Origin of the sequence: Nonomuraea sp. NPDC049480 (assembly GCF_044465905.1) — a bacterium.
Lineage (GTDB): Bacteria > Actinomycetota > Actinomycetes > Streptosporangiales > Streptosporangiaceae > Nonomuraea.
Window position 1 is genome coordinate 184,890 of record NZ_JBITMD010000015.1, and the last position, 55,681, is coordinate 240,570.

The 55,681-nt window shown below is 70.3% G+C and carries 56 protein-coding genes (2 of these 56 only partly in view); 29 read left to right on the forward strand and 27 right to left on the reverse strand.

The window, feature by feature from the left end:
* A protein-coding gene (locus ACIBX3_RS36305; RefSeq protein WP_397125044.1) for a substrate-binding domain-containing protein crosses the window boundary here: on the forward strand, window positions 1-205 show its end. Its footprint begins 950 nt before the window's first position; 205 of the gene's 1,155 nt are visible here — the last part of the coding sequence; its start codon lies beyond the left edge, outside the window; the stop codon is at window positions 203-205.
* Here the strand turns inward: ACIBX3_RS36305 and ACIBX3_RS36310 are convergent, their stop codons facing one another.
* Genes ACIBX3_RS36310 through ACIBX3_RS36325 form a run of 4 tightly spaced genes read right to left on the reverse strand, consistent with a single transcriptional unit; the run spans window position 206 to window position 4,011 of the window.
* The gene (locus ACIBX3_RS36310) at window positions 206-1,381 is read right to left on the reverse strand and encodes a cytochrome P450 (RefSeq protein ID WP_397125045.1); all 1,176 of its coding nucleotides are present in this window, start codon (window positions 1,379-1,381) and stop codon (window positions 206-208) included.
* Window positions 1,378-2,856 (reverse strand): CHAD domain-containing protein, encoded by a 1,479-nt coding sequence (locus tag ACIBX3_RS36315; RefSeq protein ID WP_397125046.1) that lies wholly within the window; start codon window positions 2,854-2,856, stop codon window positions 1,378-1,380. Before ACIBX3_RS36315 ends, ACIBX3_RS36310 begins: the two co-directional genes overlap by 4 nt.
* 52 nt (window positions 2,857-2,908) lie before the next feature.
* Window positions 2,909-3,256: a glyoxalase gene (locus ACIBX3_RS36320; protein ID WP_397125047.1), complete on the reverse strand. Its 348-nt coding sequence runs from the start codon at window positions 3,254-3,256 to the stop codon at window positions 2,909-2,911.
* A complete protein-coding gene (locus ACIBX3_RS36325) occupies window positions 3,253-4,011 on the reverse strand; it encodes a trans-aconitate 2-methyltransferase (RefSeq protein WP_397125048.1) in 759 nt (252 codons plus the stop codon). The genes ACIBX3_RS36320 and ACIBX3_RS36325 overlap by 4 nt, the downstream gene beginning before the upstream one ends.
* A gap of 69 nt (window positions 4,012-4,080) precedes the next feature.
* Here ACIBX3_RS36325 and ACIBX3_RS36330 point away from each other — a divergent pair, with 69 nt between their 5' ends.
* Window positions 4,081-4,587, forward strand: coding sequence for a MarR family winged helix-turn-helix transcriptional regulator (locus ACIBX3_RS36330; RefSeq protein WP_397125049.1), 507 nt, complete (start codon window positions 4,081-4,083; stop codon window positions 4,585-4,587).
* Window positions 4,588-4,692: 105 nt separating this feature from the next.
* On the opposite strand, the gene ACIBX3_RS36335 is transcribed toward ACIBX3_RS36330, so the two are convergent.
* From ACIBX3_RS36335 to rsmA, 4 genes are all read right to left on the reverse strand, one after another.
* Window positions 4,693-6,558: an ABC-F family ATP-binding cassette domain-containing protein gene (locus tag ACIBX3_RS36335; RefSeq protein WP_397125050.1), complete on the reverse strand. Its 1,866-nt coding sequence runs from the start codon at window positions 6,556-6,558 to the stop codon at window positions 4,693-4,695.
* Between the two features lie 185 nt (window positions 6,559-6,743).
* Complete coding sequence (locus tag ACIBX3_RS36340) at window positions 6,744-7,664, reverse strand: 4-(cytidine 5'-diphospho)-2-C-methyl-D-erythritol kinase (RefSeq protein WP_397125051.1); 921 nt, start codon at window positions 7,662-7,664, stop codon at window positions 6,744-6,746.
* 170 nt (window positions 7,665-7,834) lie between these two features.
* Complete coding sequence (locus tag ACIBX3_RS36345; RefSeq protein ID WP_397125052.1) at window positions 7,835-8,356, reverse strand: NlpC/P60 family protein; 522 nt, start codon at window positions 8,354-8,356, stop codon at window positions 7,835-7,837.
* A gap of 192 nt (window positions 8,357-8,548) precedes the next feature.
* A complete protein-coding gene (rsmA, locus tag ACIBX3_RS36350) occupies window positions 8,549-9,388 on the reverse strand; it encodes a 16S rRNA (adenine(1518)-N(6)/adenine(1519)-N(6))-dimethyltransferase RsmA (RefSeq protein ID WP_397125146.1) in 840 nt (279 codons plus the stop codon).
* Window positions 9,389-9,455: 67 nt separating this feature from the next.
* Between rsmA and ACIBX3_RS36355 the strand changes: the two genes are divergently transcribed.
* Window positions 9,456-11,483, forward strand: a complete 2,028-nt coding sequence (locus tag ACIBX3_RS36355; protein WP_397125053.1) for a serine/threonine protein kinase — start codon at window positions 9,456-9,458, stop codon at window positions 11,481-11,483.
* The gene (locus tag ACIBX3_RS36360; RefSeq protein WP_397125054.1) at window positions 11,480-12,679 is read left to right on the forward strand and encodes a hypothetical protein; all 1,200 of its coding nucleotides are present in this window, start codon (window positions 11,480-11,482) and stop codon (window positions 12,677-12,679) included. Before ACIBX3_RS36355 ends, ACIBX3_RS36360 begins: the two co-directional genes overlap by 4 nt.
* Before the next feature lie 14 nt (window positions 12,680-12,693).
* Here the strand turns inward: ACIBX3_RS36360 and ACIBX3_RS36365 are convergent, their stop codons facing one another.
* From ACIBX3_RS36365 to ACIBX3_RS36380, 4 genes are all read right to left on the reverse strand, one after another.
* Window positions 12,694-13,599: a ubiquitin-like domain-containing protein gene (locus ACIBX3_RS36365; RefSeq protein ID WP_397125055.1), complete on the reverse strand. Its 906-nt coding sequence runs from the start codon at window positions 13,597-13,599 to the stop codon at window positions 12,694-12,696.
* 328 nt (window positions 13,600-13,927) lie between these two features.
* Window positions 13,928-14,782: a TatD family hydrolase gene (locus tag ACIBX3_RS36370; RefSeq protein WP_397125056.1), complete on the reverse strand. Its 855-nt coding sequence runs from the start codon at window positions 14,780-14,782 to the stop codon at window positions 13,928-13,930.
* Between the two features lie 84 nt (window positions 14,783-14,866).
* The gene (metG, locus tag ACIBX3_RS36375; RefSeq protein WP_397125057.1) at window positions 14,867-16,648 is read right to left on the reverse strand and encodes a methionine--tRNA ligase; all 1,782 of its coding nucleotides are present in this window, start codon (window positions 16,646-16,648) and stop codon (window positions 14,867-14,869) included.
* 231 nt (window positions 16,649-16,879) lie between these two features.
* Window positions 16,880-18,100, reverse strand: a complete 1,221-nt coding sequence (locus ACIBX3_RS36380) for a glycosyltransferase family 2 protein (RefSeq protein ID WP_397125058.1) — start codon at window positions 18,098-18,100, stop codon at window positions 16,880-16,882.
* A 171-nt stretch (window positions 18,101-18,271) separates the two neighbouring features.
* Here ACIBX3_RS36380 and ACIBX3_RS36385 point away from each other — a divergent pair, with 171 nt between their 5' ends.
* Window positions 18,272-19,747 carry a hypothetical protein gene (locus ACIBX3_RS36385; protein ID WP_397125059.1) on the forward strand — a complete coding sequence of 492 codons (1,476 nt, stop codon included), beginning with the start codon at window positions 18,272-18,274 and terminating at the stop codon, window positions 19,745-19,747.
* Here ACIBX3_RS36385 and ACIBX3_RS36390 read toward each other — a convergent pair.
* Complete coding sequence (locus ACIBX3_RS36390; RefSeq protein ID WP_397125060.1) at window positions 19,683-21,269, reverse strand: dolichyl-phosphate-mannose--protein mannosyltransferase; 1,587 nt, start codon at window positions 21,267-21,269, stop codon at window positions 19,683-19,685. The genes ACIBX3_RS36385 and ACIBX3_RS36390 overlap by 65 nt on opposite strands.
* A gap of 8 nt (window positions 21,270-21,277) precedes the next feature.
* Window positions 21,278-22,138: a 16S rRNA (cytidine(1402)-2'-O)-methyltransferase gene (gene rsmI / locus ACIBX3_RS36395; protein ID WP_397125061.1), complete on the reverse strand. Its 861-nt coding sequence runs from the start codon at window positions 22,136-22,138 to the stop codon at window positions 21,278-21,280.
* A 66-nt stretch (window positions 22,139-22,204) separates the two neighbouring features.
* On the opposite strand from rsmI, the gene ACIBX3_RS36400 reads away from it, so the two are divergent.
* Both ACIBX3_RS36400 and ACIBX3_RS36405 read left to right on the forward strand, forming a co-directional pair.
* The gene (locus ACIBX3_RS36400) at window positions 22,205-23,839 is read left to right on the forward strand and encodes a dolichyl-phosphate-mannose--protein mannosyltransferase (protein ID WP_397125062.1); all 1,635 of its coding nucleotides are present in this window, start codon (window positions 22,205-22,207) and stop codon (window positions 23,837-23,839) included.
* Between the two features lie 113 nt (window positions 23,840-23,952).
* Window positions 23,953-25,155: a hypothetical protein gene (locus ACIBX3_RS36405; RefSeq protein WP_397125063.1), complete on the forward strand. Its 1,203-nt coding sequence runs from the start codon at window positions 23,953-23,955 to the stop codon at window positions 25,153-25,155.
* Window positions 25,156-25,212: 57 nt separating this feature from the next.
* On the opposite strand, the gene ACIBX3_RS36410 is transcribed toward ACIBX3_RS36405, so the two are convergent.
* Complete coding sequence (locus ACIBX3_RS36410) at window positions 25,213-25,611, reverse strand: MerR family transcriptional regulator (RefSeq protein ID WP_397125064.1); 399 nt, start codon at window positions 25,609-25,611, stop codon at window positions 25,213-25,215.
* A gap of 48 nt (window positions 25,612-25,659) precedes the next feature.
* On the opposite strand from ACIBX3_RS36410, the gene ACIBX3_RS36415 reads away from it, so the two are divergent.
* On the forward strand, window positions 25,660-26,451 hold the full coding sequence (locus ACIBX3_RS36415) for an MBL fold metallo-hydrolase (protein ID WP_397125065.1): 792 nt from the start codon (window positions 25,660-25,662) through the stop codon (window positions 26,449-26,451).
* 13 nt (window positions 26,452-26,464) lie between these two features.
* The gene (locus ACIBX3_RS36420) at window positions 26,465-27,397 is read left to right on the forward strand and encodes a DUF5996 family protein (protein ID WP_397125066.1); all 933 of its coding nucleotides are present in this window, start codon (window positions 26,465-26,467) and stop codon (window positions 27,395-27,397) included.
* A 360-nt stretch (window positions 27,398-27,757) separates the two neighbouring features.
* On the opposite strand, the gene ACIBX3_RS36425 is transcribed toward ACIBX3_RS36420, so the two are convergent.
* Entirely contained in the window at window positions 27,758-28,441 is a 684-nt protein-coding gene (locus ACIBX3_RS36425) for a TetR/AcrR family transcriptional regulator (protein WP_397125067.1), read from the reverse strand.
* A 33-nt stretch (window positions 28,442-28,474) separates the two neighbouring features.
* Window positions 28,475-28,906, reverse strand: coding sequence for a MerR family transcriptional regulator (locus ACIBX3_RS36430; RefSeq protein ID WP_397125068.1), 432 nt, complete (start codon window positions 28,904-28,906; stop codon window positions 28,475-28,477).
* A gap of 45 nt (window positions 28,907-28,951) precedes the next feature.
* Here ACIBX3_RS36430 and ACIBX3_RS36435 point away from each other — a divergent pair, with 45 nt between their 5' ends.
* The gene (locus tag ACIBX3_RS36435) at window positions 28,952-29,548 is read left to right on the forward strand and encodes a class I SAM-dependent methyltransferase (protein ID WP_397125069.1); all 597 of its coding nucleotides are present in this window, start codon (window positions 28,952-28,954) and stop codon (window positions 29,546-29,548) included.
* Here the strand turns inward: ACIBX3_RS36435 and ACIBX3_RS36440 are convergent.
* The 3 genes from ACIBX3_RS36440 to ACIBX3_RS36450 form a co-directional block, all read right to left on the reverse strand.
* Window positions 29,543-30,778 (reverse strand): RNA polymerase sigma factor, encoded by a 1,236-nt coding sequence (locus ACIBX3_RS36440; protein WP_397125147.1) that lies wholly within the window; start codon window positions 30,776-30,778, stop codon window positions 29,543-29,545. The two genes, ACIBX3_RS36435 and ACIBX3_RS36440, sit on opposite strands and share 6 nt — an antisense overlap.
* Window positions 30,778-31,194 (reverse strand): YciI family protein, encoded by a 417-nt coding sequence (locus ACIBX3_RS36445; protein WP_397125070.1) that lies wholly within the window; start codon window positions 31,192-31,194, stop codon window positions 30,778-30,780. The genes ACIBX3_RS36440 and ACIBX3_RS36445 overlap by 1 nt, the downstream gene beginning before the upstream one ends.
* A gap of 138 nt (window positions 31,195-31,332) precedes the next feature.
* Window positions 31,333-32,304 (reverse strand): helix-turn-helix transcriptional regulator, encoded by a 972-nt coding sequence (locus ACIBX3_RS36450; protein ID WP_397125071.1) that lies wholly within the window; start codon window positions 32,302-32,304, stop codon window positions 31,333-31,335.
* An 85-nt stretch (window positions 32,305-32,389) separates the two neighbouring features.
* Between ACIBX3_RS36450 and ACIBX3_RS36455 the strand changes: the two genes are divergently transcribed.
* From ACIBX3_RS36455 to ACIBX3_RS36475, 5 genes are all read left to right on the forward strand, one after another.
* The gene (locus ACIBX3_RS36455) at window positions 32,390-32,875 is read left to right on the forward strand and encodes a VOC family protein (protein WP_397125072.1); all 486 of its coding nucleotides are present in this window, start codon (window positions 32,390-32,392) and stop codon (window positions 32,873-32,875) included.
* 264 nt (window positions 32,876-33,139) lie between these two features.
* Complete coding sequence (locus ACIBX3_RS36460) at window positions 33,140-33,544, forward strand: YbaB/EbfC family nucleoid-associated protein (protein WP_397125073.1); 405 nt, start codon at window positions 33,140-33,142, stop codon at window positions 33,542-33,544.
* Window positions 33,537-33,899: a hypothetical protein gene (locus ACIBX3_RS36465; protein WP_397125074.1), complete on the forward strand. Its 363-nt coding sequence runs from the start codon at window positions 33,537-33,539 to the stop codon at window positions 33,897-33,899. The genes ACIBX3_RS36460 and ACIBX3_RS36465 overlap by 8 nt, the downstream gene beginning before the upstream one ends.
* A 6-nt stretch (window positions 33,900-33,905) precedes the next feature.
* The gene (locus ACIBX3_RS36470) at window positions 33,906-36,752 is read left to right on the forward strand and encodes an ADP-ribosyltransferase (RefSeq protein ID WP_397125075.1); all 2,847 of its coding nucleotides are present in this window, start codon (window positions 33,906-33,908) and stop codon (window positions 36,750-36,752) included.
* Window positions 36,753-36,768: 16 nt separating this feature from the next.
* Window positions 36,769-37,137, forward strand: coding sequence for a hypothetical protein (locus ACIBX3_RS36475; protein ID WP_397125076.1), 369 nt, complete (start codon window positions 36,769-36,771; stop codon window positions 37,135-37,137).
* Between the two features lie 112 nt (window positions 37,138-37,249).
* Here the strand turns inward: ACIBX3_RS36475 and ACIBX3_RS36480 are convergent, their stop codons facing one another.
* The 4 genes from ACIBX3_RS36480 to ACIBX3_RS36495 are packed head-to-tail and all read right to left on the reverse strand — an operon-like array spanning window position 37,250 to window position 41,081.
* Window positions 37,250-38,098, reverse strand: a complete 849-nt coding sequence (locus ACIBX3_RS36480; protein ID WP_397125077.1) for an ROK family protein — start codon at window positions 38,096-38,098, stop codon at window positions 37,250-37,252.
* The gene (locus tag ACIBX3_RS36485) at window positions 38,095-39,273 is read right to left on the reverse strand and encodes a sugar ABC transporter permease (protein WP_397125078.1); all 1,179 of its coding nucleotides are present in this window, start codon (window positions 39,271-39,273) and stop codon (window positions 38,095-38,097) included. The genes ACIBX3_RS36480 and ACIBX3_RS36485 overlap by 4 nt, the downstream gene beginning before the upstream one ends.
* Window positions 39,270-39,992: an ATP-binding cassette domain-containing protein gene (locus ACIBX3_RS36490; protein ID WP_397125079.1), complete on the reverse strand. Its 723-nt coding sequence runs from the start codon at window positions 39,990-39,992 to the stop codon at window positions 39,270-39,272. The genes ACIBX3_RS36485 and ACIBX3_RS36490 overlap by 4 nt, the downstream gene beginning before the upstream one ends.
* Window positions 39,993-41,081, reverse strand: coding sequence for a sugar ABC transporter substrate-binding protein (locus ACIBX3_RS36495; RefSeq protein WP_397125080.1), 1,089 nt, complete (start codon window positions 41,079-41,081; stop codon window positions 39,993-39,995).
* A 104-nt stretch (window positions 41,082-41,185) separates the two neighbouring features.
* Between ACIBX3_RS36495 and ACIBX3_RS36500 the strand changes: the two genes are divergently transcribed.
* From ACIBX3_RS36500 to ACIBX3_RS36520, 5 genes are all read left to right on the forward strand, one after another.
* Window positions 41,186-42,346 (forward strand): ROK family protein, encoded by a 1,161-nt coding sequence (locus ACIBX3_RS36500; protein ID WP_397125081.1) that lies wholly within the window; start codon window positions 41,186-41,188, stop codon window positions 42,344-42,346.
* A 266-nt stretch (window positions 42,347-42,612) separates the two neighbouring features.
* Entirely contained in the window at window positions 42,613-43,815 is a 1,203-nt protein-coding gene (locus ACIBX3_RS36505) for a Cmx/CmrA family chloramphenicol efflux MFS transporter (protein WP_397125082.1), read from the forward strand.
* Between the two features lie 4 nt (window positions 43,816-43,819).
* Complete coding sequence (locus tag ACIBX3_RS36510) at window positions 43,820-44,614, forward strand: maleylpyruvate isomerase family mycothiol-dependent enzyme (protein WP_397125083.1); 795 nt, start codon at window positions 43,820-43,822, stop codon at window positions 44,612-44,614.
* Between the two features lie 15 nt (window positions 44,615-44,629).
* Window positions 44,630-45,490 carry a helix-turn-helix domain-containing protein gene (locus ACIBX3_RS36515; RefSeq protein WP_397125084.1) on the forward strand — a complete coding sequence of 287 codons (861 nt, stop codon included), beginning with the start codon at window positions 44,630-44,632 and terminating at the stop codon, window positions 45,488-45,490.
* Window positions 45,491-45,528: 38 nt separating this feature from the next.
* A complete protein-coding gene (locus ACIBX3_RS36520) occupies window positions 45,529-46,152 on the forward strand; it encodes a LysE family transporter (RefSeq protein ID WP_397125085.1) in 624 nt (207 codons plus the stop codon).
* A 22-nt stretch (window positions 46,153-46,174) separates the two neighbouring features.
* Here the strand turns inward: ACIBX3_RS36520 and ACIBX3_RS36525 are convergent, their stop codons facing one another.
* Complete coding sequence (locus ACIBX3_RS36525) at window positions 46,175-46,627, reverse strand: DUF2000 domain-containing protein (protein WP_397125086.1); 453 nt, start codon at window positions 46,625-46,627, stop codon at window positions 46,175-46,177.
* 114 nt (window positions 46,628-46,741) lie between these two features.
* On the opposite strand from ACIBX3_RS36525, the gene ACIBX3_RS36530 reads away from it, so the two are divergent.
* Window positions 46,742-47,239, forward strand: a complete 498-nt coding sequence (locus ACIBX3_RS36530) for an Lrp/AsnC family transcriptional regulator (RefSeq protein ID WP_397125087.1) — start codon at window positions 46,742-46,744, stop codon at window positions 47,237-47,239.
* Between the two features lie 145 nt (window positions 47,240-47,384).
* Here the strand turns inward: ACIBX3_RS36530 and pip are convergent, their stop codons facing one another.
* Complete coding sequence (gene pip / locus ACIBX3_RS36535) at window positions 47,385-48,344, reverse strand: prolyl aminopeptidase (RefSeq protein WP_397125088.1); 960 nt, start codon at window positions 48,342-48,344, stop codon at window positions 47,385-47,387.
* Window positions 48,345-48,414: 70 nt separating this feature from the next.
* Complete coding sequence (locus tag ACIBX3_RS36540; RefSeq protein WP_397125089.1) at window positions 48,415-49,242, reverse strand: neutral zinc metallopeptidase; 828 nt, start codon at window positions 49,240-49,242, stop codon at window positions 48,415-48,417.
* Window positions 49,243-49,428: 186 nt separating this feature from the next.
* On the opposite strand from ACIBX3_RS36540, the gene ACIBX3_RS36545 reads away from it, so the two are divergent.
* The 8 genes from ACIBX3_RS36545 to ACIBX3_RS36580 form a co-directional block, all read left to right on the forward strand.
* Window positions 49,429-50,352: an ATP-binding cassette domain-containing protein gene (locus ACIBX3_RS36545; protein ID WP_397125090.1), complete on the forward strand. Its 924-nt coding sequence runs from the start codon at window positions 49,429-49,431 to the stop codon at window positions 50,350-50,352.
* On the forward strand, window positions 50,349-51,167 hold the full coding sequence (locus ACIBX3_RS36550) for an ABC transporter permease (RefSeq protein WP_397125091.1): 819 nt from the start codon (window positions 50,349-50,351) through the stop codon (window positions 51,165-51,167). Before ACIBX3_RS36545 ends, ACIBX3_RS36550 begins: the two co-directional genes overlap by 4 nt.
* A 17-nt stretch (window positions 51,168-51,184) precedes the next feature.
* Window positions 51,185-52,315: a sensor histidine kinase gene (locus ACIBX3_RS36555; protein WP_397125092.1), complete on the forward strand. Its 1,131-nt coding sequence runs from the start codon at window positions 51,185-51,187 to the stop codon at window positions 52,313-52,315.
* A complete protein-coding gene (locus tag ACIBX3_RS36560) occupies window positions 52,312-52,917 on the forward strand; it encodes a response regulator (RefSeq protein ID WP_397125093.1) in 606 nt (201 codons plus the stop codon). Before ACIBX3_RS36555 ends, ACIBX3_RS36560 begins: the two co-directional genes overlap by 4 nt.
* 293 nt (window positions 52,918-53,210) lie before the next feature.
* Window positions 53,211-53,627, forward strand: a complete 417-nt coding sequence (locus ACIBX3_RS36565) for an MmcQ/YjbR family DNA-binding protein (RefSeq protein ID WP_397125094.1) — start codon at window positions 53,211-53,213, stop codon at window positions 53,625-53,627.
* Between the two features lie 261 nt (window positions 53,628-53,888).
* Window positions 53,889-54,464: a hypothetical protein gene (locus tag ACIBX3_RS36570; RefSeq protein ID WP_397125095.1), complete on the forward strand. Its 576-nt coding sequence runs from the start codon at window positions 53,889-53,891 to the stop codon at window positions 54,462-54,464.
* 76 nt (window positions 54,465-54,540) lie between these two features.
* Window positions 54,541-55,134 carry a DinB family protein gene (locus ACIBX3_RS36575; protein WP_397125096.1) on the forward strand — a complete coding sequence of 198 codons (594 nt, stop codon included), beginning with the start codon at window positions 54,541-54,543 and terminating at the stop codon, window positions 55,132-55,134.
* Between the two features lie 66 nt (window positions 55,135-55,200).
* Window positions 55,201-55,681, forward strand: partial view of a nitroreductase family deazaflavin-dependent oxidoreductase gene (locus ACIBX3_RS36580; RefSeq protein ID WP_397125097.1) — the 5' portion only. The gene runs 35 nt beyond the window's last position; only the first 481 of its 516 coding nucleotides appear in the window; its start codon is at window positions 55,201-55,203; the stop codon falls past the right edge of the window.

The following is a 55,681-nucleotide window of genomic DNA, read 5'->3' on the forward strand; positions in this document are numbered from 1 at the left end:
GGTGTTCCAGGCCGCCACGGTGCCGGAACCGCTGTCCGCTCAGGGCTGGCAGATCATCGACGAGTTCAACCGGGCTTTCGCCGGCGAGCCCGCCAGCGGCATCGTCGCACCTGTCCACATCACCACGGCCGCCAACAGCAGCGGCGGCTCCTCCTGGGATCCGAAGGGCTACCGCGACGCGTACCGGAAGATCTGGGGCAAGTAGTCACCAGGTGACCGGGAGCTCGGCGAACCCGTCGGCGATCCTCCCCTCGCTGCGCCGCAGCTCCGAGGCCGGAACGGCCAGCCGTAGCGTGGGGAAGCGCTGGAACAGCCTGCTGAACACGGCGATCAGCTCGACCCTGGCCAGGCTGGCGCCGATACAGAAGCGCGGCCCGTACCCGAAGGTCAGGTGCGGGTCGGTTTGCGGACGACGGATGTCGAACTCGTCCGGATCCGGATAGATCCGCTCGTCCCGGTTGGCCGCGCCCGTCATGAGCACGACGGCGTCGCCCCTCCGGATCGTCACGCCGCCGATCTCGACGTCCTCGTGGGCGTACCTGGGCAGGCCGTGCAGGCTCGTCACGGCCACCCGCAGGATCTCCTCGACCGCGCCCGGCGCCAGGCCCGGATCGGCCTTGAGCAGGTCGAGCTGGTCCGGGTTGGCCAGCAGGAGCAGCACGCCGAAGTCGATGCGGTTGACCGTGGTCTCGTGGCCGGCGAACAACAGCGTGCCGGCCAGCCGGGCGATCGTCCCGTCGTCGTCCAGCTCGCCCGCCAGGTCCGACAGCACGTCCTCGGCTGGCTCGTGCCGCTTGCGCTCGATCAGGCTCGACATGTACGCGCCGAGCTCCTCTCGGGCGGCCTCGCTCTTGGTCGGGTCGAGCATGTCCCCCATGCGCTCCGACACGCCGCTGAAGTAGTCCCTGTCCTCGTACGGCACGCCGAGCAGCTGGCAGATGACCAGCACCGGCAGCGGGAAGGACAGCTCGGCGTGCAGGTCCACCGGCGGCGTGAGCTTGGCGAGGTGGTCGAGCCGCTCGTCGACCAGGAAACCCACGTGGTCCGTGAGCGCCTTCATGCGGCGAGCCGAGAACGACGGCATGAACAGCTTGCGCATGCGGTCGTGCTCGGCCTTCTCCGTCTCGATGTCGCCCTGAGGGCCGCCGAGTATGGCCGAGGCCGACAGCCGCGCGGCCTTGTCCGGCTCCGGGTGCGAGCGCCCGAGGCGGGCGTCGTTGAACAGCCTGCGGGCGTCTTCGTACCCGCTGACCAGCCAGGCTTCGCCGCCCATCCGGGTGCGTACTCTGGCGATGCCCTCCCTGACCCTGAGCTCCCGGTATTCCGGGGGCATGTCGAGCAGGTCGCTGCGCTGGAAGGGAATGACCGGAAGAGTGCTCATAGAAGCTTCCCCACTGCTTTGACAGTTTCCGCCCATACCCTGGGGAAGTCGGCGTGAGCCCGTTCTGCGGTGTTGCGTTCTATCCCGACGAGCAGCCCGTACGTGAACGTGTCCTCGCCCGCCTGTCGTGCGCTCTCCGCCTCCTTAGCCAGCGTTTCCTGCGCCACCACGCCGTCCTGGTGCGTCCCCAGTACTTCCTGAATGTCCTCCGCCAGCTTAGCCAGCCGGGCCATGTCTTTGCCGAGCGCCGGGGTGAGCGCTTCGGCGGTGTAGCGGGCGCGCTTGGCCGCCTTGCGCACGTCGTGCATGGCGATCTCGCGGCGCTCCAGGTCCTCGATGGCCTGGGCGGTGTCGTACGCCTTGGTCACCCTTCGCCAGTTCGCCGAGGCGATGGTGCTGAGCTGCTCCTGTGCCGGCTTGGCCGCCGCCTTGCCCAGCTTCGGCCCGGCGACGAGCGCGTCGAGGGCGTTGAGGAGGGCGTAGTAGCGGTCGCCGCTCAGCGCCTCCTTGATGCGGACGTACGCCTCCTGCTCACGTTCGAGCAGGTCAGAGCCGAGCCTGGCCTGGATCGGGCCGAGGATCAGTTCGGGCGCGACCCTGGCGAGCAGCTTGCCGAACCTGGCCCTGGTGACCTCGAGGTCACGGGCCTCGCCGAGCACGGTGCCGAGCCACTGCAGCTCCTCCTGGAGCTCCTCGGTGTCCATGACCACGGTCTTGAACGCCTTCATCGCGCTACGCAGCCGCCGGCACGCCACGCGCATCTGGTGGACGGCGTCGTCCTCGGCCCGGCGTACCCGGGGGTCCTGCGAGAGAAGGGCACTCACCTGGCTCGCCAGGTAGCCGACGACGACCTCGCCGGCCGAGCCGGGCACGGTGCGAGCCCTGGCCGGTGGGGTGGGTTCGAGCAGCCTGGCCAGCTTGCTGGCGGCGCCGGAGGGCGTGGCGCCCGCCTTTCTGAGCCGCTTGCCGACCTTGGCCAGCAGCGCCTGCCGGCTGTCGTCGAGCAGCTCGGCCTCGACCTCCCGCCACCGTACGACGTTGCCGCCCTCCCTGCGGTCGGTGCCCTTGACGCGGTCGTCGGCGATCTCGACCAGCATGGTGTCGCCGTCGTGCAGGAGCGTGACGTTCCTGCGGGTGTCCAGCTCGGCGACCACCTCGAGCTCGGCGCCGCGGGCGTAGGCGCGCACGAGTTCGGCCAGCTCCGGAGGCACGATCTTGGTGCTGCGGGTGAGCGGGTGGGTGATCTCCTGCCGCACGCCCTTGGCCTTGGGCAGCTTCAGGTGCCAACCGGCGTCGGCGCCGCCTCGTCGGCGCCTGAGCGTGACGCCTCGGGCGGCCAGCCGCAGGTCGGGCGTGTCATAGTACAGAGCCACGAGCTGGTGGCTCTTCGGGCCCACGACGTCCGCCAGACCGCTCAGATCCGGGATCGTGTACTCGGAGGGAACGTCGAACTTGTCCTCGATCTCTATGCCCACTACGCCTCACAAGTGTCCGATTTCGGACCATGATGCCACCACAAAGTGAACATCACACGACCTGCAGGAGCTCGATTCTGTTGCCGACCACGTCGGAGACGTGGATGCGCCGGTATCCCGGCAGGAGAGCGTCGGGGACGGCGCCGGGTATTCGCGCCGCATACGCGTCGAGGTCGTCCACCAGGAAAGCGGGGTGGGCCTTGCGCGCGGGCCTGAAGTCGTCCTCGATGCCGAGGTGGATCTCTACGCCGTCACCGCGGAACCAGACACCCCCGCGTGCGGCGAGCTCCGGCGGCTTGGGCAACTCCCGCAGGCCCAGGACACCCACGTAGAACTCCCGCAGGAGCGGCTCGCTGCCCCTGGGCGCGGCCAGCTGGACGTGATGCAGCCCTCTGATCATCTCTGCGCCACGACGAAGATCCGCCGGAATGGGAAGGGCGTGCCGTAGCTCCTCGCCGGGTACGCCTCCGCGAGCAGTCCGGCGAGGCCGGATGTGAACCGCCGCTGCTCGCCCGCGTCGAGCCGGTCGAAGATCGGGCGCAGGGCGGTGCCCGAGACCCAGTCCAGCACCGGGGTCTCGCCCTGGAGCACGTGCACGTACGTCGTCTCCCAGGCGTCCACCCGCATGCCGCCATGGTTGAGCAGATCGAGGTACTCGACGGGGTTGTCGACCGGGTTGCCCCTGGTGAAGTCGCCGAGCTTGTCGGCCCAGGCCTGCGAGGCGCACAGCTCGCGGATCGCGACGTGGCTCGGCGCGTCGAAGTTGCCCGGCACCTGGAAGGCCAGCCAGCCACCGGGGGCCAGCTCCTCCATCCAGTGCTCGAGCACGTCGCGATGCGAGGGCACCCACTGGAGGACGGCATTGGAGACGATCACGTCCATCGGCCGGTCCGGGCGCCAGGTGGCCACGTCGGCGACCGCGAACCTCACCGGCGTCTCCAGCTGGCGGGCCTTGGTGATCATCGCGGGCGAGGAGTCGAAGCCCTCGATCGTCGCGTCGGGCCAGCGGTTACCCAGCTCAACGGTGAGTTCACCGCTTCCGCAACCGGCGTCCACGACATAATCGGGGTTGACCGCGCCAACCCTGGAGATCAGCTCCAGGAACGGCCGCGACCGCTCGTCCGCGTAAACCGCGTAGGTGACTGGGTCCCACATATCTCTTGACATAAAGATAATTGATATCGAGAGAGATATCTCGATGTCAAGACAGTACACTTCTATGTCATGACGGAGGATGCTAGGGACGAGGTCGATCGCCTCGTCGCGGCTTGGCGAGCCGAACGCCCCGACCTCGACGTCGAGCCGCTCCAGGTGCTCTCTAGAGTGTCACGACTCGCCAAGCATCTCGACCGGGCCCGGCGGGCCGCGTTCGCCGAGCACGATCTGGAGCCTTGGGAGTTCGACGTGCTGACCGCGCTGCGACGGGCCGGGAAGCCGTACGAGCTCAGTCCCGGAACGCTGCTCCGCGCGACGCTGGTCACCTCGGGGACCATGACGAACCGCATCGACCGCCTCGCCGCCGCCGGGCTCGTGCGCCGGCGGCCGGATCCGGAGGATCGGCGTGGCGTACTGGTGTCCCTGACGGACACGGGGCTGGCCAGGGTGGACGCGGCCTTCGCCGACCTGCTGCGGCGCGAGCACGACCTGCTGTCCGGGCTTGGTCTCGACGATCAGCGTGCCCTGGCCTCCCTCCTCCGCACCCTCCTCGCCCCGTTCGACTCTCCCCGCTAGGGTGGTCTCCATTTGCGGTGGTGCCACATTGCCGCGAGCTGCAATCGGTCTTCCGCCGATGCCCGTGCGGGCAACGGCGGACGCCGCGGACTCGGGAAGGGCTGGTCAGTCGCCGAGGCGGTCGGCGACTTCCAGCCACTCCGCTTCGATCGTGTCCTTCTGGGCCGTGATCTCCCGCAGTTCGGAGTCCAGCGTGCCGAGCTTGGCGTAGTCGCTGGCCGCGTCCGCCATGGCCGCGTGGAGGCGGGCCTCCTGGTCGGTCAGCTTGTCGAGCTGGCGTTCCAGGCGGTTGAGCTCCTTGCGAAGCTCGCGTTCCTCCTTGGCCGACAACTCCGTCTTCGCCTGGCCGGGCGCTCCCGCGGCCGAGCCCTCGGCGACCGATCCCGCCGTCGTCGCCCGGGAGTCGCCCGCAACGCCTGCGGGACCGGCGGGAGCCGACAACGCCGCGGTCGCCAGGCGGGCGGTCAACGCCGTGCCGGCCGCACGCCGTTCGAGGTATTCGTCCACCCCGCCGGGCAGCAATGACAGCTTGCCGTCGCCCAGCAGCGCCACGCACCGATCGGTCACCCGCTCCAGGAAGTAGCGGTCGTGGCTCACCAGGATCAGCGTGCCGGGCCAGGCGTCCAGCAGGTCTTCCAGCTCGTTGAGCGTCTCGATGTCGAGGTCGTTGGTGGGCTCGTCGAGCAGCAGGACGTTCGGATCATCCATGAGGAGCCTGAGCAGCTGCAGCCGCCGGCGCTCACCGCCGGACAGGTCGCCGATGACCTTCCACTGCTCGTCGCCCCGGAAGCCCAGGCGTTCGAGCAGCTGGGAGGCGGACCACTCCTTCTTGCCGACCTGGAGGTACTTGCGTACTTCCTCGACCGACTCCAGCACCCGCCGCGTCGGGTCCAGCTCGGCGAGTTCCTGGGACAGGTGCGCGAGGCGTACCGTCCTGCCCCTGGTCACCCGGCCGGAGTCGGGCTCGATCGTGTCGGCGAGCAAGCGGAGCACGGACGACTTGCCGGACCCGTTGACGCCGATCAGCCCGACGCGGTCGCCCGGCCCGAACTGCCACGTGCAGCGGTCGAGCACCAGCGGCCCCGTGTCCGGTCCGCCGGCGTGCAGGGTGACGTTCTCCAGGTCGTAGACGGTCTTGCCGAGCCGGGCCGCGGCGAACCGCATCAGCTCGACGGTCTCGCGCGCCGGCGGCTCATTCGCGATCAGCGCCTGGGCGGCGTCGATGCGGAACTTCGGCTTGGACGTACGGGCGGGCGGGCCGCGTCGCAGCCAGGCGATCTCCTTGCGCATGAGGTTCTGGCGACGGTCCTCGGCGGCCTGGGCGATCCGCGCCCGCTCCGCCTTGGCCAGCACGTAGGCGGCGTAGCCCCCTTCGTATCGCTCGACGCGACCGTCCACGACCTCCCACGTACGGGTGGACACGGCGTCGAGGAACCACCGGTCGTGCGTCACGACCACCAGCGCGCTCTTCATGGTGACCAGGTGTGCGGCGAGCCAGGCGATGGCCTCGATGTCGAGGTGGTTCGTGGGCTCGTCCAGCATGATCAGGTCATGGTCGTCGATGAGCAGCTTCGCCAGCGCCGTACGCCTGCGCTCGCCTCCCGAGAGGTCGGCGGTCTTCGCGCCGAGGTCGAGGTCGCCGATCAGGTTGGACAGGATCTCGCGCACCCGCTGCTCGCCGGCCCACTCGTGCTCGGCCATCCCGCCCAGGACGAACTCTCGTACGGTGACGGCCGGGTCCAGGGCGTCCTGCTGGGAGAGGAAGCCGACCCGCAGCCCGCGAGTGTGGGTGACGCGCCCGCTGTCGGGGCGTACGGCTCCCGCGATGACGGACATCAGGGTCGTCTTGCCGCCCCCGTTGCGGCCGACCACGCCGATGCGCTCTCCTGCCTCGACGCCTAGGGATATGTCGTGGAGGAGCGGCTTGGGACCGTAGGCATGGGAAACCGACTCAAGATTAACCAGATTCATGACGTTCCAAGGGTAGCCGGGGGTTACGACCACTCCCTCCCTGGCCGGGAGGCGAAGAGCTACAGATCGGGACTGGGGAAGCCCGCCCCGTGTCGTCCTCCGGCCGTGGATGGCATGCGCGCCGCCCGGCTCGAACAGCAGGTCCTGAACAACGGGGACCCGCTGCCGCTCAGTGCTTGGGGCGCTCAGTGCTTGGGGACGACGGTGCCGTGGACCGGGCCGTGCACGGGACCGTGCGCGGCCACCGCTGTGTGGGCGGCGCCCGTGGTGGTCAGGCTGAGGGCGAGGTCGCGGGCATGCAGGGCGTCGATGGCGAGGAAAGCGCAGGTGGGGCCCGAGCCGGAGACGATCGCGCCCAGCGCTCCATGCTGGCGGCCGGCGTCCAGGGTGGTGGCGAGTTCGCGGCGGAGGTTGAGGGCGGCGGGCTGGAGGTCGTTGCTCAGGTGAGCGCCCAGGGCGTAGGCGTCGCCGGTGCCGAGGGCCTCTACCAGGGAGTCGTTCAGCTGGGGCCAGGGCACCTCGGCCGCCGAGGCCTCGCGGAGCCGGTCGCACTCGGCGTACACGCTGGCCGTGGAGAGGCCGCCGTTCGCCGGTGCGAACACCCAGTGGAAGATGCCGCCGGTCGGGAGCTCGGTCAGTTGCTCACCGCGGCCGGTGCCGACCGCGGTGCCGCCGAGCAGCGAGAACGGCACGTCGCTGCCGAGGTCTCCGGCGATCTCCATGAGGTCGTCGAACGGCAGCCCGAGCCCCCAGAGCTCATTGCAGGCCACGAGAGCGCCGGCGGCGTCCGCGCTGCCGCCCGCCATCCCGCCCGCCACGGGGATGTCCTTGTGGATGACCAGGTCGGCGCCGTAGGTGCGTCCGGCGTGCTTGGCGAGTGCCCGCGCGGCCCGGATCGCGAGGTTGTTGTCGTCGACCGGCACCTGGTCGGCCCACTTCCCGGTCACCGTCACAGTGATCGACTCGGACTCCTTGGCCACCACCTCATCGAAGATCGACACGGCGTGGAAGACGTTGACCAAGTCGTGGTAACCATCTTCCCTGAGCGGGCCGACAGAAAGCTGCACGTTGACCTTCGCTGGCACACGCACGGTCACCGAACTCATCGATCTACTGCCACTCTCATCGCTTGCCGGGGTCAACGGACACTCGATGTTATCGGCGTACGCAGCCCTGACATGCGGTTCTCGAAATATGACCGAAGGAACGGCCTCTTCCCCGCCACGCAGAGTCAAGTTGGTGGATATTTGTCTTCCTCATGGCCGACAACGAGGAGTCACCCCGGGCGTACGGTGCCCCGGAAGGCGGTGCGGTAGTAGGGCGACCTGAGGAAGGCGGTCTTCTTCACCACGTCGCCGGTCTTGGGTGCGTGGATCATCAGGCCTCCGCCCAGGTAGAGGGCCACGTGGGTGGGGTCGCCCGTGCCGCCGCCGAAGAAGAGCAGGTCCCCCGTGCGGCGGGCGGCGAGGGTGATCCTGCGACCCTGGCGGAACTGGGCGCCTGTGTAGTGGCTGAGGGTCACGCCGGCTCTGGACCAGGCATAGAGGGTCAGGCCGCTGCAGTCGAAGCCTCTCGTGGCCGCTCCTCTGCCGATCCCGAACGTCGGGCCCTTCGCGGAGCCCCCGCCCCAGGAGAAGGAGACGCCCAACTGGCCGATTGCGGCGGAGGCTGCGATCTCGCCCCGGGTCAGTATCTCCTTCGCCTTCTTGACGGACACGGCGGCCTGAGCCGTGCCGGGGAGTGCGGCGAGGGTCATGAACAGACCGCCGGTGACGGCGAGAAGAAAGCGGCGGATCATCGTTGGCCTCCTGGTCCGATCATGCGGATGGATGATGCGTGATCAGGATGGCCAGGCCAGGCGGGGCGACGTGGGGCCGAACGTGGTTCTGTGGAAAGAGGGAGTGAGCAGGGAAGGTTGTGGATGCCGGTGCGCGTCGAGGACGGGCGGCAGCTCACCGAAGCGCGGTCAGAGCAGGCCGATGGGCTCTGGTCAGGGTTTGAGCTCGGCTATGCGGGCGAAGGCCGTGACATCGAGTTGCTCTCCTCTGGCCGACGGGTCCACGCCGGCCGCGCGCAGGATGCTCTCCGCCTCGGGCGCGCTGCCCGCCCACGACGCCAGGGCCGCGCGCAGAGTCTTGCGGCGCTGGGCGAAGGCGGCGTCCACCACCGCGAAGACCGCCTCGCGGGAGGCCGACGTGGCAGGCGGTTCGCGGCGGGTGAGGGAGACCAGGCCCGAGTCGACGTTGGGGACGGGCCAGAAGACGGTACGGCTGACCGGGCCCGCCCGGCGGACGTCCGCGTACCAGGCGGCCTTGACCGACGGCACTCCGTACACCTTCGAGCCGGGACCCGCCGCGAGGCGGTCGGCCACCTCGGACTGCACCATGACCAGCCCCTTGCGCAGGGACGGGAGGACTTCCAGGAGGTGGAGCACCACGGGGACGGCCACGTTGTACGGGAGGTTGGCGACCAGGGCGGTAGGGGTGAAACCCAGCAGATCGTCCAGGGTCACCTTCATGGCGTCGCCGTTGACGACCGTCAGCTTGTCGGACAGACCGCGATCGGCGACGGTGATGGGGAGCTGGGCGGCGAGCACCGGATCGATCTCGACGGCCACCACATGCGCGGCCGGCGGCAGGAGCGCTAGGGTGAGCGAACCCAGCCCCGGTCCCACCTCGATGACCACGTCATTCTCCGACAGATCGGCCACGCGGACGATGCGCCGGACCGTCCCCGCGTCGATCACGAAGTTCTGGCCAAGCTTTTTTGTCGGACGAAGATTCAGCTTATCCGCCAAAATACGTATTTCTACAGGGCCCAACAGCCTCATCATCCAACCAGTCTCCCGCATCGAAGAACCTGCGATGGCGGATGGGGAGACCAAAGGAGAGGATGGCGTGGAACAGGAAGGGACGTCCCTCATGGAGCCAACGGGCGCCGCGCCGCTCCGCCCGACGGACTTGCGGGAGATCGGGCCGTACCGCCTGCTGGGGCGACTCGGCGAGGGCGGTATGGGGACCGTCTTCCTCGCACGTGCGCCGACGGGACGTTTCGTCGCGCTCAAGGTCGTGAAGGCGGAGTTCGCCAACCAGGAGGGGTTCGCGGCCCGGTTCCATGCCGAGGTCGAGAACGCTCGCCGGGTGGCGTCCTTCTGCACGGCGCAGGTGCTGGACAACGGCAACACCGGCGACGGCCGGCCGTACATGGTGACCGAGTACATCGCGGGCACCCCGCTGTCCGATCAGATCACGACATATGGGTCTCTGGATCCGGGGCCGTTACACGGCGTCGGGCTGGGAGTGGCGGCGGCGCTGGCCGCCATCCACGTGGCCGGGCTGGTGCACAGGGATCTGAAGCCCGCCAACGTGATCCTTTCGCTGTCCGGGCCACGGGTGATCGACTTCGGGATCGCCAGGGCGCTCGACAGGGAGACGGGGTTCACGCTTTCCGGCGAGTTGCTCGGCAGTCCGGGGTGGTGGGCGCCCGAGCAGGTGCGCGGCGAGGCGCTCAGCCCGGCGGTCGACATCTTCGCCTGGGGCTGCCTGGTGGCGTACGCGGGCAACGGGCGGCACCCGTTCGGGCGCGGCGACCCCATCACGATGGCCCACCGCGTGCTGAACACCCCGCCGGACCTGGGTGCGCTGCCCGCGCCTCTGAACGAGCTGGTACGACTGGCCACCTCGATGGATCCCGCGCAGCGTCCGACGGCGCAGGATCTCCTGATCGCGCTGGTGGGCGGCAACACGCCGGCGCCGTCGATCAATCCGCCCACCCTGGTCGCGACCGAGATGCTCAGCGACTGGCAGCCGCCCCAGAACGTCGTGGACGAGCCGGACATCACGGCGACGTTCACGACGCCGCCGCCCAGCGACGCCACGGGCAGAGGGCCGGGCGGGCCCGAGGTCACTTCCGCGGCGCCCTCCGGTCCCTCGGGGCCCGCGTCGGTCGAGGAGCTGGCGCGCAGGGAGGAGGCGGCGGCCAAGGAGGAGCTGGCCCGCTGGCCCGCCGAGTCCGACACATCGGCGAAGGGCGATGCGCGGGCGCGCGGGTTCTTCCGGAGAGGTGATCGGAAGAAGTCCCAGGCCGAGGCGGCGCAATCGGCTCCGGGAACGCCGGAGCCGCAGGCACAACCCCAGCAGGGCGCCGTCCCCAGGCAGGAGCAGGCGCGTCAACCCGCCGGCCCGCCGGGACAAGGCGCGGGCATCCCGCCGCAGCAGCAGCTGCGGCAGGCTGCGGGCATTCCCGCGCAGGAGCTCCCCCGGCAGGCCGCCGGCATCCCGGGCCAGGAGCAGTTGCGCCAGATGGAGGCCTCGGAGCAGCGGCGCGCCGACACCCAGCCGGGCGATCGGACGGTCCGCGGCACCCCGGAGCTCCTCCCGAGCGAGCCCGACACCCTCGACGGCACGAGAGCCACGGGCACCCGGTGGCTCATCGCCGCCGCCGCGGCCGTGCTGGCCATCGTCGTCACGGTGGCCGTACTGATCGTCACCTCGGGCCGCAACACGGTCACCTCCAACCCCGGCGACCCCTCCCTGGCGGCCACCACCATCCGCCCCAACGACGTGGGCCGCAGGTTCCCGCTGGGCAACAACTTCGACGACCCGATCGCGATCGTCGCGGGCGCCCCCGAGTGCGGCCTCAAGGAGTACGAGGGCAAGACCGCGACCCAGGGCCAGCTCTGCGTGATCCGCTGGACGATGCTCAACCCGGGCGGCGAGCGGCGCACGCTGGTCCAGCCGGTGGTCAGCATGGTCGACGACCGGGGCGGCGAGCACGACCCGGCCGCCGTCACGCTGCCCCCCGCCATCCTGCCCGGCGGCCGCGTGGACAGCGCCTTCGTGTTCGACCTGGCCACATACCGCAAGCCCGTGAAGCTGACGGCGACCATGCTCGAGAACGGCAAGCAGATCGAGGTGGCGCTGTGAGGATCAGGGAGATGCTCGTCGCGCTGCTGCTCGCGGGCGGGATGACGATGGTCCCGGCCGCCGCCGCCGGCGCGGCGGCCTGCGCGGGGGCCGCCGACTTCGACGGTGACGGCGCGGACGACGTGGTGGTGGGCGACCCGTTCGCCGACGACCAGAAGGGCGCCGTGCACGTGCTGTCCGGCGGCAAGGTCGTCCCCGTCTCCGTGCCCGGCCTGGTCAGGGGCGACGCCTTCGGCTGGTCGGCGCGGCTGGCGAACGTGGACGGCGACGCCTGCGCCGACCTGGTCGTCGGCGCCCCGTACGCGGACGTGGACGGCGCGGAGGACGCCGGCGCCGCGTACGTCGTCTACGGCGGCGGGACCAAGCCCCCGCAGCGCCTGATCGCCACGCAGCCGCAGCGGTTCGCGCATTTCGGCTGGTCGCTGGCGGCGCAAGGAGACGTGGTGGCGATCGGGGCGCCGTACGAGGACGAGAAGCAACTCCTCGACGTGGGCGCGATCTACGTGCGCAAGGGCACGGGCCAGCTGCGCAGGATCAGCCAGGAGAGCGTCGACGTGCGCGGCAACAGCGAGGTCGGCGACCAGTTCGGCTGGTCGATGGCGTTCGGGTTCGAGAAGACGCTCGTCGTGGGCGTCCCGTACGAGAACGACGACGGTGCGGGCCGCCAGGTCGAGGCAGGCAAGATCGATTCGGGGTCGGTCGTGTTCATCGACGACCCCCTCGCGCCGCAGATCACGAGCCTGAAGCTGGATTCGCCGACCAACGCCTCCGGCGACCGGTACGGCTACGCGGTGGCGTACTCCGCGGGCTCCGGCTACGCGGTCAGCTCCCCCGGCCCCGGATACGTTCAGCTGCTCAACCCCGCCAAGAAGCCCATCAGGACGGTGACGCAGGGCGGCAAGCAGGCGTTCGGGTTCTCGCTGGCCGCCTCGGCGGACGGCAGACTGGCCATCGGGGCTCCCTATGGCGGCGGCGTCCGGATCGTCTCCTGGAAGAGCGACGCCGAGGACCGGAAGCTGCCGGACGGCGAAGGTTTGTTCGGCTGGTCGGTCGCCTTCAGCGGCAACAAGCTGTTCGTGGGGCAGCCGGACGCGCAGCCGTACGGGAAGGTCACGGTGGCCGGGCGGAACGCCGAGAGCCTGGAGCCGTTCCAGCCGCCGCAGGGCGCCGACTTCGGGGTGGCGGTGTCCGGTTAGAAGGCGGTGTCCGGTTAGAACAGGTGGGCGCCGCAGTGCGGCCACTGGCCCTGCCAGCGGCCGCCCACGTGCTGGTAGAGGAGCTGCGCACGGTACGTCTGCTCCTCCGCCGGCCAGGCCGTCGGCAGGTCCATGCCGCCGACGGCCTTCCACATGGGCAGACTGAACTGGTACATCCCGTAGTACGGCCCGTCCGGGTTGTACGCCTGCGGATTCCCGTCCGACTCGCACTCGGCCAGCGCCTGCCAGTTCAGGACGGCGACGTCCGGCTGGACCTGGACGGTGCGGGGCGCGGTGACCATGATGACCGTGCCGTCCTTCGGGAAGCTGCCGAGCGGCGGAGTGACCTGATAGCCGCGGTGCAGGTCGATGCGCTTCTGGCGGAGCACCTCGCGGACGGTGCGGGCGGTGGTGCGGGAGGTGAGCCGCGTGGCGCCGGTGACCACGTACACCTTGCGCTTGGTGTAGACGGTGAGCGCCATCCCCGACAGCGGCACCGTCCCGTCGCGGGGTGCGGAGACCCTGCCGGCCGCCGGCGAGATCTCCAGCTCGGCCAGGGCGTCACCGACCCTCGTGCTGGTGACCAGGTGTTTGCTGGTGCGGCCGTCCAGGGTGAGCGTGATGGGGCGGGCGCGGCGCACCTCGATCGTGGTGCCGTCCGAAACGTCCTCCTGCGCGGGCGGGTGCACGACGTCGCCGAAGCTCAGCGAGACCCCGGCGTCGCCGAGCACGTCGCGTACGGAGCCGGCGAAGCTGCGTATCGCCATCGCCCTGCCGTCCACGATCACGGTCACGTCCTTGGCCATGGACGACACGGCCACGAGCACGCCTGCAGCCACGGCCGCCGCCAGGCACACCACCGGCGTCCATGGGGAGCGCCACGGGATCGGGGGACGCGGCGCACGTCTCCTGCCTCGCAAGAACCACCTCCGGTGAGGAGCGGCGAACGCTCAGGCCCGAGAGCGGTAGCTCGCGTGACCAGCGAGGGCCCAAGTGAGCGCGACCATTAACACAGGGCGGCGAACGCTCAGGCCCGAGAGCGGTAACTTGCGTAACCAGCGAGGGCCCAAGTGAGCGCGACCATTAACACAGGGCGGCGAACGCTCAGGCCCGAGAGCGGTAGCTTGCGTAACCAGCGAGGGCCCGAGTGAGCGCCATTCACTACGCGCCACTTCCGATAACGGAAAGTGACCGCCCGAACGCTAGCCGCACGGGCGGGCCCGCATCCACCGGTTCACCAAAAGATGGTCACCACTCGCCGAAGACCGTGACTCCGTTGGTACTGATCGCCTCGCACAACCGGTCCGAATGGATCCCCTTGACCTCGGCCAGGCAGCGCAAGGTGAGGGGGATGAGGTAAGGGGCGTTGGGCTTGCCGCGGTGCGGGACCGGCGGGAGGTAGGGGGCGTCGGTCTCGACCAGCATGAGCTCCAGGGGGGCGACGTCGGCGGCCTCGCGGAGGTAGGCGGCGTTCTTGTAGGTGACGGGGCCGGAGAACGACATGAAATATCCGGCTTCGGCGCACTTTTTCGCCATTTCGGCGTCACCGGAGAAGCTGTGGAACACCACCGTGTCCGGCGCGCCCTCCGCGGCCAGCACCTTCAGCACGTCGTCGTGCGCGTCGCGGTCGTGGATGACCAGCGCCTTCCCCGTACGCTTGGCGATCTCGATGTGGGCGCGGAAACTGGCGTGCTGGTCGTCCTTGCTCGCCCAGTCGCGGAAGTAGTCGAGCCCGGTCTCCCCCACCGCCCGCACCTCTGGACGCCCGGCCAGCGCCTCGATCTCGGCCAGCACCTCGGGGGTCGCCTCGTGGGCCTCGTTCGGGTGGATCGCCACCCCGGCGTACACGCCTTCCTGCCGCTCCGCCGTCTCCGCGTTCCACCGGGACGACTTCAGGTCATAGCCGATCGTGACGAGCCTGACCACGCCGACGGCGCGGGCGTCCTCCAGGATGCTCCGTACGGTGGTCTCCGCGGCCTGCGCGGCCTGCGCCACTGGATCCCCGGACGACGCCTGCCGGTTGCCGACCATGATGTCGAGGTGGCAGTGGCTGTCGAACACGGGCGCGGAAAGCGGCTCGGGAGGGGCGGGAATCTTGCTCACTCCCCCAACCGTAGCGGCACAGAGCACCTGCTGCGGATGGCGGCTGAACGCCGCCATCCGTAGCCGCTCCCCCGCGGCGCCGGGTCACTCGGCCAGGCGGGCCAGCTCCTCGTCCACGACCTTCGGGTCGAGCTTCTTGAACAGCGGCACCGGCGGCGCGAGCTGCGTGCCCGGCTTGATCGGCCGGTGCTCCCAGCGGGCCTCGCCGTCGTACTCGCCGGTGATGATCGGGTACGGCTCGCCGCCGTCCTCGTCCACCTCGTGGATCTCCGGCATGCCCGACCACACGCCCTCGCCGCCGAGCATGGCGTGGACCTTGTTGGAGGAGTTGGGCAGGAACGGCGTGAGCAGCGTCTTGGCGTCGTCGACCACCTGGAGCGCGACGTGCAGGATCGACTTCTGCCGCGCCGTGTCGTCCTTGAGCTTCCACGGCTCCTGCTCGGCGAGGTATCTGTTCGCCTCGCGGACCACGTCGAGCGCCTCGGTGATGGCGTTCTTGAACCTGGACCTGCCCAGCTCCGCGCCCACCGGCCCGAACGCCTTGCGCGAGCGCTCCAGCAGGGCCCGGTCGGCGTCGGTCAGGTCGCCGGCCTCGGGCACGGCGCCGAAGTTCTTCGCCGCCATCGAGATCGACCGGTTGACCAGGTTGCCCCAGGCGGCGACCAGCTCGCCGTTGTTGCGGTTGACGAACTCCTGCCAGGTGAAGTCGGTGTCCTGGCTCTCCGGGCCGGCCACCGAGATGTAGTAGCGCAGCGCGTCGGCGTCGTAGCGCGCGAGGAAGTCGCGCACGTAGATGACGATCTGGCGGGAGGAGGAGAACTTCTTGCCCTCCATGGTCAGGAACTCGCTGGAGACCACTTCGGACGGCACGTCGAGCGCGCCGAGCGAGCCCGGCGTGCCGCCGCGGTCGCCCCGGCCGCTGTAGCCGAGCAGCATCGCCGGCCAGATCTCGGCGTGGAAGACGATGTTGTCCTTGCCCATGAAGTAGTAGCCGCGGGCGTCGGGATTCTGCCACCACTGGCGCCAGGCGTCGGGGTCGCCGGTGCGCCTGGCCCACTCGATGGAGGCCGACAGGTAGCCGATGACGGCGTCGAACCACACGTAGAGCCGCTTGTTGGGCTGGTCGCGCCAGCCGTCGAGCGGGATCGGCACACCCCAGTCGAGGTCGCGGCTGATCGCCCGCGGCTGCAGGTCGCCGAGCAGATTGAGCGCGAACTTCAGCACGTTGGGCCGCCACTCGCCCTGCTTGGACTGCAGGTAGGAGCCGAGCACCTCGGTGAAGGCGGGCAGGTCGAGCATGAAGTGCTCGGTCTCGACGAACGTCGGCGTCTCGCCGTTGATGCGGCTCTTGGGGTTGATCAGCTGGATCGGGTCGAGCTGGTTGCCGCAGTTGTCGCACTGGTCGCCGCGCGCGCCGTCGTAACCGCAGATGGGGCAGGTGCCCTCGATGTAGCGGTCGGGCAGCGTGCGGCCGGTCGAGGGCGAGATCGCGCCCATCGTGGTCTTGGGGAAGATGTAGCCGTTGGCGTGGAGGCCCTTGAAGATCTCCTGCGTGACGGCGTAGTGGTTCTTCGTGGTCGTCCTGGTGAACAGGTCGTACGACAGGCCCAGGCCGGTCAGGTCCTCGGCGATGACCCGGTTGTAGCGGTCGGCCAGCTCCTTGGCGCTGACGCCTTCCTTGTCGGCCTGGACCTGGATGGGCGTGCCGTGCTCGTCGGTGCCGGACACCATCAGCACCTTGTTACCCGCCATCCGCTGGTAGCGGCTGAAGACGTCGGACGGCACGCCGAACCCTGAGACGTGCCCGATGTGACGGGGGCCGTTAGCGTACGGCCACGCGACGGCGGTCAAGATGTGCTGGGACATGTTCCTAAGCCTACGGGGATCCCTGTCCGCCTCGGACCGATTCCCGACTTACGACACGCCCGCGCATCCCGCGCGAGACGGCCGTTGGGAATGCAGCACCATCCGGCGATTGCGGGGCTGCCGACGGCGACATCTTCCGGACCGAAGCCGCGATGGAAGCATCGTGGATGTCGGCGGTGCCGGGAGTGTCGCGGCGGCGCCGTGACGACCACGGCACCGCGTAAAAGATCGTTATGCCTTTGACTTTTCGCGGGAGATCGCCTCCGCCGCCTCCTCGGCCACTGCGGCCGCGCGGTCGACGGGCGTCTCGCGGCTGCGGCGGATGCCGAGGATGCTGACGAACAGCGACGCGAAGATCGTCTGGAAGCTCACGATCAACGCCGTGGCCGACGGCACCACGATACGCAGGGACTCGCGCGGGTCCAGCTCACCGAAGCTCCGCACCTGCCAGTGCACCAGCGACATCACCAGGCCGACCAGACCCGCCAGCGCCAGCAGCCCGCCGAGGACGAGCCCCTTCTCCAGGGTCACGATGTCGATGATCTTACGGATCCGCGGCGACTCCGGCAGGAACCCCTCCTCGGCCGCATAGACCTTCGTGAACAGCGCGAACAACGCGGCCTGGAAGCCGATCACCACCAGCGCCGACGACCCGACCAGGGTGTCGACGTCGAAGGCGAGCTCGCCGATCTCCACCGGCCCGAAGGTCAGCGCGGTCCCCGCCACCAGGCCGATGATCATCATCAGCACGCCGGGATAGAAGAACAGCCACTTCGGGCTGTAGAGGAGCAGGAAGCGCAGGTGACGCCAGCCGTCGCGCCACGAGCGCAGGTGCGGCGGGCGGGAGCGGCCGTCGGGCGAGAGAGTCGTGGGCACCTCGCGCACGTCGAGCCCGGACAGGGTGGAGCGGACCACCATCTCGGAGGCGAACTCCATGCCGCCGGTCTGCAGCTGCAGCTTCAGTATCGAGTCCCGCCGGAAGCCGCGCAGGCCGCAGTGGAAGTCGCCGATCGCCGACGGGAAGAACAGCCGGCCGATGAACGACAGCACCGGGTTGCCGAGGTAGCGGTGAAGCGGGGGCATGGCGCCGGCGGCGATGCCGCCCTTGAACCGGTTGCCCATGACCAGGTCGGCGCCGTCACGCAACTGCTCGACGAACGGCAGCAGCGAGGTGAAATCGTAGGAGTCGTCGGCATCGCCCATGATGACGAATTTGCCGCGCGCCGCCCGGATGCCGCCCAAGAGGGCGTTGCCGTAGCCCTTCTCCTCGACGTGGACCACGCGGGCGCCGGCGTCGCGGGCAAGCTGTTGAGAGCCGTCCGTGCTGCCGTTGTCGGCGATCAGGACCTCGCCCTCGATGCCGTGCTCCTCCATGCACGCCAAGGCCTTGCGTACACAGACTTCCACGGTCTCCGCCTCGTTGAGGCAGGGCATGACCACCGTCAGTTCCACGTGTCTACCCTTCAGTTAAGGCTGTTCCAGTGAACCATCATGCCCTGTGCCCGAGCGTGTTCGGGTCAAGACCCAAAAACGACTGGCATTCTTTACAGCATGGTGAGCGTCGCGGAGATTACGCCTGTGGACCACTCCGCTCCTGGCCGGGTAGCACGTTGGCTGTCCTTCTTGCGCCGGCATCGGGTGTTCGCCGCGGCCTTCGGCGTCGGCGCCGTGCTGCGGCTCATCACCATGCTCGGCTACGGCCCAGCCATGTGGTTCAACGACTCCTACGAGTACGTCTCGGTGGCACTGCACCCGAGGCCCCACCCGATCAGGCCGGATGGTTACAGCTTCTGGCTGATGTTGTTGCAGCCGTTTCACAGCTTCTCGCTGGTGATCTTCACCCAGCACCTGATGGGCCTGGCCACGGCGTGCCTGATCTACGCGCTGCTGCGGATCAAGTTCAGGCTGCCGAAGTGGGGCGCGACGCTGGCGGCGGCGCCGGTGCTGTTCGACGCCTACCAGATCCAGCTGGAGCAGCTGGTGATGTCGGACACCATGTTCACGCTGCTCGTGGTGGGCGTGATCACGCTGGTGCTGTGGAAGCGGCGGCTGTCGTGGAAGGCGGGCGCGGTCGTCGGCTTCCTGCTGGCGCTGACCTGGCTGACGCGCTCGATCGGCCTGCCGATCCTGGCGTTGGTCGTGCTCTACCTGCTGGTCAAGCGGACGGGCTGGCGGCCGATCACGGCGCTGATCACGGCGTGCGCCATCCCGGTGATGGCGTACATGGGCTGGTTCGCCTCGGCGAACGGCAAGTTCGCGATGACCAGCAGCGACGGCCTCATCCTGTACATGCGCACGGCGATCTTCGCCGACTGCGGCAAGATGAAGATCGACAAGTACAAAGAGGTCCAGCTGCTGCTGCTGTGCATCAACGACCCGGTCAGCCAGCGCAAGGAATACGCGCAGTGGTACCTGTGGGGCCAGGGCAGCCACAACGGCGAGGCCACCGGCGAGGTGCTGCACCGGTGGGGCATCAACAAGAAGTGGAGCGAGATCACCAACGACGCGGCCAGCGCGTTCGCCACGCGGGCGATCCTGGCGCAGCCGGGCGACTATCTGAAGGTCGTCGCGCGTGACTTCTTCCGCTCGTTCCACTGGTCGCGCCCGCGCTTCCCCGACGAGAACACCTACAACATGTACCAGTTCAAGCCGTACGTCGAACTCGACGACAACGGCCAGCCCAAGCGGCTGCCGAAGTGGTCGTCGTACGCGGGCGGCAGGACCGACACCGACGCGTTCAGCTACGAGCAGGGCCCGCCGGAGACCCGCATCGTGCACCCGTGGGCCGACATCATGAGCGGCTACCAGAAGGTGTTCTACCTGCGTGGCATCATGCTCGGCGGGATCCTGCTGATCGGCCTGTACGGCGTCGTGGTGCGCTGGCGGAAATTCGGCGGCCCGGTGGTGCTGCCGTGGCTGGGCGCGGTCGGGCTGCTGCTGGCCCCGGCGGCGACGGCGGAGTTCGACTACCGGTACGTCCTTCCGGCCGTCCCCCTGGCCTGCGTGGCGGCGGCGATCACGCTGCGCAGGGGCGTCACTTGGGCGCGGCGGTCACCCAAGAGCGCATCAGCATCCGAGCCCACCAGTCTGCGTGTGTGATCGTCTCGGCGGTCAGCACCGGATAGAGCCACCAGAAATTGATCAGCACGATGAGCGCGAACGCCCCCACCGCCGCGGCTCCGACCGCCCGGCGGGTCGGGGCGGCGCTCTCCTTGCCCAGGACCAACCCCGCCGCCAGCACGATCGCCAGCACCATGAACGGCACGACGGGGATCATGTAGAACAGGTACATCGTGCGGTTGTCGGCGATCGCGTAGTAGAACCACGGCAGCCAGCCGGCCGCGAACGCCAGCAGCACGGCGCCGGCCCGCCAGTCGCGCGAGGACACGTACCACGCGATGAGGACGATCAGGGCGAGCACGGCGCCGTACCAGAGGGCCGGGGTGCCGACGCCGAGCACGGCCTCGGCGCACTTGCCGGCCCCGCACGCCGACGGCGGCAGGTTCGTCGGGTAGTGGAACGAGACGGGCCGCAGCAGCAGCGGCCACGACCAGGGCTCCGACATGTACGGGTGGTAGTCGTCCAGGCCGCTGTGGTAGCCGAGCACCTGCTTCTGGTACTCGAACCACGACCGCATCGAGTCGAAGAGGAAGTAGAACGGCCCGGAGGTGGTGGCCTGCTCCCACTTGCGCCCCCATCCTGCGGCGGTGGCGAACCAGCCGGTCCAGCTCGCCATGAACACCGCGGCGGGCGCGAGCGCCATCGCGGCCAGCCCGCCCGGCACGTCGTACGACAGCGCCCCCCGGTACGGCTCCCGCAGCCCCAGCGCTCGCCTGGCCCCCATGTCCCACATCAGGGTCAGCACCGCGAACGCCAGGAGGAAGAAGATCCCTGACCACTTGACCGCGCAGGCGGCCCCCAGGCAGGCCCCGGCGGCCAGCCGCCACGGCCGGAGCCCGAGCCGCGGGCCGAGCTCGGTGATGGGCGCGCTCTCGTACCAGGCGACCAGCCGGCTCCGCGCCCAGTCCCGGTCGGCCACCAGGCACGCGAACCCTGCCAGCACCCAGAACATCAGGAAGATGTCCAGCAGCGCCGTCCGCGACAACACCAGGTGCAGCCCGTCGAGCGCGAGCAGCAGCCCGCCCAGGCAGCCGAGCAGCGTCGAGCGGGTCATCCGGCGCGCCACCCTGGCCATGATCAGGATGGACAGCGTGCCCACCAGGGCGGCGGCGAAGCGCCAGCCGAACGGGTTCATGCCGAACAGCCACTCGCCGGCGCCGATCATCCACTTGCCCAGCGGCGGGTGCGCGACGAACGAGGCGCAGTCGGAGGACTCGGGACACTGTTTGAAGATGTCCAGGTTGCCGGTGATCAGGCGGTTGTCGGCGACGGGGTTCTTGGCGTCGCCCAGCATGGTCCGCTCGACGCCGTACCTGAGCAGCGAGTACGCGTCCTTGATGTAGTAGGTCTCGTCGAAGACAACGGCCTTGGGCTGGTCGAGCCGGACGAAGCGCAGGATGCCGCCGAAGGTCGCGACCAGGAGCGGACCGAGCCAGCCCAGCAGGGCGGATCCCTGGATCGGCGGGACCAACCGTCGCGGCGAAACCCCCCTGTTCCTCACGATGCGCACTATAGGCGTTTGTGAACTAGCTCATACAGCTCTCGTTTGGGGACGCCCGCCTCCTTGGCGACGTCGGCGATGGCCAGCTTGCGCTGCGCGCCCTCGGCGACCCTGCGGTCCACTTCGGCGACCAGCCCGTCCAGGTCCGGCTCCCCCGCGCCGGGCGCGTGGCCGGCGACCACGACGGTGATCTCGCCCTTGACCCCTGGGGCCGCCCATGCGGCCAGCTCGCCGAGCCCGCCGCGGCGCACCTCCTCGTACGTCTTGGTCAGCTCCCGGCACACGGCGGCCGGCCGGTCGGCGCCGAACGCCGCCGCCATGGCCTCCAGGGAGCTCGCCAGCCGGTGCGGGGACTCGAAGAAGACCATCGTGCGCTCCTCCCGCGCCAGCGCGGTCAGCCGGCGGGCCCGCTCACCGGGCTTGCGCGGCGGGAACCCCTCGAAGCAGAACCGGTCGCTGGCCAGCCCCGACACGGCCAGCGCGGTGGTCACGGCGCTCGGCCCGGGCAGCGCGGTCACCGTGATGCCCGCGTCGACCGCGAGCCGCGTCAGGCGGTAGCCGGGGTCGGAGACGCCCGGCATGCCCGCGTCCGTGATGACCACGACCGTGCGGCCCTCCTTGAGGGTCTCCAGGAGTTCCTGGGCTCGCGCGGCCTCGTTCTGGTCGTAGTAGGACACCACCCGGCCCGCGATCTCCACGCCCAGGTCGGACGCGAGTCTGCGCAGCCGCCTGGTGTCCTCGGCGGCCACGACGTCGGCGCTCCCGAGCACCTCGCGCAGCCGGGGCGAGACGTCACCCGCCTGGCCGATAGGGGCCCCTGCCAGCACCAACCTGCCGTCTTCAGTCACCTGACCATTGTGGCAGGGCATCCCAATTGCACCGTGTTTCTCCGCTCCCTACGTACCTATTCGGTGCGAGCCCCGTACGATGTCCGAATGGCGGTGACCGATTCCCCGTACCAGGCCTATGACACGTCGGAGGCCGGCGAGAGCCTGCCTCCGGCTCGGTCCGTGCGCGATCGGATGATCCCTCCCATGCGCGGAAGCGTGCTGTGGGGGTGGCTCGGCCCGCTGCTGGTCACCGTGTTCGGCGGGGTCCTGCGCTTCCTGAACCTCGGCCATCCGAAGGCCGTGGTGTTCGACGAGACGTACTACATGAAGGACGCGTTCTCGCTGATCACCTGGGGTGTCGAGCGGGTCACGATCAAGAACGCGGACAAGGCGATCCTGGCCAACAACACCGACATCTGGGAGAAGTGCACGCAGGAGACGCTCGACAAGTGCGCCTCCTACGTGGTGCACCCGCCGCTGGGCAAGTGGATGATCGGCGCCGGCGAGTGGATGTTCGGGCTCAACCCGTTCGGCTGGCGCTTCGCGGCGGCCGTGATCGGCACGCTGTCCATCTTCGTCCTCGCCAGGGTGGCGCGCCGGATGACCCGCTCGACGCTGCTCGGCTGCTTCGCCGGGCTGCTGCTGGCGCTGGACGGCCTGCACTACGTGTTGTCGCGGGCGGCGCTGCTGGACATCTTCCTGATGTTCTGGGTGCTGGCCGCGTTCGCGTGCCTGGTGACCGACCGGGATCAGGCCCGGGAGCGGCTGGTCGCCTGGTACGAGAGCTCGCCCCTGTCGCCGCACGGGCCGTCGCTGGGGATCAGGTGGTGGCGGATCGGCGCCGGGGTCTGCCTGGCGCTCGCGATGTCGGTCAAATGGTCGGGGCTGTTCTTCGCGGTCGCGTTCGCCGTCATGTCGCTGCTGTGGGACTTCGGGGCACGGCGGGCCCTGGGGCTGCGGCATCCGTACACGGGGGCGTTCAACAGGGACGTGCCGCAGGCGTTCGGGGCGCTCGCGATCGTGCCGTTCGTCACATACATGCTGACCTGGGTCGGCTGGTTCTCGACGAACACCGGCTACGGGCGCAACTGGGAGCAGGCCACGTCGACGGGCAATCCGTTCTTCTTCCTCGTCGACTCGATGCGGTCGTGGATCCAGTACCAGTGGCAGGTCTTCACCTTCCACAGCGGGCTGGAGAGCTCCCATCCGTACATGTCCGAACCGTGGCAGTGGCCGCTGCTGCTGCGCCCGGTCGCCTTCTACTACGAGGGCAAGCAGGACGCGTGCGGCGTCAAGGACTGCTCGGAGGCGGTGCTCGGCGTGGGCACGCCGGTCATCTGGTTCGGCGCGGTGGCGGCGCTGGTGGCGCTGATCGCCTACTACGTCTCCTCGCGCGACTGGCGGGCCGGGGCCGTGCTTCTGGCGTACGCCGTGGGCTGGCTGCCGTGGTTCTACTTCGCCATCTCCGACAACCGCACGATGTTCCTGTTCTACGCCATCCCGATGGTGCCGTTCATGGTCCTGGCCATCACCTTGTGCGCCGGGCTGCTGATCGGGCCGTCCGCGCCGACGGTCACGGGCGCCGTGCCGGTGCGACGGACCGTCGGGGCCGCCGTCGTCGGTGCTTTCGCTCTGCTAACGTTGATCAACTTCTGGTGGCTGCATCCGATCCTGTCCGCCGAGCTGATCCCCTACACGGAGTGGAAGGCCCGCATGTTGTTTGAAAAACGATGGATCTGACCCGGTAACAGCCTGCTCATTAGTGCATTCGTAGGGTAGTCACTGTGCAAGACCCAACACGCGCCGGATTCGGCCATCGTCAGGCCAGGGGTCGATACGGCAAACTTCGAGGCATGAGTGCACCGGATGTCACCGCCCTCCTCGCCGAGTTGGAGCGCTCTCACCCGGACCTGGCCGAAGACGCCAGAACGGCCGTCGAATGGCTGACGGGTGGGGAAGCCCTGGAGACGGTGACCCAGCTCGACGTCTGCGAGTTCCTCTGGTACACGTTGCCGCTCAAGGTGGGCGGCGACCACGAGCGACTGGCACGCTCGCTCGGGCGGCTGCTCCAGCTTGGTGGCATGGAGCGATATGCCGCGTTGTGCGTGTCCCCTACGACCCTGCAGATCCTGCGTACCTACGCCATGGAGGGCGAGGACGCGGGCACCAGCGCCTATCAGCAGGCGCTCGAGGCCACGGGCGTGCTCCCGCCCGACGTGCCCGAACTCCAGTGGAGCATGATCATGGGGCCCGAGGAGCTGGGCGCGCACCTCGCCTGCTCCGCCGCGCTGGAGCTGGCCATCGTCGCCGGCGAGAAGGTGGACCGGGCCGCGCTGACCCGCCGCTGGCTCACCGAGCCGCGTGCCGAGCTGGGCGGCGACAGCTGGCTCAACCGGGTGCACGGCGAGCGCCTCAACCGCTGGGTGCTGGGGCGCGGCCCGGCGCGGCGGGAGCTGGCGCAGCCGTTCGAGGTACGCCTGCACGCGCCCGTCACCCCGCAGCCGCTGCCCGCCCTGCACGGACTGCTCTCCCTGGCCGAGCGGGAGGGCACGCTGCCGCTGCGGCTGGCGCCCTCGCCCGAGGCGCTCAGGCTGCGCGAGCTGGCCGAGCGGGAGCTGGGCGCGATCAGCCGCGAGGGCACGCGGCTGGCCATCACCGACTACGGCAGGCGGCTGCTGAAGTCCCCCGATGCCATGTGGTCGGCGGTCACCAAGCTGCTGCTGGCCAGGGGCGGCCACGAGTTCGAGTTGTCGGCCAGGGAGGCCGCGCTCATGCTGCTCGCCGACGGCACGCTGATGTCGCCCGCGCAGCTGCGCGAGCGGGTCGCCGAGGTGGTCGGGGGCGAGGGCTGGCATCCGGCCACGAGCTTGGAGGACGTCGCCCGGCCGGTGGCGGAGCTGGTCGCCCAGCTGACGGCGCTGGGGCTGGCGTTCAGTGACGAGCTGGCGGTGCGGATGGACCGGCCGGGGCAGCTCGCGGCCCTGGCGGCGCTGCGGGCCCACGCGTTGCGCCCCAGGAAGTACGTCAGCTCAGGCCGGCCCACCGGCCCCCGCTGACTCGACTCATCCTCGGGGCTGCCAACGGGCTCACCCTCGGGGATTCTGCCAACAAACTCATCCTCGGGGCACCCGGCCGAGGGCGAGCCTGAATTCGGGGCATTCCACCAGCGGGTCGTGCTCGCAGACGGCCGCGTGGCGCAGACTGTCGCGCAGCCGGGTCAGCTGTGCGACCCGCGCGTCCACCTCGCGCTCCTTGGCCGCCATGCGCTCACGCAGCCGCGTGTCCGACGGCCTGGCACGCAGGAACTCGGCGATCTCACCGAGCGTGAACCCGGCGTCCCGGGCACAGGTGATCAGCGCCAGCCGCTCCAGCGTCTCCGGCCGGTACGCGCGCCGCAGGCCGTTGCGCCCCTCCGCCTGGATGAGGCCCTTGCGCTCGTAGAACCGCAGCGCGGACGGCGCCAGCCCGCTCCGCCTGGCCACCTCGCCGATGTCGAGCAACGTGTCCGTCATGAACCGGCTCCTTGACTTGAACCGCGCTTCAAGTCGCAGTCTAGCCGCATGCGAATTCACCACCTGAACCTCGGCTCCATGCGCGAGATCGACTCGCTCGACGGCCGCCCGGCCGCGCGGGCGGTATGCCACGCCCTGCTCATCGAGACCCCGGCGTCCGGGCTCGTGCTGGTGGAGGCCGGGCTCGGCACGGACGACGTAACCCGCCCCGGCGAACTGCTCGAACGCGAGTGGACCGAGCTCGTCGAGCCGGTGCTGGTGCCCGCCGAGACCGCCGTGCGGCAGGTCGCCGCGCTCGGCCACGATCCGGCCGACGTACGCCACATCGTGCTCACCCACCTGGATGTGGACCACAGCGGCGGCCTGCCGGACTTCCCCGGTGCCCAGGTGCACGTCATGGAGGCGGAGCTGGCGGCCGCCATGGCCGAGGCGCCGAGCCGCCGCTACCGCCCCGGTCACTGGGCACACGGGCCGCGCTGGGTCACGTACCCCGGCACGGGCACGACCTGGCTGGGCGTGGAGGGAGTGCGCCCGCTCGCGGGCCTGCCCGAGGAGATCCTGTACGTGCCGCTCGACGGGCACACCCGGGGGCACGCCGGGGTGGCGGTCAACGACGGAGACCGGTGGTTGCTGCACGCCGGGGACGCGTACTTCTACCACGGTGAGCTGCTCCGGGAGCCTGCCTCGCACCCGCTGATGGACATCGTGCAGCTCGACTCGCAGGTCGACGCCGAGCGCCGGGTGTCGAGCCAGGAACACCTGCGCTCGCTCGCCCACGACCACGGGGTCGCGGTCTTCTCCGCGCACGACCCTTGGGAGCTGTCCGATTACCTCAGGTAGTTACCCTGCTGTCATGGAACTGTTCCCGGCCATGCCGCTCGGCGAGTGGGCGGAGGCCAAGGAGACCTTTCACCGGTTCGCGCAGATCGTCGGCAAGATCCGGCTGTCGTCGAGCAACCGGCGCAACCACTGGTGGCAGGTGCCCTTCCATCCGACCGGGCGCGGGCTGACCACCAGGCCGATGGGCGGGCTGGGCGAGCAGCCGCTGTTCAGCATCGACTTCGACCTCGTGCGGCATCGCCTGGTAGTGGACGTGATCGACGGGAGGAGCGCTGAGTTCAGCCTGCTGGGGCGGTCGGTGGCGTCGTTCTACGAGCGGTTGTTCGAGACACTGGCGGGGCTCGGGATCCGGCCGGACATCCGGGCGGTGCCGTTCGACCTGGGGGACGACACGCCGTTCGCCGAGGACACGTGGCACGCGCGGTACGACCCGGTGCTGATCAACCGGTATTGGCGGATCCTGTCGCAGGTGGCGCAGCTCCTCGACCGGTTCGCCGCCGGCTTCGCCGGCAAGACGAGTCCCGTGCATCACTTCTGGCACACGTTCGACATCGCTGTGACGCGTTTCACCGGGCGGGTCGTGCAGGTCTCGCCGGACGCCGATCCCGTGACGCGCGAGTCCTACAGCTGGGAGGTCATCAGCTCGGGGTTCTGGTTCGGGGACAAGGAGCGGCCGTGGCCGGCCTTCTACTCCTACACCGCGCCGGAGCCCGCGGGGCTGGAACGGGAGCCGCTCCGTCCCGCTCAGGCCGAGTGGATCACGTCCCGCGGCAGCCATCTGGCGGTACTGCGCTATGACGACGTACGGGCCGTGGGGGATCCGGTGGCGGCCGTGCTGGAGTTCCTGGACAGCGCCTATCAGGCGGGGGCCCGGCTGACCGGGCTCGACGCGGAGGCGCTGGCCAGCCCGGGGGGCGTCACGGATCCGTACTACGCGAAGTCGTGAATACACGAGAGCGCCCGCCCTCCGGAGAGGGCGGGCGCTCAACGAGTGCGTACCGGTGTGCAGGTCGCCTCTCGGCGAAAGGCACAACGCGGCTCCAGCCGAACGGTAATCCGCGAAGGCAATAGGTGAGGCCCGGGGACACTGGACACACCGGCCACGATCTATGTAACCACACCTGCCGGCGGAACATTCCCCGCCCCGCCCGGCAATTTTCCGGTTCCAGGAGACGCTCACGCCCGCGGCGATGATCCGGGGCCGTCGATCATGGTCCTTGCGCGGGCCGGCCCGAAGGGGCCGCCGAGTTGCCCGGCGAGCATGGAACCCGCCGTGGCGGCGGCAATGTCGGCGTGGGGACGCTGTTCAGGGTGACGATGCGCGCGAGTGCGGTGCCGATGACGGTGACGGCTCGCCGTCCTTCAGAGCGCCGTGCAGGAACAGATCCACCAGCTCTGCGGAGGTGAGCGGGGTCCCGCCCCGGCCGGCCGCCATGGTCAGGAACTGGAAGGCATCGGCGAGCCGCTCCGGCGGGAGCCGCAGATCGTCGCGCTCGGGCTCGAACAGGCCGGCCAGTGCCTCGCGGGTGGCCGCCACCCGCGCCTCCCGCCCCGAAGCGGGCCGCCCTCCGGCCTCGTCGCGCCCTTCGGCGGCCGCGGGCCGGGGTGCGGTGGGATCGCCGCGACGGGCCCCGCCCGAGGCGGCCAGCGCGCCGACGACCGCGCCCATCCTTGACAGGTAGCCGCGCATCGCCTCCGCCGCCTCGACCAGTCGCTCGGTCAGCGGCAGGTCCAGGGAGATGGCCGACACGTGCGCGAGCGTGTCGTCGGGCCGCAGGGCCTCGGCCATGCAGGCGTCCAGCAGTGCGTCCTTGTCGCCGAAGGCCCGGAAGACGGTGCCTTCGCCGATGCCCGCCGCGCGGGCGATCTGGGCGGTGGTCACGGAGGTGCCGTACTCCACCACGAGGGGAAGGGCCGCACGGACGATCATCTCGCGGCGCTGTTCTGGAGTCATCGCCGGCGCACGTCGCCGGCTTGTCGTGTTCGTCATGACCACGACCGTACGGAGTGAGTACTCACTCCGTCAATTCACTTTTCCGTGCTCCGCGGCGAACTGGGCGAACGTGTAGCCCTCGAGGAGCTGGTCCACCATGCCGATCCAGTGCGGACACTCCCGGGCCGGGTGTTCGGCCGGGCATTCGATGGCCTGCCGTAACACCCACTGCGCCGCCTCGGCCCGGTGGATCAACTCCTCCAGCACGTCGATCTGCTCGGCCGCCGCCGTCCGCCACTCCTCTCCCGGCGCGTCCAGCACGGCTCCCGCGGTGTCCAGGGAGACGCCGAGTTGCTGCATCGTCCGCAGGAAGACCAGGCGCCGCAACTCCTGTCTGCCGTACATGCGGCGGCCACGGTGACGCGTCACGGGGACGACCAGCCCGCGTTCCTCGTAGTAACGCAGCGCGGAGGCATTCATGCCGAGGAGGCGGGCAGCCTCCCCGATGGGAACAAGGTCCATGCTCCCATTTGACTTCAAGTCGGCTTGAACCGCTTTGGTGGAGGTATGGCTACCAAGTCGTGGGTCACGGGCGGCCCGATCAACTCGCCCTTCGCCTCGCCCTCCGGGCTGATCGGCCGGCTGGCGGGGCGGTTCATGTACTACACCAACCGGCAGGACGAGGTCCTGCGCGTTCTCGGCGTACGACCGGGAGAGCACGTCCTGGAGGTCGGGTACGGCCCCGGCGCGCTCATCCGGCTGCTCGGCCGTACGGGCGCCGGCCGGGTCTGCGGCGTGGACCCGTCGCCCGACATGCTCACCATGGCGTCCCGCCGGGCGGGCGGGGCCGAGCTGCGGGTGGGCACCGCGTCCGACACAGGTTTCCCCGACGCGAGCTTCGACTGCGTGGTCACGGTGAACACGGTGGCCCTGTGGCCGGATCTGATGGACGGCCTGCGGGAGCTGCGCCGCGTCACCCGCCCGGGCGGCCGGGTGATGATCGCCTGGCACGGCGGCAGCGCCCCGTCCAGGATCGCGAGAAGCCTGCGGCTGCCCGAGGACAAGCTGGCGCGGATCGAGGAAGGGCTCTCGGAGCTGTTCGATGAGGTGAAACGGCATGAGCTGAAGAGCCTGACCGTCTTCGCCGCCCGAGACGGATCATGACCCCTTCAGCCGGGCGGCTCTGGCGTGCAGGTAGCGCTGCTGCGGGAAGCTCATGGCGCGCCTGGCGGCCTCCTCGTACGCCTCCCGTGCCCCCGCCTCGTCCCCGGCCATCTCCAGCAGGTGCGCCCTGACCGCGTACATCCGGTGGTCCCCGGCGACGCGCTCGTCGGAGCGGAGGCGTTCGAGCAGCTCCAAGCCGGCGTCCGGGCCGCGGGACATGGCCACGGCGACCGCGTGGTTGAGCGCCACCATCGGATTGTCCGACATCCGCATCAGCAGCTCGTACAGCGCCGTGATCTGCGGCCAGTCGGTCTCCTCCGCGCTCGGCGCCTCGTCGTGCAGCGCCGCGATGGCCGCCTGTACCTGGTACGGCCCGGGCGTCCCGCGGGAGAGCGCCCCCGTGACGAGCGCGACGCCCTCGTCGATCTGGGAGGCGTTCCACAGGCCGCGGTCCTGCTCGGTCATCGGGATCAGCGCCCCGTCGGGACCGGTACGCGCCGGCCGCCGCGCGTCGGTGAGCAGCATGAGCGCGAGCAGCCCGGCCGCCTCGGCGTCCTCCGGCATCAGCCGGTGAACCATGCGAGCCAGCCTGATCGCCTCGGCCGCCAGGTCCGCGCGCTGCAGGTCGGGCCCGGACGTGCTGGAGTACCCTTCGTTGAAGATCAGGTAGAGCACGTGCAGCACCGCGCCGACGCGTTCGGCGTGTTCGCGCGGCAGCCGGAACGGCACGCCGCTGTCCCTGACGCGCTGCTTGGCCCGGGTGATGCGGCGGGTCATGGTCCCCTCGGGGACCAGGAACGCGCGGGCGATCTCCGCGGTGGTCAGGCCGCCGACCGCGCGCAGCGTGAGCGCGATCTGGGAGGCCGGCGACAGCGACGGATGGCAGCACATGAACAGCAGGATGTGCGTGTCGTCCGAGACGGCGACCGGCTGGTCGGCGGCCGGCGTCAGCCAGTCGTCCGGCAGCGCCCTGGCGGCCACGGCGTCCTCCCGCCGCCGGCGTGCCTGCTCGCTGCGCAGCAGGTCGGTCAGCCGCCGTGAGGCCACCGTGATCAGCCAGGCGCGCGGGTCGTCAGGTACGCCCTCCTCCGGCCACTGGACGGCGGCGGCGAGCAGCGCCTCCTGCACGGCGTCCTCGGCGGTGGCGAAATGCCCGTAACGCCGTACGAGCGCGCCGAGGACCTGCGGCGCCAGCTCGCGCAGCAGGGCCTCGGCACCGACGCTTCTGATCAGAACCCCAGGTCGGCGCTGGAGTCGACGAGGGGCCGGACGTCGGCGTAGGTGTCGGCGTACGCGTCCCCCGGGTACGGGCACTGGCCCAGGCGGACGGCGATCTCGGTGGCCCGGTCGAAGCTCTCGCACTCGACGATCCAGTAGCTGGCCAGCACCTCCTGGGTCTCCGCGTAGGGCCCGTCGGTGACGAACGGGACGCCGGCGCGCGACCCGAGCCTGCGCGTGTGGACGGGCGCGGCCAGCGCACGGGTCTCGACCAGTTCGCCGGACTCCTCCAGCTCCTTGTTGACGGTCGTCATGAATTCGACCATGGCCACCAGATCTTCCTGGGACGAGGCGGGCACGCCGTTGTCCTTGCCCGACATCGCGTCGTAGTCCTGCTGGGAAGCGTAGGAAAGAATCATGTACTTCATGGCTGGTGTCCTCTCTTCTGTGCCTTTCACGAGGGACGTCGGAGCCGGGACGGCGAACCGGACCTCATGCCGGGACTTTTTCTGGCTGGCAGGATCGTAGGCGTGTCATACGCAACCACCGCGGACGGCGTCAAGCTGTCACGGCACCGGTGGCAGCGACGGACCCGGGCGCCGGCCGGCCGCCCGGGTGAGGCGGGCGGCCAGCGTACGCAGGTGCGCGACCAGCTCGGGCGGCTCGTGCACCTCGAACTCGCAGCCCAGCCCCAGCAGCCGGAACGCGAGCCAGTCCAGGGTGTCGCCGTGCGCGCGCAGCCGGCAGGTCCGCTCGTCGACCTCGGTGACCTCGCCCAGGCTCCTGATGTGCTCCGTGACGGGCGCGTGCAGCGTGACGTCGGCCTCATACGTGGGCGCCGACGAATAGAGCTTGTCCCGCACGTACGCGGCGGCGTCCTCGGCGGGCGGCTCGCGCGGCGTGATCCTGGCGCCCGTCGCCCGCAGGTCCGCGATGCGGTCGATGCGGAAGATCCGCCAGTCGTCGCGGTCGCGGTCGTGCCCGAGCAGGTACCACTGCCGCCCGGCCGCGACGACGCGATGCGGATCGACCAGCCTGGCGCTGGTGGCGCCGTCGCCGGCCCGGTACGCGAACCGCACCCGCTCCCGGTTGGCCACGGCCGCCGCCAGCATGGTGAGCTGCGCGGGGTCGACCTCGGGCGCCGGGACCGCCGGCATCGGCACGGTGGCGCCGCCCAGGGATCGCACCTGATACCGCAGCCGGGACGGCAGCACCTGCTCCAGCTTGGCCAGCGCCCGTACCGACGCCTCCTCGATGCCCTGCACCGGGTGCCGGGCGGCGGTGGACAGGCCGACCGCGATGGCCACCGCCTCCTCGTCGTCCAGCAGCAGCGGCGGCATGGCCGCGCCCGCCACCAGCCGGTAGCCGCCGTCGGCGCCCATGGTGGCCTCGACCGGGTAGCCGAGGTCGCGCAGGCGCTCGATGTCGCGCCGGATCGTGCGGCGGCTGACGCCGAGCCGCTCGGCCAGCTCGCCGCCAGGCCACTCGCGCGGGGTCTGGAGCAGCGACAACAGGCTGAGGAGACGGGCTTCGCTCATGTAATCCAGAATGCCCGTCCATGTAGGACAGGATCTGACCTACTCCCGGAATAGCGTGCTCTTATCCGCTTCTTCAGGAGGAATCATGACCGTCAAGCCGATCCCCGAGGGCTACACCACCATCACGCCATGGCTGATCGGCCCCGACACGGCGGGGCTCATCGAGTGGATCAAGAACGCCTTCGACGCCGTGGAGCTGGGCCGCTTCACCGACGAAAAGGGTCGTATCGGGCACGCCGAGGTGCGGATCGGGGACGCGATCGTGATGCTGTTCGACGCGGCGCCCGGCTGGCCCTCGACGCCGGGCTTCCTGCGCCTGTACGTGCCCGACGCCGAGGCCACCCACCGCCGGGCCGTCGAGGCGGGCGGGACGTCGGTCACCGAGGTCACGCACCTGTACTTCGGCGACCGGGTGGGACGGGTCCGGGATCCGTTCGGGAACCTGTGGTGGATCCAGACCCACATCGAGGACGTCGCGCCGGAGGAGCTGGAGCGCCGCATGAGCGACCCGGGGTTCACGAAGGCGATGGAGTACGTCCAGAGCGCCGACTTCTTCCCGGGCAGGTCGTGAGCCTGCAGCGCCTCGCTCCGCCGCGAGCAGCCGGGCGACCGCCTCGAGGGTGAGCGACTCGGCTCCTTTTCAGCTCCAGAGGCTCGCCGCGCTGCCGGAACAGGCGCTCCAGCGAGGCGGGAACTGCGACGTGAACCTGTGCCGCGTGTTCGGTTAACCGCAGATGACAAGATCCCCAACTGGGGGAGCTAACGCCAAAGAACTACTGAGATGCCGGATATCGTCCTCTGGCGTGGGTGCTCCAAGAACGAAAGGGCACGCTTGTTGAACGACGAGTTCCGGCTGGCCGTGGAAGGGCTGGCCGCGGAGTACAACCGGCAGGCCGTCCAGTTGCGAGAGGCGTACGGCAAGCTGTCCGAGATGACGGCGACCGCCGAGTCTCATGACCGCATGGTCGCCGTGACCGTGGGCCCTCGTGGACAGGTGCAGAACATCAAGCTGGACCCACGGGTGTACCGCAAGCTCTCTCCGTCGGAGCTCTCGCGGGCGATCATGGAGCAGATCGGCGCCGCCACGAGTGAGGTGGCCGATCGGACGAAAGAGCTCATGGAGCCGTTCATGCCGAAGGGCCTGCCCTTCGGCGATGTCTATGGCGAGAGCGCGAGCTTCGAGTCGTTCCTGCCTCAGCCGGTGAAGCTGCCCCCGCCCGATCATGACGAGCATGGGTAGCGGTGGGTCCGGCGGCTACCAGGTCGCCTGGCAAGGCCTGCGGAAGCGGTCGGCTCGCGCCGGCGACGACGTCGACTTCCTGGTCGAGCAGCGCGACATCCTGATGCGGACGTTCGAGGCCGAGGGGAACCCGCTGGGGAAGGACCAGTACGGAGTGGAGCTCGAGCGGAACCTTCCCAAGGTCAAGCAGCAGGTTTTCGATGCCTTCGACGTCTACATCGATGAGATGGAGTACCTGCGCGACGGGTTGTCGGGCAACGCCCGATACTACGAGGAGGCCGAGGATCCTTGGAGTTCGCCGGGCGGCGAAGCGCCGCCCGCGTACGAGACCCCGCGATTGTCCGAGGACTGGTGAGTTCTCGTGGGGTTCGACGGCTTCCTGGTGCCTGACTGGGCCAAACCGTACGTGGGCTACGCCGTAGGCATGGACTGGCCCGAGGGTGACGAAGACGGCTGTTTCCGGCTGGCCGACGCCTGCGCGGCCGGCGCGCGGGCCGTGGGCGCCCAGGCTGGGCTGGCGGGAATCGTGAAGCTGGAGAGCGGGAGCGAGGACTGGGACGGCGACGCGCTGAAGGCGTTCGTCGAGTACGCCCGCAGCGTGGCCGACCCGGCCCTGGCAAAACTCGTCGAGGAGCTCGTCTCGGCCGCGATCAACTTCAACGAGCTCGGTGTCCAGGTCGAATACACCAAACGGATGATTGAGGTCTCCGTCTGGTTCCTGATCTTCCAGGTCGGCTGGCTGCTGGCCATGGCGTTCGGGCCGTGGGGTGCGCTCTCCTTCGCCCTGATCGGCAGCCGGGTGCAGCTGACCCGGCTGGTCATCGCCCAGCTCGGCAAGCGGCTGCTCATCAACGTCGGCCTGTTCGGCACCCTGCTGGCCGGCATGGACCTGGCCGTGCAGGCCTCGCAGGCGCGACGCGACCATCTCGACTGGGAGCAGATCATGACGTCCGCCGGGACGGGCGCCCTGCTGGGCGGCTTCCTGACGGTCTTCACCGGACTCTGGCCCGCCAGATCGATGTGGGGGCTGATGGCCAGGTCAGGACTGGCCAGCGGGGCGACCGACCTGTCCCTCCAGCTCGCCAGTGGGCAGCCTCTGGACGGGGAAAGGCTGCTGAAGAACGTCACCTCAGGCATACTGGGCGGCGCCGACGCGCACTGGGCGAGCTGGGCGCCCGGCGTTCACCACATCGATGGCCCCACCACCCTGAACGGCGCCTCCGACAGGGGTCACGGCTCTTCCGGCCACGGTTACAGCTCTTCCGGCAACGGTCACGGCTCCTCCTACGGGGACGCGAGCCACTCGTCCGTCACGCCGGAGTTCACGTCCCTGTCGTCCGCGGCGCCCACGCACACCACCCAACATGCCGGCCCGTCAGGGGCCATGGCGGAGCCGACGTTCAAGGTTGGGCCGGGGACGGACGGCACGTCCGGGCAGCACGTGACCAATCGCCTGCCGCCGGACACCCTTGCGCAGGCGAACGGCGGTGGGACCGCGTTCGCGGGCGTGGGAAGCAAGCAGGATGTCATTCCCGCCAAGCTCGACCGCAGCGTCGACTCCCTGATCAACAGAACTGCGACCGCCGACGCGCCCAGCGCTTCGAGGCCCGGCGAGAGCGGGCTCTCCGCGAGTGCGAAACCGGAGGGCCTGGGCCCGTCTACCCTTGCGGCCCAGGCGACGCCGTTCGCCACCCCGCAGCACGCGACGGGGCCGGGCGCAGCGCCACCGGGCCCGTTCCAGATCCTCGCCGACCCCGGCAAGTCGGGCGATGGGTACGTGGCGTCCGGGCACTGGGGCAAGTACGGCGCCGCAGGCGTTCTGATCCAGGCCATCGACACCAGCGGACAGCCGCGCTACCTCCTGATGCAACAGAGCCAGTACGTCTCCAACGCCGGCAAGTGGCAGTTGCCCGGTGGAGCACTCGACAGCCTGGAAACCCCCGTCCAGGGTGCCGCCCGCGAGCTCAGCGAAGAGCTCGGCGTCGATCAGGCCTATCTGAACACGCTCGAGCTCAGCGGCGCACTCCCGGTGGAGGCCGCGAAGGGCTGGACGTACACCAACCTGGCCGCCAAGGGGGAAATGTTCACCCCGAAACTCGACACGTTCGAGACGAGTGGGGCCAAGTGGTTCAAGCTTGACGAACTCGCCGCCATGGCGAACAACAAACAGTTGCATCCCGCCCTGGCAAAGGCCCTTCCCGATCTGCTGGGGCTGTTCCATCAGGACACCCGCGCCGACGCCGCCGCTCCCGCGAAGACCGCCCGAGCCCTGCCGGACCACGGGACGACGAGCAACGCTGCGCCGATCCACCACTACCCCAGTACGGGGATGGCGTCCCGGATCGCGCCGCCGGTGGATTTCAGCTCCTCGAAGCTCCCTCCGGCCGGCCATCTGATCGTCCCCGGAAACCCGGATCCGGTCCCGGTGCCACCGAAACCGGATCACGCACCGGCGTTCCCGAAGACGCCGGACCTACTGACGCCGCCGCCGAAACCGGCGAATCCGCCGCTGCCCTTCTCCGGCCTCACGGCCAACGTGGCGAAGTCGCTCGCCGCGGACACCATCCACCGAACCGACTCCAACCTGTTCTACACCGCGCCGGCTCCGCACGTCCCCATGGACGCGCCCTTCGGCGCCCGGCTGGTCGGCACCTCGTTCGGGGACGCGATCTGGGGTCCCGTCATCAAGACGCTGCCCGACAACGAGGTTCGGGCGGTCAGGCATTACTCCGACCATGGTTTCCGAGACATCAACGACTTCCTCCGGGCACGCGGCGACGCGCTTCCCAGCGGGTGGTCGACGGTGAAGAACTACTACATGAACCCCGGCCTCTTGGCGAACATCGAGCGCCTGAACCACGCCCTGAGCCGGCAGCCGGTACCGGAGACGATCGACGTGTTCCGGGCCGTGGACCTGACTGACGACCTCTTCACCGTACCCATGGAAGAGCTGCCGGGTACCGTGCAGAGAGACCCCGCCTTCATGTCGACCAACATCGGCAGGAGTGCGATTTGGAGCAGGGAGGTCATCCTGCATCTGCGGGTGCCCGAGGGCACACCTGCCCTTTACGTGGACCCGATCAGCGAGCATGGGGGCGAACGGGAGTTGTTGCTGGGCACCGGCCGTTCATGGTTCGCCGAGGACGTACGGCTGAAGAACGGCCGGTGGCACGTCTTCGGCTGGATCCTCCCCGAGGGCTCCGAGTGACGAAGGAGAAGCAGCGGTGTCTCTGAAGGACGAACCCCGGTTCCAGACCGTGTGGAGCCCGGAGAGCTATCCGCGGACGACCTCCGCCGCCGTCCGCTACGTCCCGGTCGTCATGCGCGAGACCGTCATCGGCTACCTGTGGGCCGCGGTCACGGACGACGCGGCCCGGTACGTCCGGCGGGAGAACGGCGGGGAGGCGGCCGTCAACGCCGCCATCGTGTGGACCCAGCGCCTGCGCTGGGCGAAGGCCAACGGCCTCACCCCCTTGCAGGCGCTGCGGCACTGGGCTGGACAGCAGGAGGACGACCGGGCGGGCATGGTGCCCGCGGGCGTGGAGTTCGAGCTGCCTACGCTGCGGGAGCTCGAGGAACTGGCCGCCGAGTGAGGTAGTACGTCCAGAGCGCTGAGGGCGCTGCATGGCCTCGTCCGCCGGCCAACGCATGGAAGATCCGGCATCGGCGTCTCTCTGTCTTGGAACGACCGGTCCGAGACAGCACTCAGGTCAGGGCATGAGCCAGTGCCAAGGCGCCGAGCAGCGGGGCGTCGTCGGTGAAGCGGGCGGCGCGCAGCTCCGGCGGGAAGGGCACGACGCGCCGCATCTCCCGCGCCAGGTGCGGCAGGATGCTCGCCTGTTCGGCCATCATGCCGCCGCCCACCACGACGCGTTCCGGGTCCAGGACCACGCACAGGTTCGCGACGGCCATGGCCAGCGGGGTCAGCGCCGCGTCCACGAGCCCGGCCGCCTCGGGCAGCGCGAACAGGGCGCCTGCCGGGACGGTACGGCCCAGGAGGGCGGAGCCGCGCGCCACCAGCGCCCCACCCGAGAAGCGTTCCTCGAGCGGGGCGTGCCCGTCGGCGAAGGCGGGCTCGCCTGGGTCGGCGAGCAGGTAGCCGATCTCCCCCGCCGCACCGTGCGCACCGGTGACGACCTGCCCGCCGACGACCAGGGCAGCGGCCAGGCCGGTGCCCAGGTTGAGGTAGACGCCGGTGGAGACGCCGCGGAGCGCCCCCCAGCGCAGCTCCGCCGCGGCCGCCGCCTTGACGTCGTTGCCGATCGCGACGGGGATCGTGCCGTACTCCTCGCGCAGCAGCCGGGGCAGCTCCAGGCCGTTCCAACCGGGGACGTTCGGCGCCAGCGCGACCCGGCCGTCGCTGATCACCCCGCAGGTGGAGAAGCCCACGGCGGCCGGGGCGCGGTCGAGACCCCGGGCCGCGCGGAGCGCCGTGGCCAGGGGGTTCTCGCCGGTCTCCAGGCGTACCCTGGCGGCGATCTCCGGCCCGTCCGTGCCGGACACGCCGATGGCGATCTTCGTGCCGCCCACGTCGATGCCGAGGACCCGCCTCACCTGGCGCTGCCCCTGCGGGCGACCGAGTCGATCGCCACGGCCAGGGCCAGCACCGCCGCGGTCACCATGAACCTGACGGAGGAGTCCACGTTGAGCAGCAACATCCCGTTGGTGATCGACTGGATCACCAGGATGCCCAGCAGCGCCGCGTACGGCCGGCCGCGGCCTCCGAACAGCGACGTCCCGCCGATCACCGCGGCGGCGATGGCCATGAGCAGGATGTCGCTGCCGCCGGACGCCTGGTTCACCGCGGACAGGCGGCTGGCCGCCAGGATGCCGCCGAACCCGGCCAGCACGGAGGCGAGCACGAACGCCAGCACCCGGATCCTGGCCACGTTGATCCCGGCGCGGCGGGCGGCCTCGGCGTTGCCGCCCACCGCGTAGATCCACCGGCCGAACACGGTGTGCCTGAGCACCAGGTCGAGGACGATCACCAACGCGCCGAAGATGACCAGCAACAGCGGCACGCCACGGTCGGCGGACAGCACCACGACGGCTCCCGCGAGCACCACTGCCGGCCCGCCGATCCGGAGGGCGGTCAGGTACGCCGCAGGCACCGGCAGGTCCGCCGCCAGCCGCGCCCGTCTGCCGATCATCGCCGCCGCCGCCCAGCCGCCGGTCAGCGCCGCCACCACGACCCATGCCAGCCACGCCGGCAGCCACGTGTCGCTCAGCTTCGAGACGAACCCGTCGAACGGCAGGTTGATCGTGCCGCCCTGGCCGAGGAGGTAGAGGAGCAGCCCCTGCCAGCCGATCAGCCCGGCCAGCGTCACGACGAACGACGGCATGTGCAGCCGGGTGTGCATCAGCCCATGCAGCAGGCCGATGGCGCCGGCCGCCGCGAGGGCGGCCGCGATGGCGACCACGGGATTCCACTGCTGCTTGACGTACAGGATGGTCATGACGACCGCGCACAGGCCGCTGACGGAGCCCGCCGAGAGGTCGATCTCGCCGAGGAGCAGCACCATGATGATGCCGAGCGAGATCGTGCCGGTGGCCGCCAGCTGCAGGGCGAGGTTGGTGAGGTTCTCGGGGGACAGGAAGTGCTCGTTCAGCGTGCCGAAGACGGCCGCGATGACGACGAGCCCGGCGGCGACCGGCCAGGCTCCGAGGTCTCCGCGCCGCAGCCGCCCCACCGCCGTGTACGGCAAGCGTGCCAGCGTGTCAGCGTTCATTCTGCGCTCGCTCCAGTGATCGCGGCGACGATGGCCTCCTGCGAGGTGTCGGCCGTGCGGAACTCGCCGGCGTTGCGCCCGAGCCTGAGCACGACCACCCGGTCGCTCATCGCCCGCACGTCGGCGAGGTTGTGGGAGATGACCAGCACGGCCAGGCCCCGGTCGCGCAGGCGGGCGATCAGGTCGAGGACCTGGGCCGTCTGCTCCACGCCGAGCGCGGCGGTGGGCTCGTCGAGGATGACCAGGCGGGGCTCGCCGATCAGGGCCCGGGCGATGGCCACGGACTGGCGCTGGCCGCCGGAGAGCATCGCGACGGGCACCCTGATGTCGCGGATCCGTACGTCGAGCGAGGTCAGCAGGTCGCGGGCGGCGCGTTCCATGGCGAGATGGCCGAGCACCGACCAGCGGCGGCGTTCGGCGCCGAGATACAGGTTGGCGACGACGTCGAGGTTCTCGCAGAGGGCGAGATCCTGGTAGACGGTGGAGACGCCGAGGGACTGGGCGTCGCGGGGAGCGGCGATCCTGACGGGCCGGCCGTCCACGGTGATCGTCCCGGCGTCGGGGGTGATGACGCCGGCCAGGGCCTTGACGAGTGTGGACTTGCCGGCGCCGTTGTCGCCGACGAGGGCGACGACCTCGCCCCCGCGCAGGTCCAGGCTCACGCCGTCGAGGGCCTGGACCGCGCCGTACGTCTTGGAGATGCCGGTGACCGAGAACATCTACTGGATGCCCGCCTTCGCGCACGCGTCCTTGACCTCGGGGGTGCAGATGTCGGCGACCTTGTAGAACCCGTCCTTGACGATCGTGTCCTTGACCTGGTCCTTGGTGACGGGGATGGGGTCGAGGAGGAAGGCGGGGATGTCGGCGGTGCCGTTGTTCACCTTGGTGGGGGCGGCGGGTCCCTGGCCCTTGGTGAGCGCGACGGCGAGCTCGGCGGACTTCTCGGCCTCGGCCCTGATGTCGAGGTAGATGGTCATGTACTGCTCGCCGGTGAGGATGCGCTGGACCGCGGCGAGCTCGGCGTCCTGGCCGGTGATCGGCGGGATCTCCGAGTAACCGGCGCGCTTCATCGCCGCGATCGCACCGCCGGCCATGCCGTCGTTGGCCGACAGCACGCCGACGATCTTGTCGCGGCCGAGCGCGGTGATCGCCTGCTCCATCTGCTGCTGGGCCTTGTCGGGGCTCCAGTCGGGGGTGTCGAACTCCTTGCCGATCTGGACCTTGCCGTCGAGGATGTTGTGCGCGCCCTTCTTGTAGTCGGCCGAGCTGGGGTCCGTCGGGGCGCCGTTGATCATCACGATCTGGCCCTTGCCCGCGGCGCCCTTGGCGGTGAGGGCGTCGAGCAGCGCCTGACCCTGCATCTCGCCGACCCGTACGTTGTTGAACGAGACGTAGTAGTCGTAGCCGATGCCGGAGATCAGCCGGTCGTACGCGATGACCGGGATCTTCTTCTGCTTGGCCTGGTTGACCAGCGGCGCCACCGCGGCGGCGTCGACCGCGTCGAGCACCAGCACGTCGGCACCCTGGGTGAGGGCGGCCTCGACCTGCTGCTGCTGCTTGGCGGCGTCCTGGTCGGCATTGCCGTAGAGCACCTTGCAGTCGGGGCAGAGTGCCTTGACCTTCGCCTCGAAGAGCGGCCGGTCGAAGGCTTCGTAGCGCGTGGTCTTGGATTCCGGCAGAAAGAGGGCGATCGTCGCCCCCTCCTCAGGGACGGCGGACGCGGTGCCGCTCGCGCCGCCGGACCCGGTGCCGCAGGCGGCGGCCAGTAGGACCGCCATGGCAGGGAGCGCCTTCCATCCTCGGTGCATCGCAATGTTCCTTTCCCGCGTCCACCTGAATGGTAAGAAAGGTAATTTACTATCAACTGTGTTGGCTACCCTTTCGGGTGGTTCACTTGGAGAAGGAGGCCGGAGTGCGCAGTGAGCTGGGCAACCCGCGGTTGTTGCGGGTGATGAACGAGCGGCACCTGCTCGACCGGCTGCGCGACCACGGCCCGGCCTCCCGTGCCGACCTGGCCAAGGTCACGGGGCTGTCGAAGCCCACGGTCTCGGCGGCGCTGGCCGGGCTGGAGGAGGACGGGCTGGTCCACCTGGTGGGCGAGGTCTCGGGCCGGCCGGGCCCGGTGACCTCTCTGTACGACATGAACGCCGGCTCCGCGTACGTGGCGGGCATCGACATCGGGCGCGACTGGAACCGCGTCGCCGTGGCCGACCTGCGGGGCACGTTCGCAGGCCGCAAGGACGGCCGCAACGACGCCCGCAACACGGCCGACCTGGCCCGCCACGTACGCGAGCTCGCCCACGCGGCCGCCGCGGAGGCCGGCCTGGAGTGGTCCGCCATCACGTGCACCGTCGCCGGCACCCCGGGCGTCTACGACCCGGCGGCGGGACGGCTGGACTTCGCCTACAACCTGCCGGGCTCCGACCTGGTCGAACGGCTCCGCTCCGCGCTCGACTCCGACCTCGTCATCGAGAACGACATCAACCTCGCGGCCGTCGGCGAGCACGCGTACGGCGAGGGCCGCGGCAAGGCGCACTTCGCCCTCGTCTCCATCGGCACCGGCGTGGGCATGGGCATCGTCATCAACGGCGAGCTGTACGTCGGCGCCCGGGGCGCCGCGGGCGAGGTGTCGTACCTGCCCGCCGCCGAGGACCCCGCGGACCCCGCGGCCCTGGAGCACGGGTCCACCGAGTCGGTGGCGTCGGCGCCCGGCGTGGTGCGCGCGGCCCGCGCCGCCGGGCTCGACCTGGGGACCGCGAAAGAGGTCTTCGAGGCGGCCGGACGCGGCGACCCCACCGCCCTCGCCGTGGTGGCGGCCGAAGGGCAGCGCATCGGCGGGCTGGTCGTCGCGGTCGCGGCGGTGCTCGACCCGGAGGTGATCGTGCTGAGTGGCGGCGTCGGGCGCAACCTCGACCTGCTCGGCCGCGCGATCGAGCGCCGCGTGGCCGGGCTGGGACCGCTGCGGCCGCAGGTGGTGGCGAGCACGCTCGGCGACAGCGGGGTGCTGCTCGGCGCCGTCACCCGCGCCAGGCAACGGGCTTGGGAGCTGATCTTCGAGGCCCGCCGCGCTTGATCCCGTTCGCGGTTCTCGCTACGTTGGTGACCATGTCCAGCCCCGAGGCGTCAAGACGCTAGCCACCGGTCGTCCGGTGGCCGTTCTCGCGTCGTCGCCCCGCAGGCTCCCCCGCCCCTGAGGCTGGGATCTTCTCGCTGCCCGCGACCCCGCTCGCCACTCGGATCACCGTTCCCGGGTCTTCTCAGCGCGGCAGGGCGACGTCCATCCCGGCCTGCCCGCTTCCCTGTCGTCGTCGAGCCACGATGTGGTCGCGGAGCTTTCTCATGCCATTCGCTGTTTACCTGCTCGGACTGGCGGTCTTCGCCCAAGGGACGTCCGAGTTCATGCTGTCCGGACTCGTCCCCGGCATCGCCCGGGACCTGCACGTTTCCATCCCCGCTGCGGGGCTGCTGACCTCGGCGTTCGCCGCCGGGATGGTGGCGGGGGCACCGCTGATGGCGGTGCTCACCCTGCGCTGGCCGCGGCGGAACACGCTGCTGGCGTTCCTGCTCACCTTCCTGCTCGTCCATGTCATCGGGGCGGTCACCACCAGCTACGACGTGCTGCTCGCCACGCGGGTCGTCGCGGCGCTGGCCAACGCCGGCTTCCTGGCCGTGGCCATGGCGACCGCGATGGGCATGGTCCCCGCGAACGCCAAGGGACGCGCCACCTCGGTCCTGCTCGGGGGCGTCACGATGGCGTGCGTCGCGGGCGTGCCCGGGGGCGCGCTGCTCGGGGAGGTGTGGGGCTGGCGCTCGGCGTTCTGGGCGGTGGCCGTCGCACTGGTCCCGGCCGTCGTCGCCGTGCTCAAGTCCGTCCCTTCCACGGGCGGGGAGAAGCCGGTCCGGGCGAGCGCGCGTGCCGAGCTGCGGGCGCTGCGCCGGCCGCGCCTGCTGGTGATCCTGGGACTGGGCGCGCTGGTCAACGGGGCGACGTTCTGCACGTTCACGTACCTCGCGCCGCTGCTCACCGGCGTCACCGGCCTCGGCTCCGGCTGGACGCCGGCCATGCTGGCGCTGTTCGGGCTGGGGTCCTTCGCGGGGGTCACCGTCAGCGGCCGGATCGCCGACGTGCGGCCCGTACGGCTTCTGGTGATCGGCGGAGCGGCCCTGCCGCTCGGCTGGGTCGCTCTCGCGCTGGCCGCCGGGAGCCCGGTGGCCGCGTTCGTGCTGGTCTTCGTGCAGGGCACGGTGTCCTTCGCGGTCGGCTCCACGCTGATCTCGCAGGCGCTGTACGCGGCCACCGGCGCCCCGACGCTGGGCGGGGCGTCGGCCACGGCGGCACTGAACGTGGGCGCGACCGCCGGTCCCTGGCTCGGCGGGATCGCCATCGGGGCCGGGTTCGGCTACCGGGCGCCGCTGTGGGTGAGCGCGGCGCTGGCGCTCCTGGCCCTGGTGCTGGGCGGCGTGGCCGCGATCGCCGGACGGCGTTCGGCGCGGCGCCACGATAATTCCGTAGAGACCGATCAAGCGCTTGGGGCACAGTGAGGCCATGGATCGTGTCTCCCTGTTCGCGCGGGAAGCCAGTGCGTTCCAGGCTGCCGCCCGGGAGGCGGCCAAGAGCGGCAGCGCGCCGCCGGTGCCGTCCTGCCCGGGCTGGTCCATGTCCGACCTGGTGCTTCACCTGGGCGCCGTGCAACGCGGCGTGGACGTCATCATCAGGGACCGGCTCGTCGGGTTCCCGGACCGCTCCGCCCTGGCCGCCGCCGAGCTGCCGCCGGACACCGCCGGCTGGCCGTTGTCGTCCGGCCAGGGGCCCAGCCTCGGACCCATCCCGGAAAGTCTGCTGGACTGGTTCGCGGAGGGGGCCGCCCGGCTCGAGACGCGGTTCAGGGACCACGCTCCCGACGCGCCCGTGTGGACCTGGTCCGAGGAGCAGACGGTCGGGTTCTGGGTGCGGATGCAGACCATCGAGGCCGCCGTGCACCGCTGGGACGCCGAGAACGCGCTCGGCGCCGCCTCGCCGATCCCCGGCGAGCTCGCGGTGGACGCGGTGGCGCAGACGTTCCAGGTCATGGCACCCGTGCGGCGGGCCTGGCAGCAGGCTCCCGCCGGGGCGGGCGAACGGTACCTGTTCCGGCGGACGGACGGGCCCGAGCTGTGGACGGTCCGCTTCGACGGCGAGCACGTACGGCTGTCCGGCGGCGATGACTTCGACGTCGAGCTGGCCGGTACGGCGTCGGACCTGATGTTGTTCCTCTGGCAGCGGATCCCGGCCGACGCTCTCGACGTGCAGGGCGACAAAAGCCTGCTCGACCGCTACTTCGTCCTGGTTCCTCCCATATGACCTAATCTTTCCGGTATGCAGCAGGTCAGGGACTTGAACGGCACGCAACTGGCCGTGCTCAGACCGGCGTCCGGCGGATTCCCGCGACATAGCCACGACGAGTACGTGATCAGCACCAACCTGTGCGGCCGCGAGGCGGTGCGGCTGGATCGCGCCTCGTTCGACGTGGATCTGGACGAGGTGACCGTCTACAACCCCGGCCAGGTCCAGTCCTGCACGACCCGGACGCCCGCGGAGTCTTCGTTCGCGTGCGTGAGCTGGTACGTGCCGCCTGCCGCGCTGACCACGCTGACCGGTGACACCCCGGTGGACTTCGAGCGTCCGGTCCTGCGGGACGCCCGGCTGCGTGCGGAGCTGCTGAGGGCGGCCAGGAACCTGCCAGGCGGCGATGCGGCGCTGATCGAGGAACGCCTGACCCTGCTGCTGCTGCGCCTGCTCGACCTGGCCGCCGACCCGCACCGCGACACGGCGGCCCACCACCGGACCGGCACGAACCCGGTGACCGCGAAAGGCCGCGGCGTCCGGGCCCGCCACGGGACCGGAACCGGCCGCGTGCCCGCGGATGCCAGGATCGCCGCCGTGCTCGACCGGCTCCGCGGCGACCTGTCCACGCCGCCGTCCCTGGCTGATCTCGCCGAGGACGCCGGGATGTCCCGCGAGCACCTCATCCGGTCGTTCACCAGGGCCACCGGCTGCCCGCCTTACGCCTGGCACCTGCAGGCCAGGCTGGCCGAGGCGCGCCGCCGGTTGCGTCACGGCGAGCCGGTCGCCGACGTGGCCCACGGCCTGGGGTTCGCCGACCAGGCGCACTTCCACCGCCACTTCACGGCCGCGTATGCCATCACCCCCGGCCGTTACCGCCGCGTCAACATCTGACAAGACCGCAGGAAGGCGCGACCGGCAGATTGACTGTCATGTCCGAGATCTTCGTCCTGGCCCTCTGGGTCGGGTTGCTGTTCAACGCGGCGCCGGGTGCGGTTTTCAGCGAGTCGCTGCGGCGGGGCGTACGAGGTGGCTTCGGTCCGGCGTTCGCGGTGCAGGTGGGGTCGCTGGCAGGCGACGCCGTGTGGGCGCTGCTCGGGCTGGCCGGCGTGGGGGCGTTGTTCGCGGTGCCCGCGATGCGTGTGCCGTTGACGGTCGCCGGATGTCTGCTGCTGGGCTGGCTGGGGGTGACGGCGCTGCGTGACGCCGCGTTCCCGCGTGCCGAGCCGGTCACCGGCGACCGTTCACGACAGGGCGCGCTCGCGGTCGGGGCCGCCATGTCGCTGGGCAATCCCTGGAACGTCGTCTACTGGTCGGGAGCCGCCGGGGCCGTCAGCGCCGTCCTGGGGCGGGACGCGGGCCTGGGGAGTCTCGCCGTCTTCTTCACGGGTTTCATGACCTCCTCCTTGGCCTGGTGTTTCATCTGCGCCGGCTTCATCGCCCTGCTGCGCAGGGCGCTGCCGCCGCCGGCCGTGCGTCTCCTGGAGGCGGCGTGCGGCGTGTCACTGATCGTCTTCGCCGCGCTCCTCGCCGCCCGCCTGGCCTCCACGGGCTGACGACCGTTCCCGCAGGCCCTGATCAGCGCAGCAGAGGAAGCCGCCCGGTGAGCCGCTCCACGGCCGCGCGGGGCCCGAACAGGCTGACCGCGAGGTAGGAGGGCTCCTCGGTGTGGGCCAGCGCGGCCAGGTAGTCGTCGTAGACGTTCGTGCGCTGGGCGATGTCGGCCATGTCCGAGAGGACCAGGTCCGGCTCACCGGCCGCGTCGTTCCTGATCCGGCGTACAATCGCGGCCGGTGCGGCCAGCACAGCGCAGCCCGTCCACGGCAACCCGGCGTGCGCCAGTCCCGAGGCGTCCACGCCGCCCGAGCCGACGATCGCCGGCACCGCGACCCCCACGGACGCGGCCAGACAGGCGGCGGCGTTCGCCTGCAGCCCGCGCGGCAGGTCACGGTCCAGGACGATCACCCACTTGACCGGGAGCTCCTTGGTGGGCAGGTCGCTACGGCGGCCGAGCTCGGCGAGCACGCTCATCTGTGATCCCTTCTTCCGAATTTCCCACAGAAGACTCACATCGAGCCCGTCACTCCATCAACATCATCGTCCGGATTCCGAAGGAAATTCGGAATCTCGTGAAAGGATGGGCCGGTGGACGAACTTGATACGGCGATCCTCGTCGAGTTGCAGCGCGACGGCCGCCAGACCAACCGCGAACTGGCCGAGCGCATCGGCATCGCGCCGTCGACCTGCCTGGAGCGGGTGCGCTCGCTGCGCGCGAACGGCGTCATCGAGGGCTTCCACGCCGAGGTCAACCTGGACGCCGTCGGCCGTCCGGTCCAGGCGCTGATCCACGTGCGGCTGCACCCCAAGATCCGCGAGGCCGTCGAGGGCTTCCGCGACCACGTCGCCACCCTGCCCGAGACGCTGGCCGTGTTCGTCGTGTCGGGCGGCGACGACTTCATCATCCAGGTGGGCGTGCGGGACGCGGGCCACCTGCGCGACTTCGTGCTCGACCACATCGCGCGGCACCGCAACATCGCCGACGTCCGCACCTCGCTGGTCTACGACCACCTTCGCAAGACGTCGGTCGAGGTCCTCCCGCCGCAGGCGCCCACGCGCCGCCGTACCGCCGGAAAAGTTAAATAGGTGGTGGCCGAATGGGCGGCCCCATTACCGTCGTGATCGTGCGAACCCGCGGCTCACCGTACGGAATCGACCGACGGCGAGGCGATGGTCACCGGGCACCGTCCTCATGCCCCGAGATGATCGCGAGCCGCGGAGTTCCACACCTTCACCGTTCCGCGAAAGCGTCCTGGGCGGCGAAGATCTCTTTCCTCATCGTCTCGCTGCCGGTGTGCCCGGAGTCCTCCACCACGACCAGCCGGGCGTCGGGCCACGCCTGAGCCAGCTCCCACGGTGTGATCAGCGGACCGCTCAGGTCCATGCGGCCGTGGATCAGCACAGCGGGGATCCCGGCCAGCCGTCCCGCCTCGCGCAGCAGCACGCCCTCCTCCAGCCAGGCGGCGTTGGAGAAGTAGTGGGCGCAGATCCGCACGAAAGCCAGCAGCGCGTCCGGCGGCCGGTCGCTGTAGGCGCCGGGCTTGCCGTTGGTCTCCTGGGAGATCAGCGCGTCCTCCCATGCCGTCCAGTCGCGGGCGGCCTTCGCGCGCACCTCAGGATCGGGGTCGGCCATGAGCCGCGAGTACGCCGCCAGCAGCGCGAACGTGTCACCGTCGCGGTCGGCCTCGGGCACGCCCTGCCTGAAGCGCTCCCACTCCTCGGGGAAGAACCGGCCGGAGCCGCGGTAGAGCCAGTCGATCTCGGAGCGGCGGGTCATCGTCACGGCGACGATGATCATCTCCGACACGCGCTCAGGATACGCCTCGGCGTACGCCAGCATCAGCGTCGAACCCCACGAGCCGCCGTACAGCAGCCACTTGTCGATCCCGAGGTGCTCGCGCAGCCGCTCCATGTCGGCGATCAGGTGGTGCGTGGTGTTGGCGCTCAGGTCGGTCGCCGGATCGCAGGCGTGCGGGCGGCTGCGGCCGCAGTTGCGCTGGTCGAACAGGACGATCCGGTAACGCTCCGGGTCGAACGTCTTCCGCACGTTGACCGAGCAGCCCGAGCCCGGCCCGCCGTGCACGACGAGCGCGGGCTTGCCCTCCGGGTTGCCGCAGACCTCCCAGTAGACGAGGTTGCCGTCGCCGACGTCGAGCATGCCGTGGTCGTACGGCTCGATCGGGGGATACAAGCGGCGGCTCCTCTCCGCGGGGGATATAACAGTGCTTGTATATCAGCCTTCCGGGCGGCCCGCTCGAGGATCAGGCCACCTTGGAAGAAGGCGCCGCCCAGGTGTTGCACGACCCGGGATCGCCAGTGGCGAAACCGGCCCTCATCCAGATCTTCATGGTGCCCGTCTTGCCGTACCAGGGCTCGTCGCCGGGCCTGTCGCCCTGGACGAGGCCCAGCATCTTGTCCCAGTCCTTCATGGTCCTGCCCTTGATCGGCCACACACTCTTCATGAAGGCGGCACCCAGGCAATCGGTCTGGAGATTCCGGCGCCGCTCCTGCTCGTAGCCCTCCTTCTTGTTGCGGTACCGCAATTCGTCGACGGCGTCGCCGATTCCCACCAGCTTCTGCACGTGATAGCCGTACATCATGGCCGCGGTGCGGAACAACCACAGGTCGTAAGGGTCGGCGAGCCAATTCTTGCCGAACTGGAAGATCAGCTCACCATTGCGGTCGCAATACCACGCCTGGGAATCGTCTTTTCCTATGTCCAGGGAGCAGTACTTCCTGGGAATGCGGTTCATGTGCCGCACCTTGACCTTCTCGTAAGCCAGGCCCGCCTTCGTCAGGTGCTGCTCCCAGGCGGTTTCCAGGCAGGCGATGACCGCGTCGACGTAGGCGCGGGCCAGCTTGCGATCGTTGCGCTTGACCGGCCGCTCCACGCACGTGGTCGCGGGCAGCGGACCCGCGGCGTAGAGCGGGTTCTCGGTGAGCTTGAGGTCTTCAACGGGGTATGCCGCGGCTTCGGCGGAAGCCGTGCCCGCGAATGGCGCCAGCAGGGCGCAGGTCAGCGTCGCGATCTTGAGAAGTTTCACGACGGGCGAGAATAACTCCCCCGGAGTGAAGAACGCCAGATCCAACTGTGAAGTAATTCAAGCACCACCAAGAGTGACGATTGCCGTTCCAGCGGCTGTTCGACCGCATGATGGCGTGACTGACGACCACCGGACCATGACAAATGTCATCCTCGATTCCCGCGAACTTCCCAGGTCTTGGCTGAGATCGCACACTGCCGGACGGAGCGGCGAGCCAGCAGAGTGTGGCTCGTGAACACGACAGCAGCGATCGAGGTGCGCAACCTGCACCAGAGGTACGACGACTTCGAGGCGGTCCGCGGCATCGCCTTCGAGGTCGGCCGCGGCGAGCTGTACGCCCTGCTCGGCACCAACGGGGCGGGCAAGACGACCACGCTCGACGTGCTGGAGGGCTACCACGCCCCCACCGAGGGCCAGGTGCGCGTGCTCGGCCACGACCCGTTCGCCCAGCGGGCGGAGGTGCGCCACCGGATGGGCATCGTGCTCCAGGAGGCCGGCTTCTACAAGGACCTCACGGTGGCCGAGACCGTGGACGGCTGGCGCCGGTGGACGCCGAACGCGCTGAAGCGCCGCGACGCACTGGAGCGGGTGGGGCTGGCCCACCGGGCGGAGGTACGCGTCGGGCAGCTCTCCGGCGGCGAGAAGCGCCGGCTGGACCTGGCACTGGCCGTGCTCGGGCGACCGGAGGTGCTGTTCCTCGACGAGCCCACGACCGGCCTGGACCCGGAGGCGCGGCGCAACGTGTGGGAGCTGATCCGCGACATGGTCACGGAAGGCACGACGGTGCTGCTCACCACCCACTACCTGGACGAGGCCCAGCAGCTCGCGGAGCGCCTGGCGATCATGCACACGGGGCGGATCGTCACCGAGGGCACGCTCACGGACGTGCTGGGCGGACGGGGCACCCGCATCAGTTTCCGGCTGCCCGCCGTGCCCCCCAGCGACCTGCCGTACGACCTGGGGCTGGAGCGGCGCTCGATCACGCTGGACGGCGACGCGTACACCGTCGAGACCCACGACCCGCAGGGCGACCTGCGGACGCTGCTGGTCTGGGCGCACGAGCGCGGATGGGAGCTCGACGGCCTCGAGGTGCGCAGGCCGTCGCTCGAAGAGATCTTCCTCGAGGTGGCCGAGACGGAGAGGGTGGCGGCATGAGCGAGCGGGCGATCGAACACAGCCTGGGCTGGGTGTCGATGGTGTGGGCGCAGGCGCGGCTCAACCTGACGGTGATGATGCGGATGCGCGGCCTGGCGTTCACGGTGCTGCTCCTGCCGCTGTTCCTGGCCGTCATGAACACCTCGGCGGCGAGGGTCACTGTGAACGGGGTGCCGGCGGGGGTGTTCGGCGCGGTGGGGGCGCTGGCGGTGGTCTTCCCGTTCTCGTACATGACGATCACGTCGGGCATCGTCGTGCGCCGGGAGGAGCGCATCTACAAGCGGCTGCGCGGCAGCGCCCTGCCGACCAGCGCGATCTTCGCGGGCGACGTCCTGCACGCCTCGCTCATCGGGGCCGTGCAGTGCGCGGCGATCCTGGCGTACGCGATGGCGGCGGTGCAGGCGCCGCTGCCCCGGAACATCCCGCTCATGCTGGTGGCGTTCGTGCTCGGGGCGGCCGTGTTCGCGGCGCTGGCGATCGGCACGGCGGGGTTCATCCCGAACTACGAGGTGGCGCAGATCGTGGCGCTGCCGGTGCTGTTCGGCAGCCTGGTGGGGGCGGGGATGATGTTACCGCTGTCGGCGCTGCCGGACTGGGCGCAGCGGGTGGCCGAGGTGCTGCCGCTGACCCCGGTGATGACCATGATCCGCACCGCCTACCTGGGGCGCGACTTCGGCCAGGACGCCGCGCCCGAGGTCGGATTCCTGGAGGCCTTCCAGGTCTCGGCCGCCGAGCTCGGGATCGGCCTGTTGTGGATCGGGGTCGGGCTGTGGTCCACGCGCAAGTACTTCCGGTGGGACCCGCGCCGGTCATGACCGTACCCTTGCGATCCATGAGCGCACGCGTCGTCAGCACCAGGGTCATCGCCGCGGTCGCGGTGACCCTGTTCGCGGGCTCCATGATCGCAGCACTGGCCCTCCCGGCCGTGTCCGCCGCGATGACGACCGGATCCCTGTGGACGCCGCTGATCACGAGCGCGCTCGGGGCGCTGCTCGGCGTCTGCTACTCGCGGGTGTTGTGGGCGGCGTTCCTGCGGCGGCTGACCTGGCGGCACTACCTGGACGTGGGCGTGGTGGGCCTGGTCGCGTACGGCGTGCCGCTGTTCGCCGGCCCGGCGTGGATAGCGCTGCCGATGGCGTTCATCTCGGTGGCGACCGTCGTGTTCACCCGGCCCGCGGTCGCGTGGGCGGCCACGCTCGGCTCCATCGCCGTCACCCTGCCGGTGCAGCTGCTCGCCGGCGTCTCACTGCCCGTGGCGCTGCTGTACGGGCTGGGCACGCTGCCGTTCATCGCCCCCATGACGTACGGGGTCGCCTGGCTCTGCCACCTGATCGACGACCTGCGTGAGGCCCGGGCCGAGCTGGCGCGGCGGGCGGTGGACGAGGAGCGGCTGCGCTTCACCCGCGACCTGCACGACACGCTCGGCCACACCTTGCACGCCATCGCGCTCCGGGCCGAGCTGGGCGAGCGCCTGGTCAGGACCGACGCGTCGGGCGCGGGCCGGGAGCTGACCGAGATCCAGCGCATCGCCCGTACCGCCGTGCACGACGTACGCGAGGTCGTCCGCGGCTACCGCGCGACGTCGCTGGCCACGGAGCTGGACGGGGTCGCGGCCGTGCTCGGCGCCGCCGGGATCCGCTGTGACAAGCCCGAGCTGCCCGACGACCTGCCCGGCCACGTGCACGTGCCGCTGGGCTGGGTGGCGCGCGAGGCGGTCACGAACGTGCTGCGGCACAGCGCCGCGACCTGGTGCGAGGTCACCGTGCACACCGAGGGGGAGCGTGTGGTCCTGGAGATCGTGAACGACGGCGGCCCGGCCGGCGCCCGCGTGGTCCGCGGCAACGGCCTCACCGGCCTGGCCGAGCGGGTCAAGGAGGTGGGCGGCACGCTGACGGCGGAGGGCGGCGGCGGTCAGTTCCGGGTCACCGCCTCCGTGCCGCTGGCGGCGGTGGAGGCGGCGTGATCAGACTGCTCCTCGCCGAGGACCACCACCTGGTACGCGGCGCGTTCGTGGCCCTGCTCGGCGCCGAGCCCGGCATCGAGGTCGTGGCCGAGACCGGCCGCGGCGACGAGGCCGTGCGGCTGGCTGTGGACGTGCGGCCCGACGTGGCCATGCTGGACATCGACATGCCCGGGCTCGACGGGCTGGCCGCCGCCGAGCGGATCGCGCGGGAGGCGCCTGGCTGCAGGGTGGTGATCGTGACCGCGCACGGGCGGCCCGGCTACCTGCGCAGGGCGATGGCGGCGGGCGTACGCGGGTTCGTGGGCAAGGACAACTCCGCCGCCACGCTGGCGAAGGTGATCAGGCAGGTGTACGAGGGCGGCCGCTACATCGATCCGGAGCTGGCCGCGGACGCGCTCGCCACACAGGAGTGCCCGCTGACCCCGCGCGAGCTGGACACGCTGCGCGCGGCCTCGGGCGGGGCGCCTGTGTCGCGGATCGCCCGGGAGCTGAGCCTGACGGAGGGCACGGTACGCAACTACCTGTCCTCGGCAGTGATGAAGCTGGCCGCCGAGAACCGGCACGCGGCCGTCCGCCGGGCCCGTGACATGGGCTGGCTCTGAGCCCTGTCAGCAGCGGATGACCGTGGCGCAAGAGCGCGTCGCGGCGCCGGCCTCCGGCAGCATCATGGAGAGCCCGGTCACGATGGCCGCCGCCAGGAGGACGGCCAGCACACCCAGTCGGGACACCGCGATCACCACCGTGTTAAGAAACCTTCCTAAATATTGACATGAACCCTAGCCGCGCCCCCGATTCCCCAGCAAGACCCGCCGGCCACCCGGCCGTACCCGCTGGTGGTGCGGTCTCCATCGCGCCGGAACCCGAAACGTCGGTGCCCGGGGCTAGGCTGCCGGGCATGGCAGGCGGTTGGACGGACGCGGACGTCGGGCGGGTGCGCGAGCGGCTGGCCGAGCTGGTCGAAGGGCTGCCCGGGGTGGTGGCGGAGGACTCGTTCGGGCATGTCGGGTTGCTGCTGGGCCGCAAGCGGATCGCGTGGTTGCTCGTCGACCACCACGGCGACGGCCGGCTCGCCCTGTGCGTGAAGGCGCCGCCGGGCGAGCTGGAGACGCTGATGGCGGCCGACCCGGCGCGTTACTTCCGGCCCGCCTACGTCAAGGCCTGGGTCGGGGTCGAGCTGCATGAGGCCGAGCAGGACTGGGCGGAGATCGGGGCGCTGCTGGAGCAGGCGTGGCGGATGACCGCGGGCAAGCGCGCGGTCGCCGCGTACGACGCCGCCCATCCGGCACGGTCCCAGCCGCCACCGCCTTCCTGAGCTCCATCGCCGGCCCGGAGCCGGACGACGTGACAGCCCGTCACAACGGGCTGTCCCTTCCGTCACCCTCGCACGGTCCCGTATCGGATGTACGAACAGAAAGCACCATAGAGACAGGCAACAGCCAGAAGTGCGGCGTACCCTCACGAATGTGACAACCCTGCCGCACCCGCCTCCCCCGGCTCACACCCCGGCCGGCGCTGCCGTCGAGGCTCGCACATGCTTACCCCGTCCGCCCGGCAAGCTCACAGAGAGTGACGCATGAGCGGTCCGGGACCCCGCGCGGTCCTGGTACCCGATCTGGGCGAGGACCTGGCCCACGCGGTCGAGGAATTGGAGAGACTGCTGCTGACGTTGGACGCCGCCGAGGAGGCCGGCGCGGCGCTGCCCGGTCCGCTGGCCAACGGCTCAGCGCTGACCTCCCTCCAGCGGTTGTGGCGGGCGCTCGCGCCGAGCCAGGGCCACCGCGCGGCCGCCGCCAGGCTGGCGGGCCGGCTCTACGCCCCCGGCCGCCGGGCCGAGCACGTCCCGCTGCGTGTGGTGGACGTCGACCCGGTCGACGTGGCGACGCTCTCGGCGGCGGCCGCCGCGCTGGGCAAGGGCGCGGTGCGCGAAGGCGTGGTACGCGAGGCCCTGGAGTCCTGCGGCGCCGACCTCGTGGCCGCCGCGGCCGGCATCAGCGGCCTGCTGGACCTGGCCGACACGGCCGAGTCCATCGTGCTGCGCGAACGCCTGGCCGCCGCGGGCCCCGGCGCCGACGTGGTGCTCACGCCGGCGATCGAGGAGGCGTACCACGCCACCGCGGACCGCCTCAACGCGATGTGGCCCCACCGCTAGCGGACCGCGGGTCAAATCCTGTGGCGGGCCGGGCTCGGAGCCGCCGGCGGAGATGAATGATGAGATCATGTCCGGCATGACCCGATCGGACCCGAAAGCAGAACTCCACCACTACCTGCAGACCGCCCGCGAGGCCCTGCTGTGGAAGCTCGACGGGCTCTCCGAGTACGACGTCCGCCGCCCCATGACCCCGACAGGCACCAACCTGCTGGGCCTGGTCAAGCACGTGGCCAGCGTCGAGTTCGGCTACTTCGGCGAGACCTTCGACCGCCCGTCGGGCGAGCCGCTGCCCTGGTTCGAGGAGGGCGCGGAGCCCAACGCGGACATGTGGGCGACCGCCGACGAGTCCCGCGAGCAGATCATCGCCCTCTACCACCGAGCCTGGGCGCACGCGGACGCGACGATCGAGGCGCTGGCGCTGGATGCTGTCGGCCACGTCCCCTGGTGGCAGCCGGAGCGCCGCGAGGTCACACTGCACCGCGTCCTCGCCCACATGGTCGCCGAGACCCAACGGCACGCCGGCCACGCCGACGTCGTCCGGGAGATGATCGACGGCGCCGCCGGCCTGCGGGCGGACAACGACAACATGCCGCCGGGCGACCGGGCGTGGTGGGAGACCTACCGGAACCGACTGGAGCAGACGGCACGCGAAGCAGGCGGCCACCAGTAGACCAAACGCTTGCTAGGGTTCTATCCTTTCTCCGCAGCGCTACCGTCACCCGAACGTGAGGTCATCGTGGTCGAACAGCAGCAGTCCAGCGGCGGAGCCAGGGCACGCGTCAGCGCCGCGCTGCGCCCGTTCTTCCAGTGGCTGGCGGGCACCAGGGGCTTCGCCAAGGTCGCGCCCAAGATCGTGCCGCCCCTCGACCGCCTGGTCAACCGCATGACCGGCGGCCGCGTGCTCATGGGCGACCAGATGATCCCCCACCTGCTGCTCACCACGACCGGCAGCAAGAGCGGACAGCTCCGGGAGAGCCCGCTCGCCTGCCTGCCCGAGGACGGCGGCACGTTCCTCGTGGTCGGCAGCAACTTCGGCAGAGACCACCACCCCGCGTGGAGCGGCAATCTGCTGAAGACCCCGCAGGCCACGGTGAAGTTCCGGGGCCGCGTCATCCCCGTGACGGCCACCCTGCTGACGGACGCCGACCGCGACCAGGCCTGGCAGTCCCTCATCCGCTTCTGGCCGCTGTACCAGGGCTACACCGAGCGCTCCGGCC

Bases quoted from the DNA above. Each gene is read 5' to 3' on its own strand.
- ACIBX3_RS36310 (WP_397125045.1), bottom strand. From the start codon at position 1,381: ATGAGCACTCTTCCGGTCATTCCCTTCCAGCGCAGCGACCTGCTCGAC.
- ACIBX3_RS36320 (WP_397125047.1), bottom strand. From the start codon at position 3,256: ATGATCAGAGGGCTGCATCACGTCCAGCTGGCCGCGCCCAGGGGCAGC.
- ACIBX3_RS36325 (WP_397125048.1), bottom strand. From the start codon at position 4,011: ATGTGGGACCCAGTCACCTACGCGGTTTACGCGGACGAGCGGTCGCGG.
- ACIBX3_RS36330 (WP_397125049.1), top strand. From the start codon at position 4,081: ATGACGGAGGATGCTAGGGACGAGGTCGATCGCCTCGTCGCGGCTTGG.
- ACIBX3_RS36335 (WP_397125050.1), bottom strand. From the start codon at position 6,558: ATGAATCTGGTTAATCTTGAGTCGGTTTCCCATGCCTACGGTCCCAAG.
- ACIBX3_RS36340 (WP_397125051.1), bottom strand. From the start codon at position 7,664: ATGAGTTCGGTGACCGTGCGTGTGCCAGCGAAGGTCAACGTGCAGCTT.
- ACIBX3_RS36345 (WP_397125052.1), bottom strand. From the start codon at position 8,356: ATGATCCGCCGCTTTCTTCTCGCCGTCACCGGCGGTCTGTTCATGACC.
- rsmA (WP_397125146.1), bottom strand. From the start codon at position 9,388: ATGAGGCTGTTGGGCCCTGTAGAAATACGTATTTTGGCGGATAAGCTG.
- metG (WP_397125057.1), bottom strand. From the start codon at position 16,648: ATGTCCCAGCACATCTTGACCGCCGTCGCGTGGCCGTACGCTAACGGC.
- rsmI (WP_397125061.1), bottom strand. From the start codon at position 22,138: ATGCCCTGCCACAATGGTCAGGTGACTGAAGACGGCAGGTTGGTGCTG.
- ACIBX3_RS36400 (WP_397125062.1), top strand. From the start codon at position 22,205: ATGGCGGTGACCGATTCCCCGTACCAGGCCTATGACACGTCGGAGGCC.
- ACIBX3_RS36405 (WP_397125063.1), top strand. From the start codon at position 23,953: ATGAGTGCACCGGATGTCACCGCCCTCCTCGCCGAGTTGGAGCGCTCT.
- ACIBX3_RS36410 (WP_397125064.1), bottom strand. From the start codon at position 25,611: ATGACGGACACGTTGCTCGACATCGGCGAGGTGGCCAGGCGGAGCGGG.
- ACIBX3_RS36415 (WP_397125065.1), top strand. From the start codon at position 25,660: ATGCGAATTCACCACCTGAACCTCGGCTCCATGCGCGAGATCGACTCG.
- ACIBX3_RS36420 (WP_397125066.1), top strand. From the start codon at position 26,465: ATGGAACTGTTCCCGGCCATGCCGCTCGGCGAGTGGGCGGAGGCCAAG.
- ACIBX3_RS36425 (WP_397125067.1), bottom strand. From the start codon at position 28,441: ATGACGAACACGACAAGCCGGCGACGTGCGCCGGCGATGACTCCAGAA.
- ACIBX3_RS36430 (WP_397125068.1), bottom strand. From the start codon at position 28,906: ATGGACCTTGTTCCCATCGGGGAGGCTGCCCGCCTCCTCGGCATGAAT.
- ACIBX3_RS36435 (WP_397125069.1), top strand. From the start codon at position 28,952: ATGGCTACCAAGTCGTGGGTCACGGGCGGCCCGATCAACTCGCCCTTC.
- ACIBX3_RS36445 (WP_397125070.1), bottom strand. From the start codon at position 31,194: ATGAAGTACATGATTCTTTCCTACGCTTCCCAGCAGGACTACGACGCG.
- ACIBX3_RS36450 (WP_397125071.1), bottom strand. From the start codon at position 32,304: ATGAGCGAAGCCCGTCTCCTCAGCCTGTTGTCGCTGCTCCAGACCCCG.
- ACIBX3_RS36455 (WP_397125072.1), top strand. From the start codon at position 32,390: ATGACCGTCAAGCCGATCCCCGAGGGCTACACCACCATCACGCCATGG.
- ACIBX3_RS36465 (WP_397125074.1), top strand. From the start codon at position 33,537: ATGGGTAGCGGTGGGTCCGGCGGCTACCAGGTCGCCTGGCAAGGCCTG.
- ACIBX3_RS36485 (WP_397125078.1), bottom strand. From the start codon at position 39,273: ATGAACGCTGACACGCTGGCACGCTTGCCGTACACGGCGGTGGGGCGG.
- ACIBX3_RS36490 (WP_397125079.1), bottom strand. From the start codon at position 39,992: ATGTTCTCGGTCACCGGCATCTCCAAGACGTACGGCGCGGTCCAGGCC.
- ACIBX3_RS36495 (WP_397125080.1), bottom strand. From the start codon at position 41,081: ATGCACCGAGGATGGAAGGCGCTCCCTGCCATGGCGGTCCTACTGGCC.
- ACIBX3_RS36505 (WP_397125082.1), top strand. From the start codon at position 42,613: ATGCCATTCGCTGTTTACCTGCTCGGACTGGCGGTCTTCGCCCAAGGG.
- ACIBX3_RS36510 (WP_397125083.1), top strand. From the start codon at position 43,820: ATGGATCGTGTCTCCCTGTTCGCGCGGGAAGCCAGTGCGTTCCAGGCT.
- ACIBX3_RS36515 (WP_397125084.1), top strand. From the start codon at position 44,630: ATGCAGCAGGTCAGGGACTTGAACGGCACGCAACTGGCCGTGCTCAGA.
- ACIBX3_RS36520 (WP_397125085.1), top strand. From the start codon at position 45,529: ATGTCCGAGATCTTCGTCCTGGCCCTCTGGGTCGGGTTGCTGTTCAAC.
- ACIBX3_RS36525 (WP_397125086.1), bottom strand. From the start codon at position 46,627: ATGAGCGTGCTCGCCGAGCTCGGCCGCCGTAGCGACCTGCCCACCAAG.
- ACIBX3_RS36550 (WP_397125091.1), top strand. From the start codon at position 50,349: ATGAGCGAGCGGGCGATCGAACACAGCCTGGGCTGGGTGTCGATGGTG.
- ACIBX3_RS36555 (WP_397125092.1), top strand. From the start codon at position 51,185: ATGAGCGCACGCGTCGTCAGCACCAGGGTCATCGCCGCGGTCGCGGTG.
- ACIBX3_RS36565 (WP_397125094.1), top strand. From the start codon at position 53,211: ATGGCAGGCGGTTGGACGGACGCGGACGTCGGGCGGGTGCGCGAGCGG.
- ACIBX3_RS36570 (WP_397125095.1), top strand. From the start codon at position 53,889: ATGAGCGGTCCGGGACCCCGCGCGGTCCTGGTACCCGATCTGGGCGAG.
- ACIBX3_RS36575 (WP_397125096.1), top strand. From the start codon at position 54,541: ATGACCCGATCGGACCCGAAAGCAGAACTCCACCACTACCTGCAGACC.